General features: G+C 62.3%; 46 protein-coding genes. 29 read left to right on the top strand and 17 right to left on the bottom strand.

Going from position 1 to position 56,501, the window contains the following annotated elements:
• Positions 1-38: 38 nt before the first annotated feature.
• A complete protein-coding gene (locus CCR95_RS13930) occupies positions 39-899 on the bottom strand; it encodes a LysR family transcriptional regulator (protein WP_201095391.1) in 861 nt (286 codons plus the stop codon).
• Positions 900-1,078: 179 nt separating this feature from the next.
• Here CCR95_RS13930 and CCR95_RS13925 point away from each other — a divergent pair, with 179 nt between their 5' ends.
• Together CCR95_RS13925 and CCR95_RS13920 are read left to right on the top strand one after the other, a co-directional pair.
• Positions 1,079-1,720: a TusE/DsrC/DsvC family sulfur relay protein gene (locus CCR95_RS13925; protein WP_201095389.1), complete on the top strand. Its 642-nt coding sequence runs from the start codon at positions 1,079-1,081 to the stop codon at positions 1,718-1,720.
• Between the two features lie 138 nt (positions 1,721-1,858).
• Positions 1,859-3,019: an NnrS family protein gene (locus CCR95_RS13920; RefSeq protein ID WP_201095387.1), complete on the top strand. Its 1,161-nt coding sequence runs from the start codon at positions 1,859-1,861 to the stop codon at positions 3,017-3,019.
• Between the two features lie 74 nt (positions 3,020-3,093).
• On the opposite strand, the gene CCR95_RS13915 is transcribed toward CCR95_RS13920, so the two are convergent.
• Both CCR95_RS13915 and CCR95_RS13910 read right to left on the bottom strand, forming a co-directional pair.
• A complete protein-coding gene (locus CCR95_RS13915; protein WP_242523245.1) occupies positions 3,094-4,281 on the bottom strand; it encodes an HDOD domain-containing protein in 1,188 nt (395 codons plus the stop codon).
• 85 nt (positions 4,282-4,366) lie between these two features.
• A complete protein-coding gene (locus CCR95_RS13910; protein WP_201095384.1) occupies positions 4,367-6,001 on the bottom strand; it encodes a sensor histidine kinase in 1,635 nt (544 codons plus the stop codon).
• 220 nt (positions 6,002-6,221) lie between these two features.
• Here CCR95_RS13910 and sucC point away from each other — a divergent pair, with 220 nt between their 5' ends.
• The 5 genes from sucC to CCR95_RS13885 all read left to right on the top strand — a co-directional run bounded on the left by sucC (position 6,222) and on the right by CCR95_RS13885 (position 10,948).
• On the top strand, positions 6,222-7,418 hold the full coding sequence (gene sucC / locus CCR95_RS13905; RefSeq protein ID WP_201095382.1) for an ADP-forming succinate--CoA ligase subunit beta: 1,197 nt from the start codon (positions 6,222-6,224) through the stop codon (positions 7,416-7,418).
• On the top strand, positions 7,415-8,287 hold the full coding sequence (gene sucD / locus CCR95_RS13900) for a succinate--CoA ligase subunit alpha (RefSeq protein ID WP_201095381.1): 873 nt from the start codon (positions 7,415-7,417) through the stop codon (positions 8,285-8,287). Before sucC ends, sucD begins: the two co-directional genes overlap by 4 nt.
• Before the next feature lie 81 nt (positions 8,288-8,368).
• Complete coding sequence (locus CCR95_RS13895; protein WP_201095379.1) at positions 8,369-8,881, top strand: DUF29 domain-containing protein; 513 nt, start codon at positions 8,369-8,371, stop codon at positions 8,879-8,881.
• 54 nt (positions 8,882-8,935) lie between these two features.
• Positions 8,936-10,519, top strand: a complete 1,584-nt coding sequence (locus tag CCR95_RS13890) for an NAD+ synthase (RefSeq protein WP_242523244.1) — start codon at positions 8,936-8,938, stop codon at positions 10,517-10,519.
• Between the two features lie 90 nt (positions 10,520-10,609).
• Complete coding sequence (locus CCR95_RS13885) at positions 10,610-10,948, top strand: P-II family nitrogen regulator (RefSeq protein WP_014779636.1); 339 nt, start codon at positions 10,610-10,612, stop codon at positions 10,946-10,948.
• Between the two features lie 344 nt (positions 10,949-11,292).
• On the opposite strand, the gene CCR95_RS13880 is transcribed toward CCR95_RS13885, so the two are convergent.
• Entirely contained in the window at positions 11,293-12,120 is an 828-nt protein-coding gene (locus tag CCR95_RS13880; protein ID WP_201095375.1) for an outer membrane protein assembly factor BamD, read from the bottom strand.
• 114 nt (positions 12,121-12,234) lie between these two features.
• Between CCR95_RS13880 and rluD the strand changes: the two genes are divergently transcribed.
• From rluD to gshA, 6 genes are all read left to right on the top strand, one after another.
• Positions 12,235-13,215: a 23S rRNA pseudouridine(1911/1915/1917) synthase RluD gene (rluD, locus tag CCR95_RS13875; protein WP_201095373.1), complete on the top strand. Its 981-nt coding sequence runs from the start codon at positions 12,235-12,237 to the stop codon at positions 13,213-13,215.
• Positions 13,196-13,990 (top strand): peptidoglycan editing factor PgeF, encoded by a 795-nt coding sequence (pgeF, locus tag CCR95_RS13870; protein WP_201095371.1) that lies wholly within the window; start codon positions 13,196-13,198, stop codon positions 13,988-13,990. Before rluD ends, pgeF begins: the two co-directional genes overlap by 20 nt.
• 28 nt (positions 13,991-14,018) lie before the next feature.
• Positions 14,019-14,540: a glycine cleavage system transcriptional repressor gene (locus CCR95_RS13865; RefSeq protein ID WP_201095370.1), complete on the top strand. Its 522-nt coding sequence runs from the start codon at positions 14,019-14,021 to the stop codon at positions 14,538-14,540.
• A gap of 3 nt (positions 14,541-14,543) precedes the next feature.
• Positions 14,544-15,047 (top strand): peptide deformylase, encoded by a 504-nt coding sequence (gene def, locus CCR95_RS13860; RefSeq protein ID WP_201095368.1) that lies wholly within the window; start codon positions 14,544-14,546, stop codon positions 15,045-15,047.
• A gap of 121 nt (positions 15,048-15,168) precedes the next feature.
• Entirely contained in the window at positions 15,169-17,268 is a 2,100-nt protein-coding gene (locus CCR95_RS13855) for a carboxy terminal-processing peptidase (RefSeq protein WP_201095366.1), read from the top strand.
• A 2-nt stretch (positions 17,269-17,270) separates the two neighbouring features.
• Entirely contained in the window at positions 17,271-18,854 is a 1,584-nt protein-coding gene (gene gshA / locus CCR95_RS13850) for a glutamate--cysteine ligase (protein WP_201095364.1), read from the top strand.
• A gap of 271 nt (positions 18,855-19,125) precedes the next feature.
• Here gshA and CCR95_RS13845 read toward each other — a convergent pair whose 3' ends face one another.
• Positions 19,126-19,812 carry a hypothetical protein gene (locus CCR95_RS13845; protein ID WP_201095362.1) on the bottom strand — a complete coding sequence of 229 codons (687 nt, stop codon included), beginning with the start codon at positions 19,810-19,812 and terminating at the stop codon, positions 19,126-19,128.
• Positions 19,813-19,822: 10 nt separating this feature from the next.
• Here CCR95_RS13845 and CCR95_RS13840 point away from each other — a divergent pair, with 10 nt between their 5' ends.
• Positions 19,823-19,978: a hypothetical protein gene (locus tag CCR95_RS13840; protein ID WP_201095360.1), complete on the top strand. Its 156-nt coding sequence runs from the start codon at positions 19,823-19,825 to the stop codon at positions 19,976-19,978.
• Between the two features lie 175 nt (positions 19,979-20,153).
• Here the strand turns inward: CCR95_RS13840 and sthA are convergent, their stop codons facing one another.
• The 3 genes from sthA to nth all read right to left on the bottom strand — a co-directional run bounded on the left by sthA (position 20,154) and on the right by nth (position 22,973).
• Complete coding sequence (gene sthA, locus CCR95_RS13835) at positions 20,154-21,551, bottom strand: Si-specific NAD(P)(+) transhydrogenase (RefSeq protein ID WP_201095358.1); 1,398 nt, start codon at positions 21,549-21,551, stop codon at positions 20,154-20,156.
• An 82-nt stretch (positions 21,552-21,633) separates the two neighbouring features.
• Entirely contained in the window at positions 21,634-22,065 is a 432-nt protein-coding gene (locus CCR95_RS13830) for a DUF1841 family protein (protein WP_201095356.1), read from the bottom strand.
• A gap of 272 nt (positions 22,066-22,337) precedes the next feature.
• Positions 22,338-22,973 carry an endonuclease III gene (nth, locus tag CCR95_RS13825; protein WP_201095354.1) on the bottom strand — a complete coding sequence of 212 codons (636 nt, stop codon included), beginning with the start codon at positions 22,971-22,973 and terminating at the stop codon, positions 22,338-22,340.
• A gap of 121 nt (positions 22,974-23,094) precedes the next feature.
• On the opposite strand from nth, the gene CCR95_RS13820 reads away from it, so the two are divergent.
• Positions 23,095-23,889 (top strand): lytic transglycosylase domain-containing protein, encoded by a 795-nt coding sequence (locus CCR95_RS13820; RefSeq protein WP_201095352.1) that lies wholly within the window; start codon positions 23,095-23,097, stop codon positions 23,887-23,889.
• A gap of 76 nt (positions 23,890-23,965) precedes the next feature.
• A complete protein-coding gene (locus tag CCR95_RS13815; RefSeq protein ID WP_242523243.1) occupies positions 23,966-24,481 on the top strand; it encodes a hypothetical protein in 516 nt (171 codons plus the stop codon).
• Positions 24,482-24,578: 97 nt separating this feature from the next.
• On the opposite strand, the gene CCR95_RS13810 is transcribed toward CCR95_RS13815, so the two are convergent.
• From CCR95_RS13810 to CCR95_RS13800, 3 genes are all read right to left on the bottom strand, one after another.
• On the bottom strand, positions 24,579-27,686 hold the full coding sequence (locus CCR95_RS13810) for a PD40 domain-containing protein (RefSeq protein WP_201095345.1): 3,108 nt from the start codon (positions 27,684-27,686) through the stop codon (positions 24,579-24,581).
• Between the two features lie 90 nt (positions 27,687-27,776).
• Positions 27,777-29,672, bottom strand: a complete 1,896-nt coding sequence (locus CCR95_RS13805) for a PhoX family protein (protein ID WP_338115400.1) — start codon at positions 29,670-29,672, stop codon at positions 27,777-27,779.
• Positions 29,669-30,034: a hypothetical protein gene (locus tag CCR95_RS13800; protein WP_201095338.1), complete on the bottom strand. Its 366-nt coding sequence runs from the start codon at positions 30,032-30,034 to the stop codon at positions 29,669-29,671. Before CCR95_RS13800 ends, CCR95_RS13805 begins: the two co-directional genes overlap by 4 nt.
• A 425-nt stretch (positions 30,035-30,459) precedes the next feature.
• Between CCR95_RS13800 and ndk the strand changes: the two genes are divergently transcribed.
• The 9 genes from ndk to CCR95_RS13755 all read left to right on the top strand — a co-directional run bounded on the left by ndk (position 30,460) and on the right by CCR95_RS13755 (position 39,221).
• A complete protein-coding gene (gene ndk, locus CCR95_RS13795) occupies positions 30,460-30,888 on the top strand; it encodes a nucleoside-diphosphate kinase (RefSeq protein WP_201095336.1) in 429 nt (142 codons plus the stop codon).
• Between the two features lie 13 nt (positions 30,889-30,901).
• Positions 30,902-31,999, top strand: a complete 1,098-nt coding sequence (rlmN, locus tag CCR95_RS13790; RefSeq protein WP_201095334.1) for a dual-specificity RNA methyltransferase RlmN — start codon at positions 30,902-30,904, stop codon at positions 31,997-31,999.
• An 8-nt stretch (positions 32,000-32,007) separates the two neighbouring features.
• Positions 32,008-32,775 (top strand): type IV pilus biogenesis/stability protein PilW, encoded by a 768-nt coding sequence (gene pilW, locus CCR95_RS13785; RefSeq protein ID WP_242523242.1) that lies wholly within the window; start codon positions 32,008-32,010, stop codon positions 32,773-32,775.
• Between the two features lie 21 nt (positions 32,776-32,796).
• Complete coding sequence (locus CCR95_RS13780; RefSeq protein WP_201095322.1) at positions 32,797-33,825, top strand: RodZ domain-containing protein; 1,029 nt, start codon at positions 32,797-32,799, stop codon at positions 33,823-33,825.
• 6 nt (positions 33,826-33,831) lie between these two features.
• On the top strand, positions 33,832-35,085 hold the full coding sequence (gene hisS, locus CCR95_RS13775; protein ID WP_201095321.1) for a histidine--tRNA ligase: 1,254 nt from the start codon (positions 33,832-33,834) through the stop codon (positions 35,083-35,085).
• A gap of 65 nt (positions 35,086-35,150) precedes the next feature.
• Entirely contained in the window at positions 35,151-35,774 is a 624-nt protein-coding gene (locus tag CCR95_RS13770) for a tetratricopeptide repeat protein (RefSeq protein ID WP_201095319.1), read from the top strand.
• A gap of 99 nt (positions 35,775-35,873) precedes the next feature.
• Positions 35,874-37,148: an outer membrane protein assembly factor BamB gene (bamB, locus tag CCR95_RS13765; RefSeq protein ID WP_201095317.1), complete on the top strand. Its 1,275-nt coding sequence runs from the start codon at positions 35,874-35,876 to the stop codon at positions 37,146-37,148.
• Between the two features lie 112 nt (positions 37,149-37,260).
• A complete protein-coding gene (gene der / locus CCR95_RS13760) occupies positions 37,261-38,658 on the top strand; it encodes a ribosome biogenesis GTPase Der (protein WP_201095315.1) in 1,398 nt (465 codons plus the stop codon).
• 38 nt (positions 38,659-38,696) lie between these two features.
• A complete protein-coding gene (locus CCR95_RS13755; RefSeq protein ID WP_201095313.1) occupies positions 38,697-39,221 on the top strand; it encodes a hypothetical protein in 525 nt (174 codons plus the stop codon).
• Positions 39,222-39,275: 54 nt separating this feature from the next.
• Here the strand turns inward: CCR95_RS13755 and CCR95_RS13750 are convergent, their stop codons facing one another.
• Together CCR95_RS13750 and hrpA are read right to left on the bottom strand one after the other, a co-directional pair.
• The gene (locus CCR95_RS13750) at positions 39,276-39,656 is read right to left on the bottom strand and encodes a GxxExxY protein (RefSeq protein ID WP_201095311.1); all 381 of its coding nucleotides are present in this window, start codon (positions 39,654-39,656) and stop codon (positions 39,276-39,278) included.
• A 118-nt stretch (positions 39,657-39,774) separates the two neighbouring features.
• Positions 39,775-43,860 (bottom strand): ATP-dependent RNA helicase HrpA, encoded by a 4,086-nt coding sequence (gene hrpA / locus CCR95_RS13745; RefSeq protein ID WP_201095309.1) that lies wholly within the window; start codon positions 43,858-43,860, stop codon positions 39,775-39,777.
• 391 nt (positions 43,861-44,251) lie between these two features.
• On the opposite strand from hrpA, the gene CCR95_RS13740 reads away from it, so the two are divergent.
• The gene (locus CCR95_RS13740) at positions 44,252-45,196 is read left to right on the top strand and encodes an ExeA family protein (RefSeq protein ID WP_201095302.1); all 945 of its coding nucleotides are present in this window, start codon (positions 44,252-44,254) and stop codon (positions 45,194-45,196) included.
• 106 nt (positions 45,197-45,302) lie between these two features.
• Here CCR95_RS13740 and CCR95_RS13735 read toward each other — a convergent pair whose 3' ends face one another.
• Both CCR95_RS13735 and metG read right to left on the bottom strand, forming a co-directional pair.
• Positions 45,303-47,384: an EAL domain-containing protein gene (locus tag CCR95_RS13735; protein ID WP_201095300.1), complete on the bottom strand. Its 2,082-nt coding sequence runs from the start codon at positions 47,382-47,384 to the stop codon at positions 45,303-45,305.
• A 182-nt stretch (positions 47,385-47,566) separates the two neighbouring features.
• Positions 47,567-49,609, bottom strand: coding sequence for a methionine--tRNA ligase (gene metG, locus CCR95_RS13730; RefSeq protein ID WP_201095298.1), 2,043 nt, complete (start codon positions 49,607-49,609; stop codon positions 47,567-47,569).
• Between the two features lie 260 nt (positions 49,610-49,869).
• Between metG and CCR95_RS13725 the strand changes: the two genes are divergently transcribed.
• Positions 49,870-51,639 carry an SLC13 family permease gene (locus tag CCR95_RS13725; RefSeq protein ID WP_201095290.1) on the top strand — a complete coding sequence of 590 codons (1,770 nt, stop codon included), beginning with the start codon at positions 49,870-49,872 and terminating at the stop codon, positions 51,637-51,639.
• 31 nt (positions 51,640-51,670) lie between these two features.
• On the opposite strand, the gene CCR95_RS13720 is transcribed toward CCR95_RS13725, so the two are convergent.
• Positions 51,671-52,882, bottom strand: coding sequence for a restriction endonuclease subunit S (locus CCR95_RS13720; protein ID WP_207188627.1), 1,212 nt, complete (start codon positions 52,880-52,882; stop codon positions 51,671-51,673).
• A 114-nt stretch (positions 52,883-52,996) separates the two neighbouring features.
• Here CCR95_RS13720 and apbC point away from each other — a divergent pair, with 114 nt between their 5' ends.
• The gene (gene apbC, locus CCR95_RS13715) at positions 52,997-54,088 is read left to right on the top strand and encodes an iron-sulfur cluster carrier protein ApbC (protein ID WP_201095287.1); all 1,092 of its coding nucleotides are present in this window, start codon (positions 52,997-52,999) and stop codon (positions 54,086-54,088) included.
• A gap of 438 nt (positions 54,089-54,526) precedes the next feature.
• Here the strand turns inward: apbC and CCR95_RS13710 are convergent, their stop codons facing one another.
• Entirely contained in the window at positions 54,527-55,732 is a 1,206-nt protein-coding gene (locus CCR95_RS13710) for a transposase (RefSeq protein ID WP_242523241.1), read from the bottom strand.
• 278 nt (positions 55,733-56,010) lie between these two features.
• On the opposite strand from CCR95_RS13710, the gene CCR95_RS13705 reads away from it, so the two are divergent.
• On the top strand, positions 56,011-56,501 hold a 491-nt coding region (locus tag CCR95_RS13705; protein ID WP_476718525.1), incomplete at its 3' end, for an IS4/Tn5 family transposase DNA-binding protein.

Here is a 56,501-nt window from a genome sequence, read left to right as displayed (position 1 = left end):
GGGTTGGAGTGAGTGGTGGGACGGCGGGGCGATTCGATTCAGACGGATCCCGTCGCCGCCCCCTCGTCCACCAGCGCGCGCAGGTTGGCGAGCGCGGTGGTGAGTTCGCTGGAGTCGCGGTCGCTCGGATAGACCACGTAGGCCGGCAGGGTCAGGGTCGGCGCCCCCGCGACCCGATGCAGACAGCCGCCGCGCAGATAGCTGGCGGCGACCCGCTCGGGGACGAAGCAGGTGCCGCCATTGGCGAGGATCAACTGCAAACCGAGCCAGCCGATGTTGGCGGTCTGGGCGGGCCGTTCCAGGTCCGGATAGACCTTGCGGTGCTGGGCGTAGAAGGTCGGCCCCCAGTCGACATAGATATAGCCGTCGTCCGGCGCGCCCTGCTCGGGGTCGCCGCCGACCAGGATCAGGGTCTCGTCGAACAGATGCTCGACCTGGATGCCCGCGCCCTGCTGGGGGCTGTACATCAGGGCCAGATCCATGGTGCCGGCGATGATGCGGCGCATCAGATCCTCCTCGAAGCCGATCTCGGTATTGAGCGAGATGTCCGGCGCCGCCGCACGCATCCGCCCGGCCCAGCGCGGGAGGAAGTCGTCCCACAGCGCGATGCGCGCGCCGATCGTCAGGCTGGCGCGAAAGCGGCTCGGCAGACCGACATCGTGACGCGCCTGCTCGAAGGTGAGCAGCAGGGTCTTGGCGTGGCGCAGAAAGCGCTGGCCGGCCGGGGTGAGGCTGGCGCCCGAGCGGTTGCGCACGAACAGCCGCGCGCCCAGCCCCTGCTCCAGGTTCTGGATGCGCGCGCTCACGGTGGATTGCGTGACATGCACGCGATTGGCGGCCTCCAGGAAACTGCCGTGGGCGGCGACCGCGAGAAAGGTCTTGATCTGGTCGATGTCCATGTTGGGTGCTCAAGCGTCACTGGCAACTATCGAAATTTCCGATACCAAAGACCGAATCATTTCGTTTTTCTTTGGTCATGCTCGCCACTAAGCTTAACTCATCACAGTCAGTGTGGATTCGGTTCGGGCCGCCTGGCGGCGTCGATCCACCGGATGTCGTAACCGTCGGAGAGCAGACGATGATCGCAGTCAGAATTTCCATGAAGGCTACCCATGAGCCACTTAAGCGGACCCCCGTCGTTCTGCGCCTGGACGCGGACGGTACCGAGACCGCGCCGGTGCTGACCGATCGCGCGGGCCTGGCCAGCTTCGATCTGCCGCCGACCAGCGGCAAGATCCTGGTCTCCGGGGTGGAGCGCTTCGAGGGCCGGCTCGACGGCGAGATCCCGATCGAACTCTGGTCGATCACCCAGTCCGAGCGGGACTCGCGCGGACTCCCCGGCGAATTCCCGAGCGGCAGCAATGCCTACCCGAGCATGACGACCCGCGCGGTTCGGGTTGGCGAGCGCGCGATCCTGACCGATAGCGAGGGCTATCTGGTCGATCCCTCCGACTGGTCGGAGGACTTCGCGCGCGCCTTGGCCGCACAGGAGGGGCTGACGCTGAACGCCGAGCATTGGGAGGTGATTCGCTATCTGCGTGCCCGCTTTGCCCGACAGGGTACCCAGGCGACGGTGCGCGACATGATTTCCCACTTCCGTCAGGTCTGGGGCCGCGAGCGCGGCAGCAACCGCTATCTGCATCAGATCTTTCCGCGCGGCGGACCGCAGAAGCAGGGCAATCGGCTGGCGGGGCTGCTGCGGACCAAGGGCGAACATTGAATCCGCCGTCAGCCGTCAGCTTTCAGCCACCAGCAAGCGCCTAGCCGATGGCGCTTGACCGGCATCAAGGTGGGCGGTTCTCGCGACGGCTAACGTCCGCGCAAGCCTCGCTTTAGTCGCCAACTGGCCCCGACGCACATGACCCTCACCGCCATCCCCGTCTTCGCGCTTGGGTTCCGTCCCTTCTTTCTCGCCGCCGGTCTGTCAGCGATTCTCTCCGTCGCCGTCTGGCTGGCGATCCTGAGCGGGTTTTGGCCCCAGCCGAGCCATCTCGCCGGCACCGCTTGGCACGCCCACGAGCTGCTCTTCGGCTATCTCGCGGCCGTGCTGGCGGGCTTTCTGCTCACCGCCGCGCGTAACTGGACCGGGATGCCGACCGCGACCGGCGCCCGACTCGCCGCACTGGTCGGACTCTGGCTGGCCGGGCGGCTCGCGCCCTGGCTCGGGCTGCCGCCCTGGCTGGTCGTCCTGCTCGATCTCGCCTTTTTCCCGGCGCTGGCGCTCGCGCTCTGGCGCCCGCTCTGGCATGGCCCCAATCCGGTCAATCGAGTTTTTTTAGTGGTCTTTGCCGGTATGACCCTGGCCGGTGCGATGGTGCATCTGGATGCGCTCGGTCTGCTCGCTGGAGGCGCGACGCGCGGGCATCGTCTGATGCTGGATCTGGTGCTGGCGATCCTGCTGCTGGTCTCGGGGCGGGTGATGCCCTTCTTCATCAAGAGCGGCATCGACGGCGCGCGGCCGCGGGTGTTTCCGATCCTGGAGCGGCTGACCTTCGGCGTGGCGGCCGGTTTGCTGATCCTCGACCTCATCCAACCCTTCGGCCTACTCGCGGGCGTGTTGGCGATCGCCCTGGGTCTGCTGCAACTGGCGCGTCTGCTCGGCTGGCATGATCGGCGGATCTGGACCACGCCCATGCTGACGGTGCTCTACGTGGGTCTGCTTTGGCTCGCGCTCGGCCTGATCCTGGATGGACTGCCGGCCTTTACCGCCTTGACGCCGCGCGGCGCATTGCATGCCCTGACGGTCGGCGCGCTCGGGGTGGTGACGCTGGGGATGATGTCGCGAGTCTCGGTGGGGCATACCGGTCGGGCGATGCAGGCGGCGCCGCTGACGTTGGTCGCCTTCGTCCTGATCAATCTCGCGGCGGCGTTGCGCGGTTTAGCGCCACTGCTTGCTCCCGCCGGCTATCAGGCTTGGCTGATGGCCGGCGGTCTGTGTTGGATCCTCGCCTTCGGGCTGTTTCTCTGGGTGCATGCCCCGATGCTGCTGAGTCCGCGGCCGGATGGCAAAGCGGGTTGACGCGGCGAGAAGCCTGTCTCACCCATCGCGTTTGCGGACAGCTCGGCGGCGGGGATGATGAGGCCGACTTTAGCCTACCGCAAGGATAATTGACCATAACAGGGATCGGCTGTGGCCGCCGCCAGATCGATCTCCGCCGGCACCCGGCGATGCTCTTGCAGAACGCTGATCTTGCTATAGCGATCGCTCAAGGACAGGATTTTTCCAAGAGGAGACATCGCCTCGTTGCCGTCGCGCGCTGTCTGCTCGCCAATCGCCAGGGTCACGGCCTCGGGAAATCTCCATTCTTCCACGATACGATGGGAGAAGCATGTCGCGGAATCGATGAATCGACGATAAAAATCCCAGGTGCGTGGGATGCCTTCCTCTTTCGTACTGAGCAATTGGTCCATCAGGTGCAGTCCGACCATCATCCCAACATTGGAAACGAGCCCGGCAAGATACGCCGAAAACGCATCCTCTTTCCGTTGGTCGGCCAGACAACGGCAGACGATGGCGCATTTCTCTGACTGACTCCAAATCCGCGAACCAGCGAGTCTGGTCATTGAGCCTGAGCGCAGATTCAAGATGGGGTAGAACGCCACCCTGGCGATCAACTGACGCAAACCGTTCTGGCCCACCAGCACGACCGCCTGTTCGATACTCGCGATTTTATGGCTTCTTCGATAATAAGGACTGTTCGCCAGGCGAATCACTTCGCCGACCAGCACGGGGTCTCTTGAAATTTGGTGCGCCAACTGCGCACCTGTCATTTTCTCGTCTTTCAGACTCTGCATGAGCTGGGGAATCACGGTCGGCAGGCGTGGTATTAAATGCGCGCTGGCGGTTTGTCCCGTGGCCATCTGGGCAAAGGAGTCGAGTGCATGCGTCTCGGATTCATTCATGGGCTGCTCGATGAATGCATCGAGATCCAACAACCATTGGAAGTAACAATGGTCGAGATCGACAGCGGACCACTGGACATCGGCGGCCTCCTCCTCTCTTTCCTCCCTTTCCTCCGTCAACGGAATCCGCACGACTTTTTCGGTCGTTGGCTGGGCGATGGGTTGACGTCGTTTGCGACCAAAGAAGATGGCTCGCCAATTTTTTAAAAAATGCAATGGAGTCTTCTCGTTGGGTTGATCCGCAAGAACCGGCCGACACTGACCGGCAACGATCTTCACTGTATCCAATGCGGCGGATACGCGTCCACCTGTGGTCCAGGATGATTTCATCGCTCTGTTCTCGAACGATTCCGCGCCGGGATTGACAATAGTATCCATGCTCGGCGCACTCAATTCATCTTCGCTTTGTTCCGTTCGCAACGCTGGGGCAACGATCTTGGCGCCCCGGTTGGGCTTGGCCGAATCAGCCGGAAAACACCAGCCTGAAGCAACTGCCGTGAGGCGCGACCGCTTGATAGGTCAGCCGAATCCCATTGCTTTCGGCGAGTTCTCGCGCGATGTAAAGTCCGAGTCCGGTTCCCTTGGCGATTGTCGTATAGAAGGGATCGAAGATCGCGTTGACGGTCGCCTCCGCGATGCCCGGCCCCGTGTCGATGACCTCGATCAGCGCCTCGTTGAGATCATCGGTCCGGTCGGCCCGGATCAGGATGCGCGGCGGCTGATCGGCCTGCCTGCCATGGATGAGCGCGTTTTCGCACAGATTGGCGAGTATCTGATGCAGGTGACGCGGGTCCGCCTCGACGCGGATGTCGTCAGCGTCGCACTGGAGCTGGAGCGCGCTGGGGTGCAATTCATGGCGTTCGCGGAACTCGCTGGAGAACTCGTCGAGCCAGGCGGACAACGCGATCGGGGAAGGTTCTCGCTGATTGCGGCGGGAGAGCTGCAGAACGCTGTGCACGGTTTCTTCGATACGTGCGCCGTTGCGGCGGATGATCTCGAGCAGGTGCCGGTCATCGTCGGTCAGCCCCGGACTTTCGGTCAATAATTGACTGGCATGGGTCATGGCGCTCAAGGGGTTACGAATATTGTGCGCGATGCTGGCGGTCAGGGTTCCGAGCGAGGCGAGCTTGATCTGCTGGGCCTCCCTGGCGACCTCCTGATTGTCGCGCAAATAGATGATGACGCCACTGGCGCGGTATTCGCCCAGCAGCTTGAGCGAAACGCGAATCTCTCGGTTGCCAATCTGGATCAGCCGCCCATTGGGCGGCGAGGGCTGGACCTGCAACGCCAGCCATTCGCCCAACTCGGGCGAGAGGTCGGACAGTGCCGCTTCGGTGTTGAACCGCCGGGTGCCGAGCAGATCCAGTGCTGCCTGATTGAACAGGCGCAGGTGGCGTTCGCCGTCGGCCACCAGGATGCCGGTGCCGATGCTCTGGATGATAAAGTCATTCAGCTTGGAGAGGTCGTCGATGTCGACCTTGCGTCGGGCCGCCAGGGCTTCCGCCGAACGCACGCGCCGATACAGCACATGCGACATCAGCGCGACCATGAAAAACAACAGACCCAGCAGACCCGCCTGCGTGAAGGAGGTGGCATGAGCCTTGTCCAGCATGGCCGCATAGATTTGTTGGGTCATCACGGCCAGTGAGGCGAGCGCGGCGAACAGGAGCGACAGGCGGCCTTCCATCATCAGCGCGGCGGCGGCGACGGCGACGGCGAGCAGGATGCCAAGTCCGCTGGCGATGCCCCCCGCGGCATGCATCAGGGAGGTATAGGCAAGGATATCGACGAAAATGCCGAGCTGGACCTGCTGGATCCGGTACGGCCAGCGGTTGAGCAGACCCAGTCCGCCGAGCAGAACGAGCGGCATGTAAACGACCAGGATCGACCAGACGAATGGGGTGTCGATGTCGCTATTTGCGGGATCCCTGACCGACAGCGAAAACACCAGGGCCAGGCCGAGTAAAATCAAGAATCGGAGGAGAAACAGCCAGCGTAATGCGCCCCATGTCGGATAGCGCGCATCGTCATTGCTCGGGCCTTTCAGCTGATCGCCTGACGCATCGGATCGTTCCGAGTGTCCATTGTCGTCGGTCATCTTCGACATCCTGCTCCACGCGATGAAAAGCGTCCGGTATGGCATGCGTCGTTTGTGCGTCGGCTCAGCCTTGGGTGAATCGCCGAGCGCCGTCGCTGACATGAAATAACGCATTTCACTCTGGACGCGGTTTGGATCAGAATTGCGCGAACCCCGCCATCGGGATGGGATTCGTCTCTGAATCTACTCTATTCATTCCGACCGTGACTGCGAGCATTCGATGAATTTACACGAATACCAAGCAAAGCAGCTCTTTCAGCGCTATCGAATCCCGGTGCCCAGGGGTATTGTCGCGTCCACGCCGGAAGCGGTCCAGGCGGCCTGCGCCGAACTCGGTGGCGTGCGCTGGGTCGTCAAGGCGCAGGTGCATGCGGGCGGACGCGGCAAGGCCGGCGGCGTAATCCTGGCCGATTCGGACGAACAGGTCGCCGGCGCGGCACGCCGTCTGCTTGGCCGTCGTCTGGTCACCCACCAGAGCGGCCCGGAGGGCTTGCCCGTCGGCTGCCTGCTGGTGGAGCAACCCACCGCGATCGCCCGCGAACTCTATCTGAGCCTGCTGGTGGATCGCGCCTCGGAGCAACTGCTGTTCATGGCCTCCGCGTCCGGGGGCATGGAGATCGAGGCGGTGGCCGTCGCGACGCCCGACAAGATCCTGTTGACACGGGTCCATCCGGCCACTGGCCTGCAACCTTTTCATGCGCGCCGGCTCGGCTTCGGGCTCGATCTGGAAGGATCGCAGATCAAGGCGCTGGCGGTCCTGATGGATGGGATCTATCGGCTCGCCATCGAGTGCGACGCCAGTCAGGTGGAAATCAACCCACTGGTGGTCACCGATACGGGCGATCTGGTCGCGCTGGATGCCAAGATCAATCTCGACGACAACGCGCTCTATCGTCATCCCGACCTGGAGGCATTGCGCGACCTCACCCAGGAGGATGCCCGCGAGGCGGAGGCGAAAGTGCACGAACTCAATTACATCAGCCTCGACGGCAATATCGGCTGTATGGTCAATGGCGCCGGACTGGCGATGGCGACCATGGATCTGGTGAAACTGCACGGCGGCGCGCCGGCCAATTTTCTCGACGTGGGCGGCGGCGCCACGGCGGACCGGGTGGCCGAGGCGTTCAAGCTCATCCTCTCCGACCCCAAGGTGACGGCGGTGCTGGTCAATATCTTCGGCGGTATCGTGCGGTGCGATCTGATCGCCGAGGGCATCATGCAGGCGGTGCGCGAGGTGGATGTCGATGTCCCCGTCGTGGTGCGGCTGGAAGGCACCAATGCGCCCCAGGGGCTGCGGATGCTCGCCGACAGCGATCTGGCCGTCGTGACCGCCAGCAGTCTGAGCGAGGCGGCGGACAAGGTGGTCACGGCCGCGGGCCGCGCCACGAGAACAGACCTGCGGGAGGGCGCGCAATGAGCGTCCTCATTGACGCTGGGACACGCCTGATTTGTCAGGGTTTCACGGGCAAACAGGGAACCTTTCATAGCGAACAGGCCATCGCCTACGGCACCAACCTGGTCGGCGGGGTCACGCCCGGCAAGGGCGGTCAACGCCATCTCGACCGCCCCGTGTTCGACACCGTGCATGCCGCGGTCCGCGAAACGGGCGCTGACGCCACCATGATCTATGTGCCAGCGCCCTATGCGGCGGACGCCATTCTGGAGGCGGCGGACGCGGGCATTCGGGTCATCGTCTGTATCACCGAGGGGATTCCGGTGCTCGACATGCTGCGCGTCAAGGCGGCGTTGGCGAACAGCGAGTCAGTCCTGATCGGTCCCAATTGTCCGGGCGTCATCACCCCAGGCGCCTGCAAGATCGGCATCATGCCCGGCTCGATCCATCGACCAGGGCGGATCGGGATCGTCTCGCGCTCGGGCACCCTGACCTACGAAGCGGTCTTTCAGACCACCCAGGCGGGCCTGGGTCAGAGCACCTGTATCGGGATCGGCGGCGATCCCATTCAGGGGTTGAATTTTGTCGATTGTCTGATGCTGTTCGAGGCGGATTCCGGGACCGATGGGGTGATCCTGGTCGGCGAAATCGGCGGCGGCGCGGAAGAGGCGGCGGCGGCGTTCATTCAAACTCGGATGACCAAGCCGGTGGCGGCCTATATCGCCGGCGTCACCGCGCCTGCCGGCAAGCGCATGGGGCATGCCGGGGCCATCGTCACCGGCGGCCAGGGCACTGCCGAGGGCAAATTTGCCGCGCTGGAGGCCGCCGGCGTCGCGACCGTGCGCTCGCCGGCGTCGATGGGGGCGCGGATGGCGGAGTTGCTGGAGGCTTGACCCATTCGGCGGGCGATAGAGTTTGATGAGTCTGTTTAGGCTTTTCCGCGAATCCATCTCCATCTCGATCAGGAAACGGCGATGACAGAGAACCTGACCTATGACACCGATTTCCATGCCTGGGCCATGCATAACGCCCGGTTGCTGCGCGCCGGTCAGATCGATCAGGTGGACGCCCGGCATCTTGCCGAGGAACTGGAAGGCATGAGTGCCAGCGAACGCCGGGAACTCCTGAACCGTTTGCAGGTATTGCTCCTACATCTTCTGAAACATCAATACCAACCTGAACGGCGTGGCCGAAGCTGGCTGCTGACCATCGTTCGTCAACGGACGGCCATCGAACGCCTGCTGGAACAATCGCCCAGCCTGAAAGCGCGTCTGGATAACGAGACCCTCGCCAAGGTCTATGGCAAGGCGATGCGCGAGGTGGTGATTGAAACCGATCTGGAGCCACATCTTTTCCCGATCGGGTGCCCCTATCTTCTCGAACAGATCCTGGACGAAGATTGGCTACCTGAGTCGGTTTACCCATCTGCCATGGAACGACCAAACGGGCTTGCATTCGTGGTGATCGATGGCGACTCTTTTGATTGAGACCATTTAGCTTCGGAGCGAACCACCTTGGCTTGTCGTATCCAGATCGCACAGATGAATCCGTTGGTTGGCGATGTCGCCGGCAACGCCGCGCGCATCGTCGCCGAGTCCGCGCGGGCGCGCGCCGAGGGCGCGGATCTGCTGGTCTTCCCCGAACTCGCGCTGACCGGCTATCCGCCGGAGGATCTCCTGCTACGCCCGGAGTTCCTGCACCGGGTCGAAACGGCGCTGGAACGCATCCGCGCGGAGGCGACTGGCATCACACTGGTGCTGGGCTATCCGCTTCAGGCGGTGGGCGGACTTTTCAACGTGGCCGGGGTGCTGCGCGAGGGCGAGGTGATCGCCGAATACGCCAAGCAGCATCTGCCCAATTACAGCGTCTTCGACGAGAAGCGCTATTTTCAGCCGGGCGCGACGCCGACGGTGTTCGAGCATCGCGGTCTGCGGATCGGGCTGAGTGTCTGCGAGGATATCTGGCACGCCGGACCCACGCGCCAGGCGGCCGAGGCCGGCGCCCAAATCCTGCTCAATCTCAATGCCTCGCCCTTTCATGCCGGCAAGAGCGAGGACCGCGAGGCGCTGGTGGCGCGTCGGGCGAGCGATCACGGATTGACGATCCTCTACGCGAATCTGGTGGGCGGGCAGGATGAACTGGTATTCGACGGGGCCTCCTTCGTGGCGGATCGCGCCGGGCGGATCGTCGCGCGCGCGCCGGGTTTCGCGGAGTCGGTGCTGACCGTCGACTTCGATGACGCCGGGACGACCGTCGCGACGAGTCCCGCGGCCATGGGACCGCCGCCCGACGAAGAGGCGGCCATCTATGACGCGCTGGTACTCGGGGTGCGCGATTATGTGCGCAAGAACGGTTTCAGCGGGGCGGTGCTTGGCCTGTCCGGCGGGATCGATTCGGCGCTAACCCTGACGATCGCGGTGGATGCGCTGGGGCCGGATCGGGTCGAGGCGGTTCTGATGCCCTCGCGCTATACCGCTGACATGAGCAATGAGGATGCGCTCGAAGAGGCCCACCTGCTGGGTGTGGCGACGCAAATCATCCCGATCGAGCCGGCCTTCCGAACCTTTTTGGACATGCTGGAACCGGCCTTTGCCGGACAGCCGGCGGATGTCACGGAGGAAAACATCCAGGCGCGCTGTCGCGGGGTCATTCTGATGGCGATCAGCAACAAGACCGGACGTATCCTGCTGACGACCGGCAACAAAAGCGAGATGGCGGTGGGTTATGCCACGCTCTATGGCGACATGGCGGGTGGGTTCGCACCGATCAAGGATGTGCCCAAGATGCTGGTCTATCGACTGGCGCGCTACCGTAACACGCGCTCGGCGGCGATTCCGGAGCGCGTGCTGACGCGGCCGCCCTCGGCGGAATTGCGACCCGATCAGACCGACCAGGATAGCCTTCCTTCTTACGAGGTTTTGGACGCGATCCTGCGCCTCTATATCGAACTGGACGAGGGCGTCGAGGCGATCGTCAGCCAAGGCTATCCGGCTGAAGTGGTGCGCCGGGTGGCGCGACTCGTGGATCGCAACGAATATAAACGGCGGCAGTCGCCTCCTGGGGTCCGCATCTCGGAGCGGGCGTTCGGACGCGATCGCCGGTATCCGATCACCAGCGGCTTCTGAGCGGCCGCGCGCCCGTGGCGCTGTTCATCGTTCGGTCGTGAACCTATACTTCCGAACTTCAATCCGCCGCGCCCCTCAACGGAGATTCTCATGAAAAAGGTCGAAGCCATCATCAAACCCTTCAAGCTGGACGATGTCCGCGAGGCACTGTCCGCCGCCGGCATCACGGGCATGACCGCGATCGAGGTCAAGGGTTTTGGGCGCCAAAAGGGCCACACCGAACTTTATCGTGGCGCCGAGTATGTGGTTGATTTTCTGCCGAAGGTCAAAATCGAGCTGGTGCTTGCCGACGAGCAGGTCGAGGGTTGCATCAACGCCATCACTGCGGCCGCCCGCACCGGCAAGATCGGCGACGGCAAGATCTTCGTCTCCGAGGTCACGCGGGTCGTGCGGATTCGCACCGGCGAGGAAGACGAGGCCGCCATTTAGACCGCGTCCGTCATGGTCCGCGTCGTTTTCAGTGATCAGCCAGTTTGGCATTTTCCGGGCGGCGTCAGCGTCGACTCGGTTTCGGTCGTTGTCTGAAAACAATCTACCTGCGGACAGGCCGTTTCGATGCCTTAGGCAGGGGTACAAACGTTGCTGACCCTGCCAGACGGACGTGGTCAAGTGCGCTGCTCAAATTCCGAGACTGGGACATCCTCGTTGTCGTTGTCGTTGTCGTTGTCGTTGTCGTTGTCGTTGTCGTAATCGAATATTCGCCATGTCGAGACCGCGATGACGACAACGACAACGACAGCCCGAGACGGTCTTGGGACTTTCGCACAGTTTCACTAGCCTTCGTCGAGCTTGAGGTATTCCCATAGCTTGCGGGCCAGATCGACCTCGCCAGGCTCTGGCTCGTCGGACACGAAACGCCCGGCCTGACGATTCAGATCCAGCACCCGTTTGGCGTCGGCGGCCAGCTCCGGCTTGTCCAGCGCGCGGTAGGCGTCGATCAGCACCTCCAGCGCATCCTCGACGGCACTGGTGCGTTGAAAACGCTCGATGACATGGTTGGCGCGATTGGCCGCGGCCAGATAGGCGCCGCGACGCATGTAATAACGGGCGACATTCACTTCATGTCTGGCGAGGTTGTTGCGTAGATAGAGCATGCGCTGACGCGCGTCTTCCGCGTACTTGCTGTCCGGAAACTGCTCGACCAGCGCGGAAAAATCCGTGAAGGCGTCGAGCGCCGAGCCAGGATCGCGCTGGGAGGCATCCGTCGGGATGTAGCGATCCAGGAAACCCACGCTGCGGTTGTAGTTGACGATGCCTTTCAGATAGTAGGCATAGTCGACGAACGGATTCTGCGGATAGAGCTTGATGAATCGATCGGCGGCGGCGATGGCCTTCTCCGGCTCCTCCGCGCGATAGTGCGCATAGGCCACGTCGAGCTGGGCCTGCATGGCGTAACGCCCGAAGGGATAGCGCGACTCCAGCTTTTCGTAAAGTTCGACGGCGCGCGTGTAATTGCTGGAATCGAGTTCGGAGGCCGCCTCCGCATAGAGCTTCGCGGCGCTCCAGCCCTCGGTTGGGTCGATTTCCTTGCCGAAGATTCCACAGCCGGCAAGCGCGACAACGAGCAACAGCAAGGGCAGTCGTGTTAACGTTCGAGGCATGACTCAAGGACACCTGTTTCAAATCATCCGCAGTATACCCGAAGGGCGTTGCTCCAGCGCGCGGCGATGCGGTCTACCGCGTCCCACTATCCCAGGCGCTGGGACCATCTCATCATGAACCCGGCGACCGACGAAACGGTGCGGCGCGCGGTGCGGGTCGATCCCGCGCTCGCGGGCGCCCGTCTCGACCAAGCGTTGGCGGCGCTGCTGCCGGAGTTTTCCCGCAGCCGCCTGCAACAGTGGATCGAGTCCGGGCAGGTGCTGGTCAATGAGGCGCCGCGCCGCTGTCGCGACAAGGTCTGGGACGGCGACGCCATCCGTCTCGATGCACGGCTTGCGGCGAGCGAGGCGTGCGCGGCCCAGGACATCGCGCTGGATTTGGTCTACGAAGACGCGCACCTGCTGGTGGTCAACAAACCCGCGGGGCTGGTGGTCCATCCCGCCGCCGGCAATCCCGACGGCACGCTCCAGAACGCGCTGCTGCATTACGCCCCCGAGTTGGCGAAGGTGCCCCGCGCCGGTATCGTGCATCGGCTCGACAAGGACACGAGCGGTCTGCTGGTGGTGGCCAGGACGCTCGCCGCGCACAAGTCGCTGGTGGAACAGCTTCAGGCGCGCCAGGTGCATCGCGAATACCGCGCGCTGGCGGTTGGCGAGCTGGTGACGGGCGGTCGGATCGATGCCCCGGTGGGCCGCCATCCCACCCAGCGTATCCGGATGGCGGTGGTGCCCCATGGCCGCCTGGCGGTGACGCATTATCGCGTCCTGGAGCGTTATCCCGGCCATACCCTGCTGAGCGTTGAACTGGAGACCGGTCGGACCCATCAAATCCGGGTACACCTGACGCATCTGCATCATCCGCTGGTCGGCGATCGCACCTATGGCGGACGCCCGCGTCCGCCGCGCGGCTGCGCGGCCGAACTCACCCTTGGGCTCCAGGCGTTTCCGCGTCAGGCGCTGCATGCGATCCGCCTGGGGCTGAACCATCCGGCGAGCGGCGAGGCGGTGGCCTGGGAGATCCCGATGGCCCCGGACCTGGAGGCTTTGTTGGATCTGTTGCGATGGGAGGCCGAGGTTGGAACTGATTCGCCCTGACTGGCCGGCGCCGCCCTGGGTGCGCGCCATTTCTACCACGCGCGACGGCGGACGGAGCGAAGGACCGTTCGCTAGCCTCAATCTGGGCGATCATGTGGGTGACGAACCTGGGCGGGTCGATGACAATCGCGCGCGGCTCCTGGCTCGTCTCGGGCTGTCCGCAGCGCCCTGCTGGTTGCGTCAGGTGCATGGCCGCGCGATCGTCCGCGTCGGCACGGCGAATCCGGACCGCGACGCCGATGGCGCCGTGGCGGACACGCCGGACGCGGTCTGTGTCGTGATGACCGCCGACTGTCTGCCGCTGCTCCTTTGCGATGAACGGGGAACCCGCGTCGCCGCCGTCCACGCCGGCTGGCGGGGTCTGGCCGGGGGCGTGGTGGAGGCCGCGGTGGCGGCGCTGGACATCGCGCCGGAGCGCCTGCTGGTCTGGCTCGGTCCGGCGATCGGCCCCGCGGCCTTCGCGGTCGGCGACGAGGTACGCGAGTGCTTCGTCGCGGCGGATGCGCGCGCGGCGGCGGCCTTTCGTCCAGGTCGACCGGCTGGCGCAGGGGGGGCGCCGGGCGGTGCCTGGTTCGCCGATCTGTTTCTGCTCGCGCGTCAACGGCTGGCCCAGCTCGGCATCGCACGGATTTACGGAGGCGGAGACTGCACCTTCTCGCAGCCGCGACGGTTTTTTTCGTACCGGCGCGATGGCGTCACCGGGCGCATGGCCAGCCTGATCTGGCTTGCGCCGCGCGCTGAAGATAGCCCCGCGTCAGGTATGATCCAAACATGATTGTTCCGGATTCACAGAGAGAAAATCCATGTCCGATTGGAATATGTTGACTCTGGTGGGCGCCGACCGCCCGGGCATCGTCTCGCGGGTGACGCGCGCGCTTTACGAGGCCGGCTGTCATCTCGGCGAGGCATCGATGATTCGGCTCGGCGGCAACTTCACCATCATGCTGATGGTGCGCGGCAAAGGGTCCGGTCAGGAGATCCTGGGCGCACTTGAACCCGTGGCCGGCGAACTCGGTCTGCGCGTCCATCTGGATCAGGTGCATGGCGGATTGCACCGGCATCTGGTGCCTAATTTCCAGGTGCGGGTGACGGGGGCGGATCGCGCCGGCATTGTCGCCGAGGTGACCGGCATCCTGGTCAATCATGGCTTCAACATCCTGGAGCTTGAATCGGACGTGGCTGGCGACCAGGAGCGGCCGATCTATATCATGAACATCCAGGGCTTCTGCGCCGAGACGCTGGAAACCCTGGAGTTCGCGCTCTCGCCCCTCGTCGAGCAGGGCGTATCCGTGGATGTTTCGCCTGTCGACTTACTGATTGGTTGACCGATGGCCATTCTGGATCTCCTCAAACTCCCCGATTCCCGGCTGAAGCAGGTGTCGGCGCCCGTCGAGCGTTTCGATGACGAACTGCGGGCCTTTATCGCGGATCTGGAAGACACGCGCCGGGATGGCCCCGCGGCGGTCGGCATTGCCGCGCCTCAGGTTGGACGCTTTCAGCGCATCGTGATCGTCGACGTCTCGGGGCGACCCAAAACCCCGAATCACGGCTATCTTGTGCTGGTGAATCCGGAGATCGTGCACTGGGAAGGCTATGCGATCGGGCGCGAGGGCTGCCTGTCGGTGCCGGATTACACCGGGAATGTCATCCGCGCGACCAGCATCCGTCTCAAGACGCAGGATCCCGATGGTCGGGAACATGAATTCGCCATGGAAGGATATGAAGCGCGCGCGGTCCAACATGAACTGGACCACCTCGATGGACTGCTGTTCGTCGACCGCGTGGTGAGTCGGCGGACCGATCTCTACCGGCGTAAAGTCTACAAAGCTTGAACATTTAAACGCTTCAACCGTGTCAGCCCCGATGCTTGTCGGCGCCAGCGAGGCCGATCTATCGCGGAAAACGACGCATGCCATCCTCGACGCGGCTGAAGATTGACAGAGAGTACTGCCTATGAAACCGCGCCTGTTCCGATTCCTGCCGGTTGCGATGCTGCTGTTGGCGGCCTCGGCCGCCCTTGCCGTTCCGCATCCGATCTCCCTCTCGGAACTCTTCCCGAATCCGGGGCACACCAAATCGGCGATCGTCATCAACAAGGTGCTGGAACGCTATCACTACCGCAAGGTGAATCTCGATAAGACCTTTGCGCGTCAGGTTCTCGATAAATACCTGGAAGCCCTGGATCCCAACCGCTCCTTCTTCCTGGTACACGACGTGGAACGGTTCGAGAATGGCGCCCGTCGTCTCGACGACAGCCTGCGCCGGGGCGATCTCGATATCGCCTTCGATATCTTTCGCGTCTATCGCATGCGGGTCGACGAGCGGGTCGCCCATGCGCTCAAACTCCTGGAAGGCACGTTCGATTTCACCCGGACGGAGTCCTACGCCTTCGAACCCGCCGATCCCCGTTGGGCGACCGACAGCGCCACCCTCGACGATCTGTGGCGCAAACGGGTGATGAACGACTTCCTCACCCTGCGTCTGGCCGACAAACCGGACGCAGAGATTCGCGAGCGTCTGCAAAAGCGCTACGAGGGGCTTGCCCGGCGGATTCATCAGTTCGATGGGGACGATGTCTTCCAGACCTTCATGAATGCCTACACGCAGACGCTGGAACCGCATACCAGCTTCATGTCGCCCGACACCTCCGAGAATTTCGACATCAGCATGAAGCTGTCCCTGGAAGGGATCGGCGCGGTTCTGCGCGGCGATAACGAGTACACCGTGGTGCAGAGCACGGTCCCCGGCGGCCCGGCCCGCGACTCCGGCCAGATCCACACGGGCGATCAGATCGTGGGCGTTGCCCAGGGACTCGACGGCCCGATGGAGGACGTGGTCGGCTGGCGGCTGGAGGACGTGGTGGACAAAATCCGCGGGCCGAAGGGTTCCGTGGTGCGTCTGCAATTGCTCTCGAAGGCCAGCGGTTCAACCGGCCGGGCGCGCGAGATTTCGTTGGTTCGCAATGAAATCAAGCTGGAAGATCAGGCCGCCAAGAGCTTTGTCGTAGAGGACCTCGCCAACGGACCCGGACTGAAGATCGGCGTGGTGGAAATCCCCGCCTTCTATCGCGATTTCGCGGCGGAAGGATCCGGCAATCGCGATTTTCGCAGCACGACCCGCGACGTGAGACGCTTGATCGACGACCTGGTCGCGCGCGGCGTCGCCGGCATCCTGATCGATCTGCGCGGCAATGGCGGCGGCTCGCTGGCCGAAGCCACGTCGCTGACCGGTCTCTTTATCGACACCGGACCCGTGGTTCAGGTCAAGGATGCCTTCGGCAAGGTCGAAATCGAGGCGGATACCGATGCTGGCGTGGCCTATTCCGGACCGCTGGCCGTGCTGGTCGATCGCGACAGTGCCTCCGCCTCGGAGATTTTCGCCGCCGCGATCCAGGACTACGGGCGGGGTCTGATCATCGGCGAACCGACCTTCGGCAAGGGAACGGTACAAACGCTGATCGATCTCAACCGCTATGTGCCCGGCGAGGCCAACGATCTTGGCCGTTTGCGGCTGACCATGGCCGAATTCTTCCGGATCAACGGCGGCAGCACCCAGTTGCGCGGCGTCGAACCCGATATCCGTTTTCCGAGCGCGGAGTATCTGAAGGAGCACGGCGAACGCTCGCTCGACAATGCGTTGCCCTGGACGCGGATTCAGCCCGCAGCCTATCAGCACAACGGCCTGGTCGGGGTGGATCTGTTGACACGCCAGTCCGCCGAGCGGATTGCCGGCGATTCCGGTTTCAAAATGCTCACCGAACGCAGCAAAATGATGCGCGAGATCGAGGAGCAAACGCAGGTCTCGCTGCGCGAAACCGAACGGCGCACGGCTGACGAGCAACGCGAGCGCGCATTCAAGAACGATCAGGACAGCTTTCTGCGCGCGCGGGGAATCACGCCCGTGGACGAGGACGCGGAGCAGATCGACGAAGACGCCCTGGACGTGCAGCGCAAGGCCATCGCGCGCATCGAGGTGGACGAAGCGGCACGCATCCTGATCGATGGCGTGCTGCTGGAACGCGCCAAACGCCCCATGGCCGTCATGAGAGACTGAGATTGAACGACTCGCAAGCGACGTTGGAACGGCGGATTGCACGGTTGGCGGCCGCGGGTGGCAGCGCCACCTTCGCCGGCAACCGCATCGGTCTGGAAAAAGAAGGTCTGCGCGTCTCGGCGAACGGCAGACTCGCCGAGACGCCGCACCCGCCTGCCCTGGGCGCGGCGCTCACCCATCCCTACATCACCACGGATTTTTCCGAGGCACTGATCGAACTCATTACGCCGCCGCTGAGCAGTGGGCGCGAGGCGCTGGAGTTTCTGACCGACATCCATCTCTATGTCTACCGGCATCTTCCGGGTGAACTGCTCTGGGGCACCAGCATGCCGTGCATCCTGTCGCGTGCCGGCGAAATTCCGCTCGCCCAGTATGGAACCTCCAACGCCGCGACCATGAAGACCGCCTATCGGCGCGGTCTGGGCAATCGCTACGGACGCACCATGCAGTTGATTGCCGGGGTGCACTTCAATTTCTCCTTCGCGGATGCCTTCTGGGATCTCTATCAGGATCAGGAGGTGGTGACGGGCGAGCGCGTCGGGTTTCGCGCCGAGGCCCAGATGGGCATGATCCGCAACCTGCAACGGATCGGCTGGCTCGTGCCCTATCTGTTTGGGGCCTCGCCGGCGGTCTGTGCCAGCTTTGTGCAGGGACGGGAGACCGATCTCCAGCGCTTCGACGCAGATACCCTGTTCTATCCCCACGCCACCTCGTTGCGCATGGGCGACATCGGCTATCAAAACAAGCAGGAGGAAGGGACGGGCATCAAGGCCAACTACGACAGCCTCGACGCCTATGTGCGCAGTCTGACCTGGGCCATCCAGACGCCCTGTCCGCAATACGAGGCCATTGGCGTCAAGGTTGGCGACCGCTACGAACAGCTCAACGCCAACGTGCTCCAGATCGAAAACGAGTACTACAGCACGGTGCGCCCGAAGCAGATCATGGACTGGATGGAAAAACCGACCCTGGCCTTGCGTCGGCGCGGCATTCGCTATGTCGAACTCCGCTCGCTGGATGTCAATATTTTCGAGCCAGTGGGTGTGGGCGACGAACAGCTGTTGTTCCTCGACGGCCTGATGCTCTACTGCCTGTTGCTCGGCAGCCCGAGGATCGGCGCGCGCGAGCGTCGGGAGATCGACGAGAATCAGGTGCTGACGGCCCATCGCGGCCGCGAGCCGGGGCTGGCGTTAGTCCGCGACCGAAGCCCTGTCGCCTTGCGCCAGTGGGCGGGCGAAATTCTTGATGGAATGGCGGCGGCGGCGGAACTGCTGGACGGCGCGGCGAATGGCCCGCGCTCCGAGAATTTGCGGCGGCAGCGGGAAAAGGTCGGGCATCCCGACCTCACGCCTTCCGCGCGGATCCTGGAAACGATGCGGGAGCGGCACGAAGGCTTTTTCGCCTTTTCGCAACGGCTTGCCGAGAAGCATCGTCGTGACCTGCGGTCCTTGGAGTTGAGCCCTGAACGTCAGGCGTTGCTCGATCGGTTGGCGGTCGACTCGCTCCGGCAACAGCGAGAGATCGAAGCCGCGGACGATCGGAGTTTCGACGACTTTCTGGAAACCTATTTCGCCCAGGGCCACTAGTATAACGGTGCGAAAGTCCCGAGATCGTCTCAGGCCGTTGTCGTTGTCGTTGTCGTTGTCGTGATCGCGGTCTCGACATGGCGAATATTCGATTACGACAACGACAACGACAACGAGGAGACCCCGGTCTCGTAACTTGAGTAGCGAAGCACGAGGCGAGTTTCGGGAACAGTCATAAAATTGCCTTCATCCACGAAAAAAGCCCCGTCACGGTCGCGACGGGGCTTTTGCCTGAGCGGCGGATCGCCGCCGCTGGCGATCGTTCAACCCCTTACTGCACGGAGTGCGAGGTTGTCGCGGGCGCGCACGGCGCATTGGAGTTCATGCCCCGGCCCGCATCGAAGCTGTGCGCGGCATATTGTGCGCGACGCTGCTCCTGCTCGCTTTTCATGGCTGCGCGGCGCTCTTCCATCTGTTGTTTCGCTTGGGCGCGACGGGCTTCCATTTCCTTGATTCGGGCCTCGAACGCTTCAGGCATGGCCGGACGCTCACGCTTCATCTCGGGCATCTCGGGCATGGCGGGATACTGTCCGAACTCGGGCATTGGGGGCATGTCCGGCCGATTCGGGTATTGGCCGAACGCGGGCATCTCGGGCATGGCTGGATACTGTCCGAACTCGGGCATCGGCGGCATGTCAGGGCGATTTGGGAACTGTCCGAACTCGGGCATTGGGGGCATGTCCGGCCGATTCGGGTATTGGCCGAACGCGGGCATCTCGGGCATGGCGGGATATTGTCCAAACTCGGGCATCGGCGAAACGTCCGGGAATGCGTGACCGGCACCGAATGGATGGCCCGTTAACGGTCTGAAATTCGCGGCGCCCTGCTTGACCGCCGCCGGTTGCGGCGCCTGCGTCATCATGGCGGGGGCTTGGGGAGGAGCGGCATACCAAGCGCCAGCAGTGGAAGCGGCGGCAGCGAGGGCGACGATGGAAGCGGCTTGGATCAGCTTGGACATAGGACACACCATGGTGATGGAAGAGAAAAATGAAATGAACGCGCAAACGGCCATGCAACATCCCGATCGATTGAACCGCATCCAGCATGACAGGCGCTGTTTTCGAGTGGCATCGGCATTGCGTCAGCCAATGACCCTTGCAGCAGATACGGTTCCGGTTTTTTAATTTTTGTGACATCAACCATGCGAACCACAGGCGATTTGGTTTATTCAGGGACGAGTGCCTGTGATCAAGCAGCGGTTTTCGCTCAGAACGTGGGTTAGTATATAAGTATTTTATGAAATAGCAATAGATGAGTCCCGCCGATGGCGCCGAGTCCGATCCAGACCCGGCCCGCCGATCAAAAGAGCCGGTTCAACCCATTGAGCGCCGCGACCCGATAGGCTTCGGCCATGGTGGGATAGTTGAAGGTGGTCTCGGTGAAATAGCGGATGGTATTCGCCGCGCCGCGCTGGGACATGATGGCCTGACCGATATGCACGATCTCGGCCGCCTGTTCGCCGAAACAGTGGATGCCAAGGATCTCCAGCGTCTCGCGATGAAACAGCAGCTTGAGCATGCCGACGGTATGTCCCGTGATCTGGGCGCGCGCGATGCTCTTGAAGTCCGCCTGGGCGACCTCGTAGGGGATCTGGCTGGCGGTGAGTTCGCGTTCGGTGCGGCCGATGGAACTGATCTCGGGCACGGTGTAGATCCCGGTCGGAAATTCCTCGATCAGCGACCAGTCGCAGTCCCCGTCCGCAATATGGGCACCCACGAAACGCCCCTGATCATAACTGGCGCTGGCCAATGCTGGCGCGCCGACCACGTCGCCGACCGCGTAGATGTGGGGCAGGGCAGTCTGATAGCTGGCGTTCACATCCAACTGGCCGCGCTGATTGGGGATCAGGCCGATGGTTTCAAGTCCCAGGTCATGAGTATTGCCGGTGCGCCCGTTCGCCCACAGCAGAATATCGGTCTTGAATTTTTTGCCGGACTCGCAATGCAGCACCACGCCATCCGCGCCGGCCTCCACGCGCCGATAGGTCTCGTTGTGCCGGATCACGACCCCCTGCTGACGTAGGCGATAACTGAGCGCATCGGTGATCTCGTCGTCGAGAAAGGAGAGGAGCCGGTCGCGGGTGTCGACCAGATTCACCTTTACATCGAGCGAGCTCATGATCGATGCGTACTCGCAGCCAATGACGCCGGCCCCATAGATGGTGATGGATCTTGGGGTGTGCGGAAGCGCCAGCACCGAGTCGCTGTCGCGGATGCGGGGATGGCTGAAATCCAGCTCGGGCGGATGATAGGGCCGCGAACCGGTGGCGATCACGAGATGTTGCGCGCGCAGTCGATCGGTCAGACCGCCAGGGCGTCGCACTTCCAGCAGATCCGGCTCCAGAAAACGCGCGTGCCCGAAGATGACCTGCACCCGGTTGCGTTGGTAATAGCGATAGCGGGTGCGGACCTGCTCGTTGATGACGCCATCCGCCGCCCGCAGCAGATCCGGAAATTCCACCTCGATCTGATGCTGCGTCTGCTGGAAGAGCGGATTGCGGCGGTAATCCGCCAGCATCTGGATCGAGTGGCGCAGCGCCTTGCTCGGGATCGTGCCCCAATGGGTGCAGCCGCCGCCGACCGCGTCATGGGCCTCGATCACCGCGATCCGCTGACCGGCCTTGGCCAGCTTCATCGCCGCCCCTTCGCCGCCAGGTCCGGTGCCAATCACGATGCTGTCGAAATCTTGCGTGGCCATCGATCCAGGGTTCCGTTTTCGGTTGTAACGATGGTCAAGGCTAACACGGGAGCCCCCGGATGCGGCGACGGTCACCGCCAGATCAGGCGCGTCTGGCACGCCTGACGCACTCCAGATAGTTGCTTTCGTTGAAGGGCTGCCGGTCGTGCTGGAGTTTCCAGAGACTCTCCGCGAGACACGCCATGATGCGGTGCTCCGCCTCGTGGGCGTCGCCGGTGCGCCGCGTCAGGTTCCGATACAATTTCCGGATGCCCGCGGGCTGATCGATGCTCAATTGCTCCAGGATCGCCAAGTGTAGACCCAGATGCAGGAATGGATTGGATTGGCCCTGCTCAGGGGAGAAGTCTCGCTCCAGCGCGCTATCCCCCGCTTCGAGGAACGGCTGATACTCCGGATGTTGCCGCAGGATCCCGACGATTTGGAGTTCCAGTGGTTCCAGCGGTTGTTCGGCTCTGGCCTTTTCCCAGGCCTGGATGAAAACGCCGCGATGGCTGTTGCGATCCGAGGAAAACATGGTGTGCGTGATGTCTCGCCAAGGTGATGTTCCGAAAACAATCGACCCACGGAGAGGCTGTTAATGGACAGGATTAACAGGATTGCGCGGGATGGACAGGATTTCGTCAAAAGCCGTTGTTTAATCCTGCGAATCTTGAAACATCCCGTTCATCCTGTCCATTTGAAGCCTTGGGCATGGGTATGAACTTTCCCGAAAATCGCCTAAAAAATGTTGGATTGAGCAGGGTCAGGTCCGGCATCGTCGGATCGGGCCGTCAAGCCGCGGCATCCTCAATCCAGCGTTTTGTCCGGGAACTCGCACAGATCGGCGATGCCACAGTGCGGACAGCGCGGCGTGCGGGCGACACAGACATAGCGGCCATGCAGGATCAGCCAATGGTGAGCGTCCTTCTGGAAGGGCTTTGGGACATGCCGCAGCAATTGCTGTTCGACCGCCAGCGGCGTTTTGCCTTCGGCGAGCCGGGTCCGGTTGGCCACTCGAAAGATATGCGTATCCACCGCAATGGTCGGTTCGCCGAACGCGGTATTCAAGATCACATTCGCGGTCTTGCGCCCGACGCCCGGCAGGGCTTCGAGAGCCTTGCGCTCGCGCGGCACCGCGCCGCCATGTTCGGCGATCAGAATGGCGCAGGTCTTGAGAATATTCCGGGCCTTGCTGTTGAAGAGTCCGATGGTGCGGATGTGCGACTTGAGCCCTTCCTCGCCGAGCGCCAGGATCTCCGCGGGAGTCCGGGCGAGCGGAAAGAGGCTGGCGGTGGCCTTGTTGACGCTTTTGTCGGTCGCCTGGGCCGAGAGGATGACCGCGATCAGTAACTCAAAGGGGGTGTCATACAGCAGTTCGGTGGTGGGCGAGGGGTTGGCGTCGCGCAGACGCGCGAAGATTCGTTGGCGTTTTTCTTTATTCATTGCTTGAATGGTGTCTCACTCTGTCGTGTGATGCGGCTCGAACAATCCGTGACCGGCGACATCGGTCATGTAGCGAGCCATCCCACCCGATTCCTGCTCAGCACAGAGGTTCGTCGAACGGATGATCAACTCTTTTTCGAGTGTCCTGTTGCTGCTTTTGCTGCTTGCTCCCGCCGTCGCCTGGAGCGCGCCAAAAGATCAGTCTCCACCCGCGAATATCGCCGAGGCCACCGACGCCGTTCCCATCAGCGCCGCGCCAACTCGACCGGCCTTGCCCAATCCGCCCAACCGAACACGCCCAAGTCGTGCCCAGGTCGCAGACCTGATCCCGGCGGTGGCGAGCCGGTACGGCGTCGAGGAAGCGCTGGTGCGCGCCGTCGTCGCCGCCGAATCCAACTACAATGCCCATGCCGTGTCCAGTGCCGGCGCGGTCGGCCTGATGCAGTTAATGCCCGCCACCGCGGCAGATTATGGCGTCTCCTCGGCGGATGCGCTCTTCGATCCTCAGACCAATCTTCACGCGGGGACGCGACATCTCAAACGGCTCCTGAAAAAATACAACAACGATTATGGTCGGGTGATCATGGCCTACAACGCCGGCGAGGGTGTGGTCGACCGCACCAACAGTCAGGTCACTTATCTGGAGACGCTCAACTATACCGAGGCGGTGATCAACAATTATCGTCGTCACGGCGGCACGGCGCCCACGCAAACGGCGCTCAAGCAGGTCCGTACTTTGCGCGGCGTGCGCAATACCGGGAAGGCACGGCGTCTGCTCAAAAAATATCTCGATCCCTCCCTGTTGTCGCTGAACGTCAAGCCGACACTTAGTGCCCGTTATTTGAATCCATCGTTGCATGAAGTGGGTCCGGAAAGTAAACCCATGTTCGAGTTGGAGGCGAGTGTCATTCGTTGACAAGCGTTGCGGTCGGCCTGAGAGAGTCGCCTGGCGGTGACGACCAGGCATCCAGATGTGGCCCCGATCCGCTATCATGAGGACTGCCCGCGACGAACGGCTCGGTCCAGCGGGCGATGGCGAACCAAGGCCACGGTATACTGAAATGAATCCAACGTTGCAAAAATTAAGGGCGCTTGCGCAGGAAAGCGTCCTGAGCGCTCAGGACTCCGAATTGAAGGATCGGCATGTTTATTCGTCATGCGCTCAACTGGCGGCGCCGCTCATCCGCGCCTTCAAGGATGTCGAAAACGAATACGTCCGCATCTCCATCCTGCGGCAGATCTGGCCCGATGACTATGATCGTCGCGATGATCGGGTGTCAGGGCTGCTGATGTCGATGTCAGGGCCGGAGCAGGCGCCGTATGGCCTGAAATTAGCCATGCCGCATGGCTTTCTGAGCTTCGAGGCAACCCTCCGCATGGATGGCTCGCCCGTGTTCACCTGTATCCGGGAGACCGATGGTCAGCGACCGATTTCGATGGATTTTCCCGATGGCGAGCACTGGATTGAGTATTTCTACAAGATCATCTCGGATGTGGTCGAGCTGTAATCCGCATCGACGATGGCGGATATTCCGAACGTCCGAACAAGCGCCTCATCCAGGATGAGGCGCGATGTCCAGTGCGGATCGCGAGATCCAGCTCGATTCAATCGAGCGACAGCATCCATAGATCGCTATTCCCGCCCCGCCCCGACTCGAACACCAGACGCTTGCCATCCGGGCTCCACTGCGGATACAGGTCGGATCCCAAGGTCGTGAGCTGACGCACCGCTTGCGTGGCCTGATCATAAAGCCAGAGGGTGGTGCGATAGTTCTTGTCCCAGGCCCAGAACGCCACTTGTTCGCCGCCATTCGGAGAGAAGACCGCGCCGCGGTCGCCCAACGTCTGACCTTGCGAGACGATGACGGAGGGTTCGGCGATCGCCTCGCCATCCTTCAAGGTCAGGTCCGAGACGATGTTGACATAGGTGACGCGATCTTCGCCGGAGGCGTCGTTGATCACTTCGGCGGTATAGGCGACCTGCGAGCCATCGGGACTCCATGCATTCATCTGCACGGCCTGCGGCCCATTCCAGACATGCACGGTGGGATTGTCGAGACCTTGCTCGAAGGTCATGAAGTTCTCGATGGTGAGATTGTAATCACCCGAAGGCGCGACCTTGTACGCCAGCGTCGAGCCGTCCGGGCTCCAGAGCGGATTGGTCTCCATCGCCGGATCCTGGGTGAGACGGCGTCGCTCGCTGCCATCGGGACGCACCAGCCAGAGATCCCAATTGCCATCCACCTCGGCGGCCAGGGCAATGTACTGTCCGTCGGGGCGCCAGGCCGGGCGATCCAGATGCCCGCTCCAGGTCACGATCTGGCGCGCGTTGCGGCCATCGACATCAATGGTCTGGATGCCGTGCAGGGAGGTCGCCGGATCGAAGCTCCAAGACACCAGACGCCCGCCGTCCGGGCTCCACTCTGGCCAGGCATGCTTCGACGGCCCCTGCGTGAGCTGCCGCGTCGAGCCGCCCGTCGCATCCATCAACCAGATCTGATCTGTCCCGCTACGGTCGGAAACGAAGGCGATGAGGCGCCCGTCCGGACTCCATTTCGCCCCGAGATCGCGCGCTCCGTCCGAGGTCAGTTGCTGGAGTTTCCCTTCGCCGACCGACTCGCCGATCCCGTCGGCGGGATCGACCGCCAACGTTGCCCGGTTCTCGGCATCGACGCTGGGCGCCGCGATCCGGTGGCAGTCGTAACAGACGGGAATATCCTTCAAGGGCACGATGGCGCGGGTCGGCAGCGTCAGGCGCGGGGGAAAGGTAAACTCCACGCCTTCGATGCCGAGGGCGTAGCGGCTCAACTGGATGATGCCCCGCCAGTCCACCTGATAGCGGGCGCCATCCGGTCCCGCCATGCCGACCCCGGTGACGCGCGCGGCCCAGTCGTCGCGCAGCGCCGGGCGGTCCGGTTCGCAGGCTCCGCCAGAGTCGAAACAACCTTGGAATGCGGTGACGTTGGCCGCCTGCGGGATTCCGGTCGGCAGATCCTTGGGCACCACCGGCAAGACCCATTGAAAAGGCTCAAGGTTGGTATCGCGTCCTTCCACGAAATCCTGATCCTCGACGATCGTTCGATACGCCTTGTCGAGCGCCAGCGCCCGCGCGGGCGAGGGATTCAGCGCCTGCGTGATATCGTCGTGGAGCCGCTCGAAGGAGGCCGCGTTCGGCGAACCGTCCTGATTGAAAAACCGCTCCCGCAGCTCGGGGTTGTCGAGGAATTCGTTTCCGGAGCGGGTATACATCAGATAGTAGGAGTACTCGAACTGGATGCCCGCCCCCGCGATCTCGACCTTGGGCTCGTTTAGGCCGGTCGCGTCTTTCTGCGTCCAGTGATACCAGCCGTGCCGATGGGCGTCGGGATCGAGCTTTCTGGCGAAGGCGAACGTCGTGTCCGTGGTGGCGCCGAGGCCGCTGTGACAGCCCATGCAGTAGAGGGTCTCTTCCTGGGTCTGCGGCCGCAGTTCGCCCGCGCGGTCCTCGATGAACCCTTGATAGGCCCAGCCCTGCGCGAACAGACCCCGCTCGTAATCCCCTGGAACCTGCTTGATGGTGTTGTTTTCGTACTCGCGTCGTTCGGCATTCTCGCGGTCGACGATGCCCTTGAGTTCTGAATAGTTGTACCAGGATTTTTTCCGCGCGTAGCGCAACTCTTTCAGCCTGGCTGCTGGCCGCACGGCGCCCGTTGCGTCGAGGTCGAGATAGCGCAACCCTTGCAGGAATTCGGTGCCTTCCGGAAACAGGCCGGCGGCAAGATGCACCTTGCCATCGCGCTGCAGTTGTCCGGCCTGACCGAGATAGGACATGAAACGCTGCTCCAGTGGAGCCCAGTCATAACGAACGACCGTGGCCGAGCCAAGTGCGCCGTCCCGGTCGAGATCGGTCTGATAGAGCGATTCGTCTACCGGGTCGATGACGACATCGCGACGTTTGACGAGCGCCTCGACGATCGCGAGGTTGAGCGCATAGAGGGTCGGGTCAAAATCGCCTTGTGAGTTGCGTCGAAAGGCGTCCGGCAGGCGGATCAGAACCTCGCTGGCGGCGCCGTTGGTCGGCCAATAGGTTCCCGGAGTTGGGTAGTAGGCAAAGGCGCGCCAGCCAGTGTAGCCGCCTTCCGGGTCACGGTCGAAGCCCTGATCGTCGAATTGGAAATAGACATCGGGAACATAGCCGTCCCAGCGTCTGTCGCGCCCGAGATCCCAATCGGCCGGGAGCGCGCGCAAGCGGTTGGCGAGGAGCGGATCGCCGCCTGGCGTGAAATAGTTGTCCGTGCGGACATAGTCGAGGATCGCGTCGTCGGCGAGATCGGCAATCCGCGCCGAACGATCCTCAAACAGGTTCGACCAGGGGTTGATCAACGCCCCCTCGGTCATCTCGTAGGTCAGTTGGAAATCGCTATCGTCAAGATAATTCGGCGTTTTGCCGACCTGATGACAGACATAGCAGGGATTGACGACAGCGCCCTCGACGTTGCTGGTGAGGCTGTAGCACTGAGGGGCGATATACGCATAGGGGTTATGGATGAAGGTATCGCGCACACTGACCGTCGCGCCGCCCGCCGACGGAACCGCGGCGTCTCCGGCAGCCCCGCTATCCCCATGGACGGGAGAACCGAGAAACCCCTGGCTGCCTTGTGAAATCAGCAGGACGAAACCGGCCGTCAGAATGCCCGCTTTCGCCTTGGCAACTCGCCGATGTGACAACATCATTGCTAAATCCCCTTGATCGTTAAACACAAAAACGCAAAAAAGCCCGCGGCCAAATACGGCCGCGGGCTCGTCGGTTATCGCGACAAGCGACTAATCGAGACGCGGGAAAGGACCGATGTAGCCAACATGGGACTCCTTGTCATCCGGGCTCTGAGCCTGATCGGCATCCGATTCGCCGTAAGGATGCTGGGTCACCAAAGTCAAATAGCCAAAGCCGTTGATGTTGGCGTGCCAGAAAGGCGATGTCGTCTCCGCGCCGAAGGGCGTGGTGGCGATACGGGTCAGGCGCTTAGTGTTGAGATCGTAGTTCCAGACATAGTCGTTCTGATGACCGCTGGTATCCTCGCCAATAACCAGCGCCTTGTACTTCGGCAGATAGGTGACGTTGTCTGGCGAGGCGATGCCGTTGACATCGCAGGTGTTGGCGGACAGATCCGTGCCGCTGTAGTTCGTCGGCGTTCCCACCACGATCGCGGACATGTTGTAAGCGACATAGTTGCTGTCGATCGGCTGGCCGCCAGTATCCGCGGTCGACCCTTTGAGTCCCATTTCATAGACCGCGCCGCACTTGTTGGCCTTTTCCAGCCGGATATGATTCGGCCCGCCGATATCGCTCGACGAGCCGTCCTCCATGCCCTTCGCCACCTCGCTAATGGCGACATAGAGCACATTGTCATCCGGGTTGTAGGTGAGCCCTTCTTCCTTGCGGAACTCGGTGGTCGCGCCCTGATGCGCGGCGTAGAGACGGGTCTCCAGACGCGATGTGATCTGTTCCATGCCCGATTTCAGGCGGGTACAGAGCAGACCTTCGTCATAGGTGTTGGTGCTCTTGAAGCCCTCGGGACAGGTGCCGGCGGTGGCGTCGACGGGTTCGGCGCTCTCGAACATGTCGCCGAAGGTGGTCTTGTTATCGAGAGCCGCGCGGATCTCGTCATTCGTCGCATGGCCCAGGTTGACCCACTCGATGTTGGCGGCACCCGCGCCAGCGCCCGAGGTCTGAAGCCAGCGCGCGGCATAGAGCGTGCCGGCGCTCAGATCTTCTGCTTTGTCCGCGATGAACAGATAGAGTCCGACGTTACTGCCGTCGTCGGAGAGATAGACGGTCCGGTTATCGGGCATGACATAGGCGAGTTCATGCGCGAAACGTCCCATGGCGAAGTGCTTGTCGACGGTGTGATCGCCGTTGGCGGAGGTGATCCGAACCTCGGGCGTCCAACCGAAGTAATAGCCGAAATAGGCCGCGTTTTCGGCTGTATTCTCAAGCTTGTTGAAGGCTGCAATGGCCTTCATGCGATCGTTGTGGGTCCGATCGTCGAACCAGGCGCCACCCTCGGCCTCGGGGTTGAAGATGCCCATGGGCAGTTCGTATTCCTCGGACCCCAGATGCGTGTTCCAGGGGGTGGTGATGCCGGCGCAGTTGACATAGGTGCCGAAGACATTCGAGAAATCCACCGAGCGCGTGGAAACAGCGCTCAGGTTGCCGCTGCTGTCCTGATCCAGCTTGGTGATGTAGGCGCCTCCCAGATTGCACTCAAGCTGCGTGACGGCGAACAGATCGCTCCCGAACGTCAGGAGGGACGTGTGATCCGGCCCCGAACCATTGGTGCAGACCCAGGGGCTGGCGTCTTCCTGCAGTTGGGCGACACCGTCTTTGTCCTTGAGCAGGCCGAAGATTTCGGTTTCGGCCGCGGAGCCTCCCAGTTTGGCCAGGACTTCATTGGTGCGCACGATATCCTGGTAGCCGATCGCTTTCTCTTCTCCCTTTACGAAGACGCTTTCGGTGCTGCGGATCTGGCGTTTTTCTTCCACGCTGGCAGGCACGGAGATGCCGGAGAAGACGAGGTCGCTGATCTCGAATGTCAGCGGGGTTCCGTTGTAAACGACTTCATTGCCGCCGACTTTTTTGTAGCCGACAAAACCCTGGAAAAACCCAGGACCCTTTAGATTCTCGATGATACTGATCGGCTGCTGGGCGGCCAGTGTCACAGGCGCGCTGGCAGGAACCGTGACTCCATGGCGCCGTTCCAGATCCCCCAGGCGCCACTGCTGTCACGGTTCAGCCAGACGCCATTCTGGTAGGCGACCAGATAGAGATCCGCGCTGCTGCCGACATCGCCCGCGGCGGGCGCGATGCTTGCCGTGATGTCCAGGCTGTCCGACGTCGCGAAAGGCGTGTCGGTGCCAGAGGTGGACCGAACCAGCATGTCGAAGCTGGCCGTGGTGGCAGTTCCCATGCTGGATACGCCGGGGATCTCCGTCAAGCTGATATCCGCACTGGACTGGGTGCAGCCCAGTGCCAGCATGAAGGCTGGCAGACTGCACAGTGTCTTGCTGAGAGACTTGGTCATGGATGGCATTCCTTAAAGACAGGTTGGAAAATGAATGGCGCGTTTCGGAGAAGTCCGTGCAACGGGTCAATGAATTCGCGATGTTAAGGAAAACCATGGAAAAACGGATCAGGGATTTGTGAAGATTCGAAGACAGTATGATGACCGGCAATGTCTCGGGGTTGTGGTCCGAGCCTCTCGCGAGGCCGGTGAGCGATCAAGCAGGTGCCCGCTCCGAATGATGGCGCTTCATGGCTCGGATCGATCCGTGCGCCGAACGCAAACGGATGACTGGCATTGCCCGGGTCAGTCGCTAACGCTAAACTTGCCGATTGATTCGATCCGAACGACGACGATCCCTTCGCCATGTATCAAGCGGGCGGGATCGCTCATCACTCGCCCTTGTCGATTTCCGACGCATCCTCAACGCCCGATCCGGAGCCCGCATGGCCACAGAGCGCACCCTTTCCATCATTAAACCCAATGCCGTCGCCAAGGACGCTATCGGCGCCATCCTGAGCCGGTTCGAGGCCGCCAGCCTGAAGATCGTCGCCGCGCGCATGCTGCACTTGAGCCGCGAACAGGCATCCGCCTTTTATGCCATTCATCAGGGCAAGCCTTTCTTCGAGGAACTGGTCGGTTTCATGACCTCCGGTCCCGTCATGGTCCAGGTGTTGGAAGGCGAGGATGCCGTCGCCAAGAATCGCGACATAATGGGCGCCACCAATCCGGCCAACGCAGCCCCCGGCACCATCCGCGCGGATTTCGCCGACTCCTTCACCGAAAACGCCGCCCATGGCTCGGATGCCCCGGAGACGGCGGAAGTCGAAATTGCCTTCTTCTTCCCGGAAGGCGTTTGCCCACGCACCCGCTAACAGGCATCCGTCCATGAGCACCGCCGGAACCAAGCCCAACCTGCTGGATCTGAACCTTGCCGACTGCGAGGCGCTGGTCATCGGGCTGGGCGTCAAGGCGTTTCATGGACGCAATCTGTTCAAGTGGGTCCATAAGCATGGCGTCGTCGAGTTCGACGCCATGACCGACCTCTCCCGATCATTGCGCGAAACCCTGCGCGAAACAGTGGAGATCCGTCTGCCGCGCATCATCGAGTCCCATCCCTCGGCGGATGGCACCGTCAAATGGATCATGGAACTCCATGACGGGCAGCGCATCGAAACCGTGTTCATCCCCGAGGGGCGGCGCAGTACGATTTGCGTCTCCTCCCAGGTTGGCTGCGCGCTGGAGTGCGCCTTCTGCGCGACGGCTCGGCAGGGCTTCAATCGCAACCTCGCCGTGAGCGAGATCATCGGTCAGGTCTGGCATGCCGCGCGCCAGCTCGACAAACCGCCGACCAACGTGGTGATGATGGGCATGGGTGAGCCGCTCGCCAACTTCGAGGCCGTCGTCAAGGCCATGGACATCATGCAGGACGATCTTGCCTATATGCTGGCCAAGCAGCGAGTGACACTGAGCACTTCTGGCATCGTGCCGAACATCTATCGGCTGCGCGAGGTCAGCGACGTCTCGCTGGCCGTCTCGCTGCATGCGCCCAATGACGCGCTGCGCGACCAGTTGGTTCCGATCAACCGGAAGTATCCGCTGGCTGAGTTGTTGCCCTCGTGCAAGGCGTATGTCGGTCAGGACAAGCGCCGCAAAATCACCTGGGAGTACGTCATGCTCGATGGCGTCAATGACAGTCTGGCTCATGCCAAACAACTGATTCGTTTGCTCGAAGGCATACCGTCCAAGCTCAATCTGATTCCCTTCAATCCCTTCGCCGGGAGCGACTTCGGCACCTCGCCCCCCGAGCGCATCGAGGAGTTCCGCGTGCGGCTCACGCGCGCTGGGCTCTTCGCGATGACCCGCAAGACGCGCGGCGACGAGATTGCCGCCGCCTGCGGGCAGTTGGTTGGCCGGGTGGACGACCGCACGCGCCGGCTTGGGCGCGTGGTGGTCGAAGAGGGTCGGAGGGTGGCGACCGGATGAACCGTCACATGCTTCAATCTGTCATGATCGTCGGGCTCTGTCTCCTGCTGGCCGGCTGCGGCGGTAAGAAAACCATCCAGCAAAACGACGAGTCGCTCGGGCTGGATCCCGAGGACAGCCCCGCCGAGCTTTACGTCCGCATGGCTGAGGAATACTACAACCGCGGCCAGACCGAGGTTGCCTTTCGGCGCGCCCAGCAGGCCATCGAGGCCGACGCGAAATATCCCCGCGCCCACGTCTGGGTGGCGTTTCTCTACGAGGAGATCGGTCAGGCCGAGCGCGCCCGGCAGCATTATGAACAGGCGTTGAAGCTCTCGCCCAACAATTCGGATGTCCGCTATGCCTACGGTTCCTACGAGTGCCGCCAGAAGCGGTATGCGGAGGCCGATGAACAATTTAAAAAAGCGCTGGCGAACCCGCTCTATTCGACGCCTTGGATCGCCATGACCAACGCCGGCAACTGTGCCGCCAGCGCGGGCAATGCCAGCAAGGCCGAGGAGTATTATCGCGCGGCCATCGCCGCGAATCCGAATTTCGGTCCCGCGCTGGCCAGGTTGGCCGAGTTCAAGTACAACGCCGGCGACGCGCAGGCCGCGAAGGGCTATCTGGATCGGTATTTCGAGCCAAGTACGGTTCGCACTCCCGCAACCTCCTATCGCGCACTCGTCATCGGGGCGCAGGTTGAGCGCAAGCTTGGCAACCGCAAGCGTGCGGACTACTACGATCAGGTACTGAAAACCAATTTCCCACAAGCGCCCAAAACCCGAGAGTTGTAGGGATCCGTCATGATGAATCAAATGACCGCTAGCGAATCGAACGATCACAACGTTGTCGATCTCGCCGAAAGCCCTGGCCGGCGGCTGCGGGTACAGCGTCAGTCGCGCGGGATCGAAATCGAACGCATTGCCACGCAGCTTCATCTGCGCAACGATGTCGTGGAGGCGCTTGAGCAGGATCGTTACGAGGCGCTCCCGGCACCTGTCTATGTCGCTGGATACCTTCGAAATTACGCCCGTTTGATCGGGCTCGACCCAACCTCGATCGTCAACGCCTACCACGCCGCGACGGCGCATGCCGACGAGCGGATCGCTACGGTTGTGCCCGTGCGCCAACCACGCCGCGCGGGCCGCTCCGGAAAGCTGCCGGCGCGCCTGATTGGCCTGATCATGGTTGGTGCGGTCATCGGCCTGTCGATCCTGTGGTGGCAGAACCGCGCCGGGCAAGGGGCCGAGTCCGGCTCGGCTTTTTGGCCCTCGCTGTTCGGCTCGGCCCAGACTGGGACGAAGGATGACGAATCCGGTCTGGACAAGACGGCGCCAGCCGTCGATCTCATTCCGCTGGAAGAGCAGGAAGCGTCCGAGCCTGTTCTGCCGGAGCGGCCGATGTCGGCGCCCGTTGAAGAATCCTCGGCGGACTCGCTGGATCCGACGCCTGCCATCGCTCAAAATGCTCCAGAACCAAACCCACTGTCTGAACCTGCATCGGCAGAACCCGAACGCGTGTCAAACCCGCCCCAGCCAGAGGCGAGCGGGCCGCTGCTCGCGGACACCGACGAGGAACCGGCGGCCGCGATGTCCACCGAGGTCATGCTCGAATTTTCCGGCGCCTCCTGGATCAGCGTGATGGGCAGCGACGGAAATGTCATGCTCAACGGTGAGATGCGCGAGGGCGACCGTCGCGTATTGGAAGGCCAGCCGCCCTATAAGTTCGTGATCGGTAACGCATCGGCTACCAGGATGATCGTTGGCGGGAAAGCCTTCGATGTCATGGCCCGCTCGCGCGGCAATGTGGCGCGCTTTACGCTCGACCCGGTGAATCCGCAATGACCAAGCATGACTAAATATATTCAAGCTATCCGGGGGATGCATGACATTCTGCCCGAACGCATCGCGATCTGGCATCGGATCGAGGACACGGCGCGCCAGGTACTCTCCGGCTACGGCTACGCCGAGATCCGCACCCCGCTGGTCGAGGTGACGGACCTGTTCAAGCGTTCCATCGGCGAAGTGACCGATATCGTCGAAAAGGAGATGTACAGCTTCGAGGACCGCAATGGCGACAGCCTGAGTCTGCGCCCGGAGGGCACGGCAAGCTGCGTGCGCGCGGCCATCGAACACGGTTTGCTGGTCCAGCCTCAGCGGCTCTGGTACCGTGGTCCCATGTTCCGCTACGAGCGCCCCCAGCGCGGGCGCTATCGGCAATTCCATCAGATCGGAGTCGAGGCCTTCGGTCTGGACGGCCCCGACATCGACCTGGAAATGATCCTGCTGACGGCGCGTCTGTGGCGCACCCTCGGTCTCAATGGATTTCGGCTGGAGATCAATTCGCTCGGCGATCCGGACGAACGTCTGGCCTATCGCGAGCAATTGGTCGCCTATCTCGGCGCCCATGCCGATCAGCTCGACGCGGACAGTTGCAAGCGTCTGCACACCAATCCGCTGCGCGTCCTGGATTCCAAAAACCCTCAGACCCAAAAGATCGTCGCCGCCGCGCCCTCGCTGATGGACCATCTGGGCGAGGCGACCCGCAGCCATTTCGAGCGGATCCGCCACGGGCTCGACGAGGCCGGTGTCGACTATCTGGTGAACCCGCGTCTGGTGCGCGGACTGGATTATTACAATCGCACCGTCTTCGAGTGGATCACCGACGATCTGGGCGCCCAGGGCACCGTCTGCGCGGGCGGACGCTACGACGGTCTGGTCGAACAACTCGGCGGTCGGTCCACGCCGGCGGTCGGTTTCGCGATGGGGCTGGAGCGTTTGGTGGAGCTTCTGGAACTCGCCGGACATGCCGCCGAGCCGCCGGTCGATGCCTATCTGGTCGCGGTCGGCGACCGGGCGCAACAGGCCGCCCCAATGCTGGCCGAACGGCTCCGCGATGCCGTTCCCGCGCTGCGGTTGATGACTCATTGTGGCGGCGGCAGTTTCAAGAGTCAGTTCAAAAAAGCCGACAGGAGTGGCGCGCGTTACGCGCTGGTGCTTGGCGAGGTGGAACTGGAACGCGACGTGTTTGGCGTCAAACCCTTGCGCGAGGAAGGCGAGCAACGCGAACTGGGGTTCGATGAGCTGGTGGCGTTTTTAGGCTAGCGGTTGGCGATGGGTTTCGCTTCGCTCTACCCATCCGACGCATCTTCTTTCTGACGGAGAACGCAGTGAGTTACGAAACCGACGAAGAAAAAGTCGAGGCCATCAAAAAGTGGTGGAAGGAAAACGGCCTGTCCGTGATCGCCGGCGCCGCGATTGGCCTCGGATCCATCTACGCCTGGCGTTTCTGGACCGATCATCAGCAGCGTGTCGCCGGTCAGGCGTCCTCCGCCTTCGAGCAGTTGCTGTCCAACGCCGCCATGAGTCAACCCGAGGCGGTCGTTAAGCAGGCGGAACTGTTGAAAGACGAATTCGGCTCCACGCCCTATGCAAGCTTAAGCGAGCTGGTCGCGGCCAAGGCGCTCTATCAGGCGGGCGATAGCGCCGCCGCCATGCGCGTGCTGCGCGAGGCGATTGGCAAGGCGCCGGATCCGGCCATCGCCCGTATCGCGGCCCTGCGGCTGGCGCGCATCCAGGTTGCCGAAGGTCAGTTGGACGAGGCTGACGCGACCCTGTCCGCCCACGATAACAGCCCCGCTTTCGCCGGCGAGTTCGCCGCGGTCCGGGGCGATCTCGCCGCCGCGCGCGGCGATGCGGCCGCCGCGCGTGCGGCCTACGAACAGGCGATCGAGCAAGGCAGCGGTCTGTCGCAATTGATTCGACTCAAGCTCGACAACCTCCCCGCCGGGTAGTCGGGCGCGAGGACAGACCGAGTGGATCGCGCACACAACCCTCCAGTCATCACGATTCATCGTTCATGATTCACGAACTTCCGTCACGGATACGCGTACATGGGATTCCAATGCAGATCGACGCTCACGCGTCTAGGGGCGGTTCTCTTGGCCGCGTTGCTGGCGGGATGCGGATCCATCCCCTGGTTTGGCAAGGATAAGGATCCGACGCCACCGACCAAACTCTCCAGCGTCGTCCAGGAAGTCGCGGTCAACGTGCTCTGGTCGGCGCGACCCACGCGTGGCAGCGACGGACGGCGTCTCTATCTCGTGCCCGCGCTTGCGGCCAGCCATCTGTATGTCGCCGACGCGCGCGGTCGCGTGGTGTCGATCGCGGCGGAGACGGGGCGCATCCTGTGGGAACGCGAGACCGGCCTGACGTTCAGCGGCGGACCGGATGTCGAGGGCGACCGCCTGGCGCTCGGCACCAGCCAGGGTGAGTTGCTCGTCCTGTCCACGCAGGACGGTCGCGAGCAATGGCGTGCCCTTCTCGGCAGCGAAGTCCTGTCGGTGCCGCGTTTCACCGGAGACGGCAAGCTCGTCGTTCATACGCTGGACGATACCCTCTACGGCCTGGATGCCGCGACCGGTAAGGAGCTGTGGCGGATCGCTTATCCCGCGCCGGTCCTGACCCTGCGCGGCAGCAGTACCCCGACCATGACGCCGAGCGGGATCGTCGTCGGTCTGTCCGGCGGCAAACTGATCAAACTCGATCCACAGGATGGGACGCCGTTGTGGGAGGTTATCGTTTCGCGCCCGAGCGGCCGCTCGGAACTCGCGCGCATCGCCGACATCGACGCCGATCCCATCCTGATTGGCAACACCCTTTACGTCGGTTCCTATAACGGCGACCTGGCCGCCGTCGACGCCACCACCGGCGAAGTCCTCTGGCGTCGCGAACTGTCGGCTCACGCCGGGCTCGCCGCCGAGGGAACCGGTCTCTTCGTCACGGACTCGCAGGATCGCATCTGGGCGGCTGACCTGGACTCCGGCGCGGGGCGCTGGAAACAGGAAAACCTGCTCTATCGTCAACTCACCGCCCCGGCACTGGTCGGCAATCTGCTCGCGGTCGGCGATCTGGAAGGCTATCTGCATCTGCTCAACCAATCCGACGGGCGTCTGGTTGGCCGGACTCGGATCAGCAAAAAGGGCGGAATCACGGCGCGCCCGCTGGTGTCTGGCGGACGTCTTTACGTTTATGCGAAAGACGGCACGCTCGCCGCCTTGACCGTTGGTGCGTCGTCCGTGTCCAAGGGGCGCGACAAGGGGGCCGACGCAACCCAAACCGCTGTGCCCGTCGACAAACCGGTTGCATCCTCCGACGAGGCGCCATGAGCCGCGGTCGATCCGCGCGGAGGCGGTTTTCCGGACATTGCCCGCACCGATCGGAAGACCCGTTGCGATTCCTTATATCTCCATCCGTCATTCGCCATCGAGCCCAACGCCCATGCTTCCCGTCATCACCCTGATCGGCCGTCCCAACGTGGGCAAGTCGACCCTGTTCAATCGGCTCACCCGCACCCGTGACGCACTGGTCGCCGATTTTCCGGGACTGACCCGTGATCGGCAGTATGGGGTCGGTCAGATCGGGCCGAAACCCTATGTGATCGTCGACACCGGCGGCATCGGCACCGCGCCCGAGGGCGTCGAGGCACTGATGGAACGCCAGGTGCTGCGCGCCATCGACGAGGCCGACCACCTGCTGTTCATGGTGGACGCGCGCGACGGCTGTTCCCCCGAGGACATCGAGATCAGCCAGCGTCTGCGCCGGCTGGGCAAGCCCATCACGCTGGTCGTCAACAAAAGCGATTCCACCGATCCCACCTTCGCCACCGCCGATTTTCATCGGCTCGGTCTTGGCGAGCCCTGGCCGGTGTCGTCCACCCAGGGCAATGGGGTCCGCGAGCTGATCGATCGGGTCTTCGAGCAACTGCCCGAGGCGGAGGGCTCGATCGATGGCGAGGACACTCAAGAAGGTATTCGAGTGGCGGTCGTCGGGCGTCCGAATGCCGGTAAATCGACCCTCATCAACCGCTTGCTTGGCGAGGAGCGTCTGGTCACCTTCGACCTTCCCGGCACCACCCGCGACAGCATTTTCATCCCCTTCGAGCGGCTGGGCCGACATTACACCCTGATCGACACCGCCGGACTGCGCCGCCGGGCGCGGGTTCAGGAGGCGATCGAGAAATTCAGCGTCATCAAGACACTCCAGGCGATCGCGGCGTCGAATGTCATCATTCTCGTGATTGATGCCCATCAGGGCATCGGCGAACAGGACGCCACGCTCGCCGGGCACATCATCGAAAGCGGCCGGGCGCTGGTGGTCGCCATCAACAAATGGGATGGACTGGACACCGAACAGCGCGAGCAGGTCAAGAGTCAGTTTCAACGCAAGCTCGCCTTTCTGGACTTCGCCAAACTGCATCTGATCTCGGCGCTGCACGGCAGCGGCGTCGGGCTTCTGCTCGACGAAGTGGAGCATGCCTACGCCAACGCCACCCGCGATCTCGGGACGCCGGTGCTGACACGCCTGCTGGAAGCGGCGGTGCAGGAGCATCAGCCGCCGATCGTGCACGGGCGCCGGATCAAGCTGCGCTACGCCCACCAGGGCGGACGCAATCCGCCGATTATCGTCATCCACGGCAATCAGACCGAAGCGGTCCCCGAGACCTACCGGCGTTATCTGATCAATCGTTTCCGCAAGGAACTCAAGCTGCTCGGCACTCCGCTGCGGCTGGAGTTCAAGACCGGAAACAATCCTTTTCAGGGCCGGCGCAATCAGCTCACCCCGCGTCAGGTCAAGCAGCGGCAGCGACTCAAGGAGTTCACCACCCGCAAGCGGTGAACCCGATTTCAGCGATGTGAACAGAAGGAGGATTCCGCATGAGCGCCATGCCCTCGGCCTATCGCGACATCATCGACCCGCTGATCGAGGTGGCTCGCGGCCTGCTCGAACAGGGCGAGTCACTGACGCCCATTGCCTTCGTCGGCAATCTGACCACTGGCCGAACCACTCCGATCGTGTTGCAGACCAGTAGCGAGGCGGAGAAAAATCAGTCCGTCGCCGCGATCCGGCAAATCGCCGAACTCCATGAGGCGGATTTCGTCTTCGTCCTGATGGAAGCCTGGACCCTGCCGCCGGACAAGGCGCGTCAGTTCGAGGCGATCCTGGAGCGCTATGGCTCGATCGGCGCCTCGCCCTACGCGGTGGACAGCGTCTCCTTCACGCTGGAAACGCGCCACGGACTCTGGGTGGCGCAGTGCAATCTCAAGCCAAAAGGCGTTTCAAAAAAGCGGCGGACCTTTGCCCCGCCCAACTTCCAACACTTCACCGACGTGCGCGGGCGGTTTGCCGATCTGCTTCCAGGAAAAGACGGGGAAGGCGAACCGCCGGCGACCCTGCATTAAACCGAGGTCCCTTGTTTTTTGTCCACGAAAGGCACGAACAGACACAAAAAATCATTACAGGATGATTCTTTGGATGGTTGCTTTGGGGTGAGAGCCGAAATTGACGAGGAGGCCGAGTCTGAGTTCGGTCGCTTTGAGATAATTCAGGATCTGGGAGGTGTGCTGGGTGTTGAGCGCGGACAGGGCTTTGAGTTCGACGATGATGGAGTTGAAGCAGATCAAGTCGGGTTTGAATAGTTGGCGAAGTGGTTCGCCTTTATACGTCAACGTGAGTGACTGTTGTGCGACAAAGGGAATGCCGCGTGCCAAGAGTTCTTTTTCCAGACATTCCTGATAAACCGCTTCGAGAAAGCCGCAGCCCATTTCCCGGTAAACATCAAAAATCGCGCCTTGGATCAGATAGCACTCATCCTTGAATAAAATATTGGTGGTCATTCAAGTTGTCCCATTTGCCGATTATTATTTGTCCACGAAAAACACGAAATCCACGAAAAATAATAAATTTTCGTGCCTTTTCGTGTTTTTCGTGGACGACTCTAGGATTTTCCCGGTTTCACAAACCCAACTCGCACCAACGGGTCTGAATGCGTTTGACCGAGACCGGAACGGTGGTGCCGAGCTGTTGGGCGAAGAGCGCGATGCGCAGTTCCTCCAGTAGCCAGCGAATCTCGTCCAAACGCGGATCCCCGTCGGTGTCGCTCAGGGTACGCTGACGCTCCGCTACGCGCTTGCGCCAGCGGGTTTGGATCTCGTCCATCTCGCGCATCCACTGTTGGTCGCGGCCGGGGGCATGCGCTAGGCGTTCCAGCCGCTGGTCGATCGCCTTGAGATAGCGCGGATAGTCCTTGAGATGCGCGAAGGGAATTCGCTGCGGGAAACCGCGAAAGATCAGCGCGTCGAGTTGTGCGCGAATGTCGAGCACGGAGGGTATCCAGTTGATCTGGGTGATACCGGCGAGACGCCGGCGCAGATCGTGATAGGACGCGAGGATGCCGCCAATCAGCTTGCAGACCTCGGTCACGGTGGGAAAGAGTCGATCCTTACGCGCGGCCAGGCGCTGTTCAAAGACCGCTTGAGTTCGGATGAGCGGCAGCCCTTCGATGAACGTCAGGTCAAGGATGAGCGCGATCAGTTCGTCGGCCAGATCCAACTCCTTGCTCGACTGGCTCTTGCTCGGGTTTCCAGTCTCCTGCGTCGCTGAGTCGCCGGGGTTCTTCGCGCTGGGCGCCTTGGCGTATTGCAGACGCATCCGATCCAGGTCGGTCAGTTGCTTGCGCAGTTGGCGCAGATCGGCCCCGAGATGCAGCATGACGAGTCGCCGCAATCCAGCGCGCTGCGCCGCCGCGGCGCTCTCCGCTGAATCCAGAATCTGAATAGCGACGCGGTCGCTGCGGTCGACCAGCGCCGGATAGCCGCGCAGCCGGATGCCGGCGCGGGTCAGATCGACCTGCTCGGGCAGATCGCCAAAGGTCCAGCGGGTGATGTCCTCGCGTTCGATCGGGCTGGATGACTGCTGGCTGAAACCCTGCCGGCCCTGACCGCCGAACTGGCGCTTGAGCTGAACCGGATCGTCGCCAACCGCGAGCGGTTTGCCGGTCTCGTCCACCAGCCGAATCTTCATGCGCAGGTGCTCGGGGATGACGGACGGATCCCAGGCATCCTCCGGCACCTGGATGCCGGTCATGGCCTTCAACGCCTCGGACAGCGCCTGGATCAGCGGTCGGTCGGACGGCTTCAGGCGCGCGACCAGTCGGGCGGCGGTGTCGGGGATGGGCACGAAAGTCTTGCGAAGCGGTTTGGGCAGACCGCGCAGCAGGGCGACGATGCGCTCCTCGATCAGACCCGGCACCAGCCAGTCGAGCCGTTCGCTGGAGACTTGGTTGACGAGCGGCAGCGGGACGACGAGCGTGACGCCGTCGGCGGCATCGCCGGGCTCGAAGCGGTATTCCAGGGGCAGCGCGGTGGCGCCGATGCGCAGGCTGTCGGGAAAGGATTGCTCGGTCACGTCCGCCGCCTCGTGCAGCATGAGATCGGCCATGCGCAGATGCAGCAGTTTGGGGTCCGTGCGCGTGGCTTGGCGCAGCCATTTCTCGAACTGAGGCGTCGAGTAAATGCCCGTCGGCACGCGGTCGGCATAGAAGGCATAAATCGCCTCCTCGTCCACCAGGATGTCGCGCCGGCGCGATTTGGCCTCCAGGTGATGAACGTACTCGATCAGCTCGCGATTGTGACGCCAGAAGGGCGCGCGGGTCTCGAAATCGCCCTCGGCCAGGGCGAAGCGCAGAAAGATCTCGCGCGCCTCGGCGGGATTGATGGGGCCATAGTTGACGCGCCGCTTCGGAACCAGCGTGACGCCAAACAACGTGACCTTCTCGAAGGCCGCGACCTGACCGGATTTAGCCTGCCAGTGCGGTTCGGAATAGCTGCGCTGGAGCAGATGCCGGCCCGCGTCCTCGATCCAACCCGGCTGGACCTGGGCCGCGATACGCCCGTACTGGCGCGTCGTCTCGACCCGCTCGGCGACCACCACCCATTTCGGCGGTTTGGCGAAGAGCGCGGAACTGGGATGAATGAAGAAACGACCGTTGCGCGCGCCCTGAAACTCGCGCTCGGCTTCGCGGAAACCGATGTTGCCCAGCAGACCGGTCAGCAGGGCGCGGTGGATGTTGTCAGTTGTCAGTTGGCAGTTGTCAGTTGGCAGTTGACCATGATCGGTCACGCGATTTTTGTTGCCTGCTGACTGACAACTGCCACCTGACATCTGATAACTGATCTCTGTCATCTGCTCGCGCAGTTGCGCATGGATATCGCGCCATTCCTGGACCCGGTTCCAGGAGAGAAAATGGCGTTGGCAGAGTTTGATGAATTTGTTTCGCGACAACTCGTGACGTTCCTTGTCGAGAAAGCGCCAGAGGTTGACGAAGGTGAGGAAATCCGACTCAGGGTGACGGAAGGTGGCGTGGATTTCGTCGGCGGCCTGCTGTTTGTCGAGCGGACGCTCGCGCGGATCCTGCACGCTCAGTGCCGCCGCGATGATCAGCATCTCGGCCAGACAGCGATGCTCCACGGCGGCGAGCAGCATGCGCCCGATGCGCGGGTCGACCGGGAGACGTCCGAGCTGCTTCCCGAGCGTGGTCAGCTCGCCGCGGGCGTCGAGCGCGCCCAGTTCCTCCAGGGTGCGATAGCCATCGGCGACCAGCCGGGAATCGGGCGGGTCGACGAAAGGAAAACGCTCGACGGCCCCGAAACCGAGCATCTTCATTTGCAGGATGACGGCGGCCAGGTTGGTGCGCGCGATCTCCGGCTCGGTGAAGTCGGCGCGGGACTCGAAATTGTCCTCGCGGTAGAGCCGGATGCAGACGCCGGAGGCGATGCGCCCGCAACGTCCCTTGCGCTGATTGGCCGATGCCTGCGAAATCCGCTCGACCGGCAGACGCTGGACCTTGGTGCGATGGCTGTAGCGGCTGATGCGCGCGAATCCGGGATCGATCACATAATGGATGCCGGGCACCGTGAGCGAGGTTTCGGCCACGTTCGTGGTCAGGATGACGCGGCGCGCGCTGTGCGACTGAAAGATGCGCGCCTGCTCTTGCGGCCCCTGGCGCGCGAACAGCGGCAGGATCTCGGTCGCGGGCGGGTGGTGCTTGCGCAGCGTCTCGGCGGTTTCGCGGATCTCGCGTTCGCCGGAGAGGAACACCAGCACGTCGCCGCGCCCGACCTGGGCCAATTCGCCAACCGCGTCCGAGATCGCCTGCTGCATGGCGTCGTCGCGCTCGCCGGCGTGTTCGTCGTCCGCTGGCGGACGGTAGCGGACCTCGACCGGCCAGGTGCGGCCCGAGATTTCGATAATGGGCGCGGGCTGGCCTTGGTCGTCGGCAAAATGGGCGGCAAACCGCTGCGGGTCGATGGTCGCCGAGGTGACGATCAGCTTGAAATCCGGGCGGCGCGGCAGGATGCCGCGCAGATAGCCGAGCAGAAAATCGATGTTGAGGCTGCGCTCATGGGCCTCGTCGATGATGATCGTGTCATACTCGGTGAGCAGGCGGTCCTGCTGGATTTCGGCCAGCAGGATGCCGTCGGTCATCAGCTTGATACAGGTTTCGGGACGGATTCGGTCATGAAAGCGCACCTTGTAGCCGACCAGACTGTTGATCGGATCGCCCCCGCGATCGGTCGCGCTCGCGCCTAGTTCCTGCGCGATCCGACTGGCCAGGGTGCGCGCGGCGATCCGTCGCGGTTGGGTGTGACCGATGCGTCCGGCCAGCCCGCGCCCCAGTTCCAAACAGATCTTGGGTAGCTGAGTGGATTTGCCCGAGCCGGTTTCGCCGCATAGCACCACCACCTGATGACGGGCGATCAACTCGGCCACTTCGACGCGGCGCTCGCTGACCGGCAGTTCCTCGGGATACTGGATCCTCGGCACCTGGGCCTTGCGTCGTTCTAGCAACGCCTGGGATTGCTGGATGTCCAGCCAGAGTTTCGCTAGTCTCTGATCGAAGGGCTGGGCAGCCTGCTGACTCCGCTCAGGGTGCGGCCGCTCGCGTTTGCGCAGCCCGCGCAGTCGTGACCGGAAGGATTGGCGATCGCGGATCAGACAGCGATCCAGGTCGTGTTCGGTGGGGAGGAGGCGTGAATTCAAGGTGGATCTGGCGTACCGAAGGAAAGTGGATTCGTGCCGGCAGCCAGAGTGCACTGCGGATCCGACAATCGGCTTGCGATGAATTTATCGGTTGCGGAAGTCACGTCTGGGTTGTATGACGCACGATGGGGTGAACGGGTGATATTCTACGCGAGCGCCGCGGACAAATTCCCCTAGTGCTTCGCTGCTCAAGTTCCGAGACCGATGCCTCCTCGTTGTCGTGATCGTGATCGTGGTCTCGACATGGCGAATATTCGATTACGACAACGACAAGGAAAAGGAAAAGGACAACGACCTGAAGACGGTCTTGGGACTTTCGCACAGTTGCACTAGGTCGAGCATGCCCCCCGACAATGCCGACAAACGCCCTACGGACCGCCTCTCAAGAGCCATGTATACAGAGTATTACGGTTTTTCCGACGATCCCTTCCGGCTCAGCCCGGATGCCCGCTTCTGTTTCAAGCATCGAGGTTTCTCCAAAGCGAAGGCGTATTTTCAGTATGCCTTGAAGCACGGCGAAGGATTCGTCGTCGTCTCTGGCAAATCTGGCACGGGAAAAACAACCCTGATCGACGATCTGCTCGGCGATCTGGAGCATTCTGACACGCTCAGCGTGCGCCTGGAGAGCGCGCAGGTCCAGGGCGATGACCTGTTGCGGCGGGTTGCCTTCGCATTTGGCATCGAGGCCAACGGCCTCGATAAAGCAACGATCCTGAATTTACTGGAAGGTCGTCTCCAGGAACGGATGCGCCATCACCAAAAAACGCTCCTGATTGTCGATGAGGCTCAAACGCTTCCGGCGAGCGCCTTGGAGGAATTGCGGCTGTTGACCAACCTGCGCTTGCAGGGGCGGCCTCTGCTGCAAATTTTCCTGGTTGGGCAGGAAGCGCTCACCGAGTTGATTCGCACTCCCGAACTGGAACAGTTGCATCAGCGCATTCTTTGTACCTGTCACCTTGAGCCTTTGCCGCTGGAAGACGCCCGGAACTATATCGCTCATCGCCTGCAATGCGCTGGCTGGTCCGGCGATCCCGTCATCGAGGCTGACGCCGTGCGCGCACTTCATCATGCCAGCCAGGGAATCCCAAGATTAATTAATAAATTCGCTAGCCGCCTCTTGCTCCATGCCAGCCTTGAGGAACTGCATCGACTCGGTCGGGAGCATGTGCAAACCATTTTGGCCGAGTTGAGCGATGAGCAATTGCTCAAGAGTTCCAGTTCCAGCGAGCGGCAACCGCCATTCAACCAAGACGAGGAAGTGGAAATTGCTGATATTGCAATGGATGCGGAGCTATGCTGGAATCTAGTGTATGAACCGACCCCGATGGGGGATTAGAAGCCCATCGACTCTACGCGCATCGAGATTCATGTATATACCGATGTCGATGTTAAACCGACGCATCGAACTGATGCTCGATCTTCCGTGAGTGGGGGCATGCGCGTTAGAACGTCTCGCGCATCGTACTCCCTGCTTTGGCACCAATGAAATCGTAGTCCATGCTGCCGGTTGGCGGCTGAACATAAGGCCCCTGGATGAGGTCGACGCCAGCGCTAAAGAGACGCCCAACGGCATCCGGTCCATCCACGCCGGTGGCGATGACCTTGGCTCCAGAGGCCTTGGCGGACTGAATAAGCCAGGTAATGGATTCCGCTTCCGGCCCTTGTACGACGTGCCTGCCGATCCGCGCAAAGTTTGCGTAAACCGCCTGGAGGACACGGCTGCTCCGTTCGCTGAAGTCGATCCCATTGAGACAGATCCGGATTCCCAACCGGTTGAGTTGGCTCGAACGTTGACTGGCGAGTTCCAGATGGGCGTTCGCCTCGGCGACTTCAAGCTGCAGGATAGGTCTCAGCCGGATCAGATCTCGGTCATTGATCTGGTCGCGTACCCAATCGACCCAATCCTCTTTCGCCACGACCGCAAACGACTGATGAATAAAAAGCTGGACCGGTTTGCCGGCGATCAGTCGATCCCGCATGGCATCGAGTCCAGCGGTCAACAGCCAGCGATCAAGGTCGGCGCCAGCATTCGCCCGGACCAGGAGCGGGGCGAAATCGGCCGGAGCGAGCAGTTCTCCATCGCCGAGGCGCACGCGTGGCGTCACCTCATAGCGCTCTCCCTCGGCACAGGTCAAGGCTACGATGGGCTCGAACAGCAGTTGAATGCGGCTGGCCCGGATCGCCTGCAGAACCGCGGACTGAAGCGTTCGGTCTTCCGCGGCCTGATCCCCGCGGTGATAGTGGCCAAGATCACGGTTGCCGCGCCGCAAGGCTAGGCGCGCGGCCTTGCCCGCGCGCGAGAGCAGCGTGACCGAGTCATTGCAGCCGCCGACCAGGGGATACCAGCCGCCGCCCAGGTCCGCGGTCGAGGTGCCATCCGCCAGCGCTTGTCCAACCTGATAGGTCAGGGCCTGGGCGAACTGGGCCAGCGTCAGATGCGTGTCGCGACGAATCAGCACGGCAATCGCGAGTTCGCCCGCCCGCGCCGCCAAATCGCCCTCCTCGATCCGGCCTGCGACCACCTCAGCCACCCGCTCCAGGGCTTCCGTGCCGCCGGCCAATTCCAGATACACCAGACCGCGTTGTCCGGACTGGCCGGCATTGGCGCCTCGCCGGTCGCCTGGCGGTTGGCCAGGCCGTGTCAGGCCGATCAATTGATCGAGTCGTTTTAACAGCCGTTCGCGTGTCGCCAACCCTGTCAGTCGGTCGATGGTCTCCGGTCCCTGCTGTCGGCGCGCCCGTTCCCTGACCTTGTGAAGCCGCTGCCGCACGCATTCCACCAAGCGGCCGGGCGCGACCGGTTTGGCGAGGAAATCGTCGCCGCCGATCCGCAGTGCCGCGATCTGTTGTTCCGGATCCAGCTCGGAAGACAGGAAAACGATCGGCAGATCGGCGAAACGGTCCTCTTCGCGGATGATGCCGGTGAGTTCGATTCCGGACGCGCCCGGCATGTGCAGATCCATCAGCACGAGATCCGGGGCAAAGCGATCAAGCGCCTGCATCACCTCCAGCGGGTCGCAGACCCGTTCGGTGACCATGCCCGCGCCCTGCAGAATCCGGGAGGCAAACAGCGCGGCGACCGGCTGATCGTCGACGACCAGGATTTTGTCCGGTGTCTCCCGACGTGCGCCGAGCAGCTGCGCGAGGCGATCAGCCAGTTCTCCAGTGTCTCGCGGGAGCGGCAGATAGACCTCGGCGCCCGCGCGCATGGCGGCGAGCCGGAAACGGATATCCTCGCGGTGGGCCAGGACGATCAGTGGGCACGCGGTCGGCTGGCCAGCCAGGATGCGGGCAACCAGCGGGCCGAGATCCTCTGGCTCGGATACCGATCGCGTATCGATCAGCAGCAGGGCGGGGGGCTCGATCGCGCATCGCGCCATCGCGTCGGCTGGGGTCGCGCAGGATTCGCACCGAATCGAGCGACGGTTCAGCGTCGCCTGAAGCGCGGCGGCGGCGTCCCGGTCCGGCGTCAGGAACAGAACCCTGCCGACAGTCTCGGTCTCGCGAAGCCTTGGAGTCAGCATGTTTAGGTTCCATCCCGCCAGGTTGAGGATCTGGAGTTGTCTTTTAAGAGGATGTCCGTAAGACGCCGGGGCTAAATGTAATCCGTTCGTGGTGAGTTTGTCGAACCAGAAACCTAAATCCGGCATTCTGTTTTTTCCGGTTCGACTGCTCTTTATTTGGATGAACGGCAGCAATGAACCCGCTACTTGACCTTCATCCCCGGCTCGGCGCCGCTGTCCGGGCTCAGGATGAAGAGGTCTTTCCCGCCCGGTCCAGCGGCCAGAACCATGCCCTCCGAGACACCGAAGCGCATCTTGCGCGGGGCCAGATTAGCGACTATCACCGTCAGCCGCCCTTCCAGATCCTTGGGATCGTAAGCCGAGCGGATCCCGGCGAAGACGTTGCGGGTTTCGCCGCCCAGATCGAGCGTGAGTTGCAGCAGTTTGTCGGCGCCCTCGACCCATTGTGCCTCGCGGATGAGCGCGATCCGCAGATCGGTTTTGGCGAAGGTATCGTAATCGACCGGCTCGGCGATGGGGTCGCGCGTCAGGTGCGGATTGGGTTCGTCCGTCACGGTCGTTGTCGCGCCAGTCGCGCTTAGGTCTTCTTTCGACGCCTCCAGCATGGCCGCGATCTGCGCCGGCTCGACGCGGATCATCAAGGGCTTGAAGGGTGCGACTTCATGGTTTAGCAGCGGGTCGGCGAGTGCCGCCCAAGTCAGCGGCTCGATCCGCAAAAACGCCTCGGCATCGGCGGCGGTGCCAGTCAGGATGGGGCGCAGATAGCCGATCAGGAGCCGGAACAGGTTGAGCCCCATGGAACAGATGTCTTGCAGCTCGGCATCCCGCCCCGACTGTTTCGCGACCACCCAGGGCGCTTTCTCGTCGATGTACTGATTGGCGCGGTCGGCCAGGGCCATGATCTCGCGCACCGCGCGGCTGAATTCGCGCCGCTCGTAGGCGTCGGCGATAGCGTCGCCGGCCTGGACGAACTCGGCGAACAGCGCGGGTTCCGACAAGGCGCCCGACAGCCGGCCCGCGAAGCGCTTGCCGATGAAACCGGCGCAGCGGCTGGCGATATTGACCACCTTACCGACCAGATCCGCGTTGACCCGCGCGGTGAAGTCCTCCAGATTCAGGTCGATGTCGTCGACATTCGGCCCCAGCTTGGCGGCGAAGTAGTAGCGCAGATATTCGGGGTTGAGGTGATCCAGGTAGGTCCGCGCCTTGATGAAGGTGCCGCGCGACTTGGACATTTTCTGACCGTCCACGGTGAGAAAGCCGTGAGCGAAGATGGCGCTTGGGGTGCGGAAGCCCGCGCCGTGGAGCATGGCCGGGAAAAACAGCGCGTGGAAATAAATGATGTCCTTGCCGATAAAGTGATACAGCTCGGCGGTCGAGTCCTTGGCCCAATAATGATCGAAATCCAGCCCCTCGGTGCGGTCGCACAGATTCTTGAAACTCGCCAGATACCCGATGGGTGCGTCCAGCCAGACATAGAAAAACTTACCCGGATGGTCGGGGATCTCGAAGCCGAAATAGGGTGCGTCGCGCGAGATATCCCACTCCTGAAGCCCGGCGTCGAACCATTCGTCGAGCTTGTTGGCCACCTCCTTTTGCAGGCCGTCACGGGTCCAGACCCGCAGCATCTCCTCGAAATCGCCCAGCCGGAAGAAATAATGATCGGACTCGCGCTGCTCGGGCACCGCGCCCGAGACTGCCGAGCGCGGATTTTTCAGCTCGGCGGGCGAGTAACTGGCCCCGCAGACCTCACAGTTGTCGCCGTACTGATCCGCCGCGCCGCATTTGGGGCATTCGCCCTTGATGAAACGATCGGGCAGGAACATCCGTTCGATCGGGTCATAGGCTTGGGTGATGGTGCGCTTGACGATGTGTCCGGCGTCGCGATTCCGTTCGTAGATGAGCGTGGCAAAATGCTGGTTTTCGGGCGAGTGGGTGGAATGATAGTTGTCGAACCCGACCCGAAAATCCGCGAAATCGGCCTGATGTTCCGCAGAGACGCGCGTGATCAGCGCCTCGGGCGTGATGCCCTCCTGGCGCGCGCGCAGCATGATCGGTGTGCCGTGCGCATCGTCGGCGCACACATACCAGCAATGGTGGCCGCGCATCTTCTGAAAGCGCGCCCAGATGTCGGTCTGGATATATTCGACCAGATGACCGATATGGATAGGCCCATTGGCGTAGGGCAGGGCGCTCGTGATCAGGATGTCGCGGGGTTGGCTCATGGGTGACTCGGCTGGCTCGATCAAAGGCTAAAGTATCGCATGAGCAGCGACCGCTGGACCATGGAGGCAGCGGCCGATTGACTGAGTGCGGTCTGAGGAATGGACAGGATGACCGGATTTTTCAAGATGCGCGGGAGCGGAAATCCCCTCTTCAAAATCCTGCTACTCTTGCGACATCCCGTGAATCCTGATCCTGATTGGACACCGATTCGTCGGGGCGAGCTTTTCCGAATATCACCGAAAGAAACTGGAGACACTGGATGACTTGGGATGCCTGGCTCGCTATCGCGGTGGTGGTGCTCGTGATCGGTTCGCTGGCGCTGACCAAGCTCGCCGCCGATCTGGTGCTGGTTGCTGGCGTGACATTCCTGCTGCTGACCGGCGTCCTCACCCCCGCCGAGGCGCTAGCCGGACTGTCCAACGAGGGCATGGTCACGGTGGCGGTGCTTTACGTGGTCGCTGCGGGTCTGCGCGAGACGGGCGCAATGTCCTGGCTCGCGCAGGGCGTGCTGGGCCGGCCCAAAACGCTCGCGCGCGCACAGTTCAGGCTGATGGCGCCGGTGATGACGATGAGTGCTTTTCTCAACAATACGCCGGTCGTTGCAATGTTTCTGCCGGCGGTTAACGAGTGGGCGCGCCGCAACCGGCTGCCGATCTCCAAACTGCTGATCCCGCTCAGCTATGCGGCGATCCTTGGCGGCACCTGCACGCTCATCGGCACCAGTACCAACCTGGTGGTGAACGGACTGATGATCGAGCACGGCGGGCTACCGGGCCTGGGCATGTTCGACATCGCCTGGGTGGGTCTTCCGGCCGCGTTGATCGGCATGCTCTATCTGGCCTTCTTCGGACGTTGGCTGCTGCCGGACCGCAAGCCGGTGATGAGCGACCTCGACGATCCGCGCGAATACACGGTCGAGATGCTGGTTGAGCCGGGCAGCCCGCTGGCCGGCAAGACCATCGAAGGGGCTGGACTGCGTCATTTGCCCGGCATGTATCTGCTGGAACTCGAACGCGATGGCGAGGTACTGCCCGCCATCGCGCCCCATCAGCGGCTTCAGTCCAACGATCGGCTGGTCTTTGTGGGCGTGGTGGATTCGGTACTGGATCTCCAGCGCTTTCGCGGTTTGGTGCCCGCCGGCGACCAGGTCTTCAAGCTCGATGTGCCGCGCCCGGAACGCTGTCTGACGGAGGCGGTGGTCTCGGACAGTTGCCCGCTGATCGGCAAGAGCATCCGCGAGGGGCGTTTCCGCAATCGCTACGATGCCGCCGTGATCGCGGTCGCGCGCAACGGCGAGCGCATCCAGGGCAAGATCGGCGATATCGTGCTGCGGCCGGGCGATACGCTGCTGATGGAAGCGGACCCCGGCTTTGCCGACCGTCAGCATAATTCGCGCGATTTCTTTCTGGTTAGCCGGGTTCCCGACTCCCGGCCGCTGCGTCAAAACCGGGCGCTGATTGCCATCGCCATCCTCACGGCGATGGTACTGGCCGTGACCCTGGAGTGGCTGCCCATGCTGCAGGCGTCGATGGCCGCCGCCGGTCTCATGCTGGTGACTCGTTGCCTCAACAGCGGCGAGGCGCGGGCCGCCGTGGACTGGAAGGTGTTGATCGCCATCGCGGCCTCTTTCGCGCTGGGATTCGCCCTGGAAAAAACCGGCGCCGCGCGCTTCATCGCCGAAAATATGGTTCAGCTCGCTCAGGGCGATCCTTGGGTCACGCTGGCGGTTGTCTATCTCGTGACCATGCTGTTTACCGAGCTGATCACCAACAATGCCGCCGCTGTGCTCATGTTTCCGATCGCGCTCTCGACCAGCCAAGCGCTCGGGGTGAGTTTCATGCCCTTTGCGATCGCGATCATGATGGCCGCGTCCGCCAGTTTTTCCACGCCGATCGGCTATCAGACCAATCTGATGGTGTATGGACCAGGCGGTTATCGGTTTTCGGATTATTTCCGGATTGGCATTCCGCTCAATCTGCTGATGGCGGTGCTGACGATCACTATCGCCCCGCTGGTCTGGCGTTTTTGAACTGAGCGTGCCGAGCGTTCTCGCGTCGCGTTCAAGCGGCGCTAGGGCCGTTTGGGAGCGATCCGTCGGCGGCTTCCTGACGCGGCGGGCTTTGATGCTCGGGTAGGTCGCCGGTTGCGAACAGCGCGGACTCGAAGGCGGTCCAGGCGGAGGCGCGCAGGGCGCGGGCTTCGGCGCGTTTGGCGGTGGCGGTTTGGCGGGCCGTTGTCAGGTCGGTTATCAATGCCTGCTGATCCTCGAGTTCGGGCAAGGGAAAGCTCAGATCCAAGAGCGCGGGCTTGGAGATGTTCTTCATGGTCGGCGAAGTTCCCGTCAGTCGCGCCTCGATCTGTTCCCGCACGCTGCACAACCGCATCACCTCGGGGAGAAACCTCGGTAGTAACCGACTGTTTTCGCGAAAACGCAGGCGAAAAATCTTGTCACACAGCATCAGTCTGGATCGCGTTTCTTCAATGTGGACGCAAGCGCCGACGTACCGGACGACGTTGGCGCGGCTGATCAGCACGTCGCCACTCTTGACCTCATAGGCCGCGCGAGGTGAAAGCCGCTCCGGCAGTTCCTTGTTCTGGCTTTGGTCGAAGATCCCGAACGACACTGCGCCAAGTTTCAAGACGCCCCAGCGGTCTTTCCCTGCCTGGTGATCGTGGCACTTTGGGCTCCAAACGTTTTCGAGATCGGCAACCACGTTGCCTAATCGCGTCACAGGCCAAATCCGCGTTGTCGATGCGTTTGGCTGCAAGGCTGCTCGCAAAATCCCCTCATGACTCCACCGCTCGATGTCCCTGAACCGCGCCACGAACACCAGGCGCTCCGGCGGGGGTGGCGGCGCGGCTACGCCGAGCGCGGTTTCAAAGGCGCTGACTCCAGCGTCTTCGACGGTCTGGGCTTCCTGCTCCAGCCTGGGGGCATGATAGAGAGCGGTGGAATAGGCATCACAAAGCGCGGTTTGCTCCCGGATCGGTGGTAGTGGGATTTCAAGCATTTCAAACACATCGAGCTTGACTTCGGTACGACCATCCGCGCCAGACCGATTAGCCCAAAGCCAATTCTTGAAATCCTTCGTTTGCAGCAGCAGCCGGAAGAAGCGCGCATCGAGACGGCTGATGTCCGGGGTATAGACCTTGAAGTGCGAGGTGACGACGACGTTCTCCCATCCCTCGGGCATGCATTCACGTTCTTTGTGGTTACGAGCATCGGGAAGCCGTGTCGAAGCTGGGGTTGAATTAGCAACTGCTGATACCATGCTACCGACAACGCTTGCATGCCACGGACGTTTTCACGATTCGTTGCGTGAACGTGCCACTTTCTTCGCGCTTCCGGCGGTTGCCGGGCGCGTCTACCGTCACTGGAGTACCCCATGTCCGAACCCACGAAAGAAGCCATCGAAGCCGCGATCAAGGAATATAAAGAGCCGCATCTGGGCCGCGATCTGATCGCCGCGCATTCCATCAAGGACATCGCGATCGAGGGCGGTCAGGTGCGGGTCAAGGTCGTGCTGGGCTTCCCGGCCAAGGGCGTTCAGGCGGCCATCGCCGAGGCGGTCAAAGAGAAGGTTCTGGGCGTCGCGGGGGTGAGCGCGGCAGACGTTGATGTGAGCTGGGAGATCAAGGCCCATTCGGTGCAAAAGTCGCTCAAGCCCATCGATAACGTCAAGAACATCATCGCCGTCGCGTCCGGCAAGGGCGGTGTCGGCAAGTCCACCACCGCCGTCAATCTGGCCCTGGCCCTGTCCGCCGAGGGCGCGACCGTCGGTATTCTGGATGCCGACATCTACGGCCCGTCCCAGCCGCGCATGCTCGGGATCACCGGCAAGCCGGAGTCGAAGGACGGCAAAAGCCTGGAGCCGATGAACAGCTATCACCTTCAGGCGATGTCGATCGGCTTTCTGATCGACGAGGAAACCCCGATGATCTGGCGTGGCCCCATGGTCACCCAGGCGTTGGAACAGTTGCTGAACGACACCAACTGGGCCGATCTGGATTATCTCGTCATCGACCTGCCGCCGGGTACCGGCGACACCCAGTTGACGCTGGCGCAGAAGGTGCCGGTCTCCGGCGCCATCATCGTCACCACGCCCCAGGATATTGCACTGCTGGACGCCCGCAAGGGGTTGAAGATGTTCCAGAAGGTCGAGGTGCCGGTGCTCGGGATCGTGGAGAACATGAGCATCCATATCTGTTCCAAGTGCGGTCATGAGGAGCCGATCTTCGGTTCCGGCGGCGGTCAGAGCATGTCGGACCAGTACGGCGTTGACCTGCTCGGCTCGCTGCCGCTGGAACTGCACATCCGCGAGGAGACTGACAGCGGCAAGCCGACCGTGGTGGCTCAACCCGAATCGCGCGCGACCGAGATCTATCGCGAGATTGCCCGCAAGACCGCCGCTAAGCTGTCGTTGCAGGCCAAGGATTACGCCGCCAAGTTCCCGCGCATCGTGATTCAGAACAATTAAACCGCTTAAGTCGCGTCGGCAATGGCCGCCGTCGTTTTGAGTGGGCAGCCAATTCGGCAACCATGTTGACGCACTCTAGGCGCGAGGCGAAACCTGGGAGCGCCGGCTTGCAGCCGGCACCTGGGGTCGCCGACATGTTGTCGGCCGTGGCGAAGCCAACCGACGGTGCGGGAGGCCCTGCCGATTCGTCCGACTGCAAGTCGGACTCCCCAGGTGCCGGCTCACTGCCATTAAGTTAAGCGCAACTTTTTGTATAATAGCTAAAAATTATCCCTTAGTAGAGATTTTAGCATGTTTAAAAAAACAATCCGTTGAAACCAGTCAAGAACTTATCGCCGATGAAGCGTTTAAAAACCGACATCGAAAAAGCGTGAAAGTCTTTATTCGTGAAACTCGATCTTCGAGTTTTTCGGGTTTGACTTTCAGTCTCGGCCTGGGCTAGGCGTGGGCACAGACCTGTTCCGCGCGGTAGCGTAAGGAGGGAGTGAGTTCTTGCCGGCCCCGGTCTCGACCACTCATATGCTTGCTGGAGGGGGCGAGCGGAAACAACGCCTTGACCCGTTCGGTAAACTGCGCGAGTTCGGCCGCCGGATCCTCTGCCGTCAAGAGTCCTCGTACGACATCGACCACGGCATCACCCCGACAGGCGTGTCGAAGGCTGCCCACGGTGCACGCGGGCGCCTGATGCTCCAGGCGGGTTCGTTGCTCGGGGTGAAGGAGGAGGGCATGGTCGAGCAGCAGGCTCAGGATCAGGCTTCGGCTTGACCCGTCTTCGTCCGGCTGTTTGGCCAATTGCCCCCATCCTGCATTGAGCTTCCAATACTCCAGAAACACCTCTATCAGCCATCTCAAGGTGTCGGTTTGGACGATGTCAAGCGTCCGCCAGCTTAACTCCGTGGCGACCAGATAGCGCGCCTCGGTTTCGCCCGGATACTGCAGGGCGATGACGAAGCGCTTCTTGCCGTGGGCGCAGACATGCACCCGGGCGCTGCTGACCGTCACCGTGATGGCTTCGCCCCCACGGCGGCGAATCGGCTGCGGCACACCGGGATACGCCGCGAAGAACGCCGTCAGCGGGCGCTCCCGGCCCCGGAAGCGCACCTTTTGATTGCCGCGCAATTGGCTGATCGTCTGGGCGCCATCGCATGCGGCGCTCGCCTGATCCAGGAATGTCTGCGTCCCGTACAGCGCATCGGCCAACACCGCTTGGATGCGCACCTGCGGATGGGCCTGGCGAAAAGCCGCGATCAGTTCCAAGAGCAATTGGCGCTTGCCGGGATAGGCCGGATCCGCCGCCGGCCGGGGCGGACGCTGGGCTTTCGCCACCTTCAACGCCTTCAACCGCTGCTCTTCTCGGCGCCACGCGATTGGCTTGGGATCCGGGCAGGCGAAGCGAATTCCCACGGGGACCGTCACCGTGGGCGTGATCAACACCAAAAAGACCAATTCCTGGCCGTTGAAATACCCGCCAGTCTTCTTGTCGTAAACCTTGTGAGCCCGATGAATCCGCTTCGTGCGCTTGGCGCGTGGCTGCGCGCTGTCGTCGCCGCTCAACACCCCTTCGCGAATCCCATACTGCGCCAGCACCACCTCGACACTGCTCTGCCAGACCCGCTCCCAGACGACTTTGGCGTGCCGGAACATCCACGACAACGCGCTGAACCGATACCCCCGAGTCCCGCTCGCTCAAAGGCTGACCAGCACACCGTATTGGTCAACAGCAGCCCCATCAGACAGAACTTCAGCCACCGTCGCTGGTCGCGACTCAACCCTCGCTCCGGCACATGGCGCTTCAACGCGACATCCAGGTCTTCTACATAACGCTCAATAAAAGGCAACGGATTGGCGAACATGGCGATAAATCTATCCCATTACACACAACTCCCCGTGTGCGGGTAAAATCGGTTTGAGCATTCACGTTCATTGGGGATCGCATGGGCTGGGCAGAAGACGAATTTCGCGGGATTGATCTGGGCGACGCACGCCGCGACCGACGGGCGGTGCAGTTGGTCGAGCGCTTGGCCGAGCGACCCACGGCGAGCCTTCCGGGCGCGTGCACTGGTTGGGCGGAGACCCAGGCGGCGTATCGCTTTCTGTCCCAGGAGACGCTCGATTGGATGGACATCCTGGAGCCGCATCGCCAGTGCACGCGCGAACGGATGGCGACCCAGCCGGTGGTGCTGTGCCTGCAGGACACCACCGAGCTGAACTTCAACGGCCAGGCCATCGACGGTCTGGGTCCATTGAGCTTCGAGGCGCAGCGCGGGATGTACTTGCACCCCACGTACGCCATCACCCCCGAGCGCGAGCCGCTGGGCGTGGTGGATGCCTGGATGTGGGCGCGGGAGCCGAAAGACCCCGACGGCACGCGTCCCGGGATCAAGGAGAGCGTGCGCTGGGGCGAAGGGGACGC

The sequence above is a fragment of the Thiocystis minor genome, from assembly GCF_016653465.1.
In the GTDB taxonomy this organism is placed as follows: Bacteria; Pseudomonadota; Gammaproteobacteria; order Chromatiales; family Chromatiaceae; genus Chromatium; species Chromatium minus.
The sequence above is the reverse complement of the archived record's forward strand: the minus strand, read 5'-3'. Positions and strand labels throughout refer to the sequence as shown.

Coding starts and splice junctions, on each gene's coding strand:
- CCR95_RS13930 (WP_201095391.1), bottom strand. CDS start 899: ATGGACATCGACCAGATCAAGACCTTTCTCGCGGTCGCCGCCCACGGC.
- CCR95_RS13925 (WP_201095389.1), top strand. CDS start 1,079: ATGATCGCAGTCAGAATTTCCATGAAGGCTACCCATGAGCCACTTAAG.
- CCR95_RS13920 (WP_201095387.1), top strand. CDS start 1,859: ATGACCCTCACCGCCATCCCCGTCTTCGCGCTTGGGTTCCGTCCCTTC.
- CCR95_RS13915 (WP_242523245.1), bottom strand. CDS start 4,281: ATGGATACTATTGTCAATCCCGGCGCGGAATCGTTCGAGAACAGAGCG.
- CCR95_RS13910 (WP_201095384.1), bottom strand. CDS start 6,001: ATGACCGACGACAATGGACACTCGGAACGATCCGATGCGTCAGGCGAT.
- sucC (WP_201095382.1), top strand. CDS start 6,222: ATGAATTTACACGAATACCAAGCAAAGCAGCTCTTTCAGCGCTATCGA.
- sucD (WP_201095381.1), top strand. CDS start 7,415: ATGAGCGTCCTCATTGACGCTGGGACACGCCTGATTTGTCAGGGTTTC.
- CCR95_RS13895 (WP_201095379.1), top strand. CDS start 8,369: ATGACAGAGAACCTGACCTATGACACCGATTTCCATGCCTGGGCCATG.
- CCR95_RS13890 (WP_242523244.1), top strand. CDS start 8,936: ATGAATCCGTTGGTTGGCGATGTCGCCGGCAACGCCGCGCGCATCGTC.
- CCR95_RS13885 (WP_014779636.1), top strand. CDS start 10,610: ATGAAAAAGGTCGAAGCCATCATCAAACCCTTCAAGCTGGACGATGTC.
- CCR95_RS13880 (WP_201095375.1), bottom strand. CDS start 12,120: ATGCCTCGAACGTTAACACGACTGCCCTTGCTGTTGCTCGTTGTCGCG.
- rluD (WP_201095373.1), top strand. CDS start 12,235: ATGAACCCGGCGACCGACGAAACGGTGCGGCGCGCGGTGCGGGTCGAT.
- CCR95_RS13865 (WP_201095370.1), top strand. CDS start 14,019: ATGTCCGATTGGAATATGTTGACTCTGGTGGGCGCCGACCGCCCGGGC.
- def (WP_201095368.1), top strand. CDS start 14,544: ATGGCCATTCTGGATCTCCTCAAACTCCCCGATTCCCGGCTGAAGCAG.
- CCR95_RS13855 (WP_201095366.1), top strand. CDS start 15,169: ATGAAACCGCGCCTGTTCCGATTCCTGCCGGTTGCGATGCTGCTGTTG.
- CCR95_RS13845 (WP_201095362.1), bottom strand. CDS start 19,812: ATGTCCAAGCTGATCCAAGCCGCTTCCATCGTCGCCCTCGCTGCCGCC.
- CCR95_RS13840 (WP_201095360.1), top strand. CDS start 19,823: ATGGTGATGGAAGAGAAAAATGAAATGAACGCGCAAACGGCCATGCAA.
- sthA (WP_201095358.1), bottom strand. CDS start 21,551: ATGGCCACGCAAGATTTCGACAGCATCGTGATTGGCACCGGACCTGGC.
- CCR95_RS13830 (WP_201095356.1), bottom strand. CDS start 22,065: ATGTTTTCCTCGGATCGCAACAGCCATCGCGGCGTTTTCATCCAGGCC.
- nth (WP_201095354.1), bottom strand. CDS start 22,973: ATGAATAAAGAAAAACGCCAACGAATCTTCGCGCGTCTGCGCGACGCC.
- CCR95_RS13820 (WP_201095352.1), top strand. CDS start 23,095: ATGATCAACTCTTTTTCGAGTGTCCTGTTGCTGCTTTTGCTGCTTGCT.
- CCR95_RS13815 (WP_242523243.1), top strand. CDS start 23,966: ATGAGGACTGCCCGCGACGAACGGCTCGGTCCAGCGGGCGATGGCGAA.
- CCR95_RS13810 (WP_201095345.1), bottom strand. CDS start 27,686: ATGATGTTGTCACATCGGCGAGTTGCCAAGGCGAAAGCGGGCATTCTG.
- CCR95_RS13800 (WP_201095338.1), bottom strand. CDS start 30,034: ATGACCAAGTCTCTCAGCAAGACACTGTGCAGTCTGCCAGCCTTCATG.
- ndk (WP_201095336.1), top strand. CDS start 30,460: ATGGCCACAGAGCGCACCCTTTCCATCATTAAACCCAATGCCGTCGCC.
- rlmN (WP_201095334.1), top strand. CDS start 30,902: ATGAGCACCGCCGGAACCAAGCCCAACCTGCTGGATCTGAACCTTGCC.
- pilW (WP_242523242.1), top strand. CDS start 32,008: ATGCTTCAATCTGTCATGATCGTCGGGCTCTGTCTCCTGCTGGCCGGC.
- CCR95_RS13780 (WP_201095322.1), top strand. CDS start 32,797: ATGACCGCTAGCGAATCGAACGATCACAACGTTGTCGATCTCGCCGAA.
- hisS (WP_201095321.1), top strand. CDS start 33,832: ATGACTAAATATATTCAAGCTATCCGGGGGATGCATGACATTCTGCCC.
- bamB (WP_201095317.1), top strand. CDS start 35,874: ATGGGATTCCAATGCAGATCGACGCTCACGCGTCTAGGGGCGGTTCTC.
- der (WP_201095315.1), top strand. CDS start 37,261: ATGCTTCCCGTCATCACCCTGATCGGCCGTCCCAACGTGGGCAAGTCG.
- CCR95_RS13755 (WP_201095313.1), top strand. CDS start 38,697: ATGAGCGCCATGCCCTCGGCCTATCGCGACATCATCGACCCGCTGATC.
- CCR95_RS13750 (WP_201095311.1), bottom strand. CDS start 39,656: ATGACCACCAATATTTTATTCAAGGATGAGTGCTATCTGATCCAAGGC.
- CCR95_RS13740 (WP_201095302.1), top strand. CDS start 44,252: ATGTATACAGAGTATTACGGTTTTTCCGACGATCCCTTCCGGCTCAGC.
- CCR95_RS13735 (WP_201095300.1), bottom strand. CDS start 47,384: ATGCTGACTCCAAGGCTTCGCGAGACCGAGACTGTCGGCAGGGTTCTG.
- metG (WP_201095298.1), bottom strand. CDS start 49,609: ATGAGCCAACCCCGCGACATCCTGATCACGAGCGCCCTGCCCTACGCC.
- CCR95_RS13725 (WP_201095290.1), top strand. CDS start 49,870: ATGACTTGGGATGCCTGGCTCGCTATCGCGGTGGTGGTGCTCGTGATC.
- CCR95_RS13720 (WP_207188627.1), bottom strand. CDS start 52,882: ATGGTATCAGCAGTTGCTAATTCAACCCCAGCTTCGACACGGCTTCCC.
- apbC (WP_201095287.1), top strand. CDS start 52,997: ATGTCCGAACCCACGAAAGAAGCCATCGAAGCCGCGATCAAGGAATAT.
- CCR95_RS13710 (WP_242523241.1), bottom strand. CDS start 55,732: ATGTTCCGGCACGCCAAAGTCGTCTGGGAGCGGGTCTGGCAGAGCAGT.